General features: G+C 37.0%; 55 protein-coding genes (1 of these 55 running past the window's edge). 29 read left to right on the plus strand and 26 right to left on the minus strand.

Annotated features, from left to right (window positions below; genetic code table 11):
• Nucleotides 1-60: 60 nt before the first annotated feature.
• The 3 genes from recQ to ACWIW0_RS03010 form a co-directional block, all read right to left on the minus strand.
• The gene (gene recQ, locus ACWIW0_RS03000) at nucleotides 61-1,878 is read right to left on the minus strand and encodes an ATP-dependent DNA helicase RecQ (RefSeq protein WP_454452148.1); all 1,818 of its coding nucleotides are present in this window, start codon (nucleotides 1,876-1,878) and stop codon (nucleotides 61-63) included.
• Nucleotides 1,878-2,186, minus strand: a complete 309-nt coding sequence (gene cyaY, locus ACWIW0_RS03005) for an iron donor protein CyaY (RefSeq protein WP_157394167.1) — start codon at nucleotides 2,184-2,186, stop codon at nucleotides 1,878-1,880. Before cyaY ends, recQ begins: the two co-directional genes overlap by 1 nt.
• A 122-nt stretch (nucleotides 2,187-2,308) precedes the next feature.
• Nucleotides 2,309-2,740, minus strand: a complete 432-nt coding sequence (locus ACWIW0_RS03010; RefSeq protein WP_454443461.1) for a helix-turn-helix domain-containing protein — start codon at nucleotides 2,738-2,740, stop codon at nucleotides 2,309-2,311.
• Between the two features lie 128 nt (nucleotides 2,741-2,868).
• Between ACWIW0_RS03010 and ACWIW0_RS03015 the strand changes: the two genes are divergently transcribed.
• Nucleotides 2,869-3,630 carry a DUF3944 domain-containing protein gene (locus ACWIW0_RS03015; protein ID WP_454452149.1) on the plus strand — a complete coding sequence of 254 codons (762 nt, stop codon included), beginning with the start codon at nucleotides 2,869-2,871 and terminating at the stop codon, nucleotides 3,628-3,630.
• Between the two features lie 49 nt (nucleotides 3,631-3,679).
• On the opposite strand, the gene lexA is transcribed toward ACWIW0_RS03015, so the two are convergent.
• Nucleotides 3,680-4,315 carry a transcriptional repressor LexA gene (gene lexA / locus ACWIW0_RS03020; protein ID WP_157394168.1) on the minus strand — a complete coding sequence of 212 codons (636 nt, stop codon included), beginning with the start codon at nucleotides 4,313-4,315 and terminating at the stop codon, nucleotides 3,680-3,682.
• Nucleotides 4,316-4,457: 142 nt separating this feature from the next.
• Here lexA and plsB point away from each other — a divergent pair, with 142 nt between their 5' ends.
• The gene (gene plsB / locus ACWIW0_RS03025) at nucleotides 4,458-6,920 is read left to right on the plus strand and encodes a glycerol-3-phosphate 1-O-acyltransferase PlsB (protein ID WP_454452150.1); all 2,463 of its coding nucleotides are present in this window, start codon (nucleotides 4,458-4,460) and stop codon (nucleotides 6,918-6,920) included.
• 103 nt (nucleotides 6,921-7,023) lie between these two features.
• Here the strand turns inward: plsB and ubiH are convergent, their stop codons facing one another.
• Both ubiH and selD read right to left on the minus strand, forming a co-directional pair.
• Nucleotides 7,024-8,244 (minus strand): 2-octaprenyl-6-methoxyphenyl hydroxylase, encoded by a 1,221-nt coding sequence (gene ubiH / locus ACWIW0_RS03030; RefSeq protein ID WP_454452151.1) that lies wholly within the window; start codon nucleotides 8,242-8,244, stop codon nucleotides 7,024-7,026.
• Nucleotides 8,244-9,287 carry a selenide, water dikinase SelD gene (gene selD, locus ACWIW0_RS03035; RefSeq protein ID WP_454445779.1) on the minus strand — a complete coding sequence of 348 codons (1,044 nt, stop codon included), beginning with the start codon at nucleotides 9,285-9,287 and terminating at the stop codon, nucleotides 8,244-8,246. The genes ubiH and selD overlap by 1 nt, the downstream gene beginning before the upstream one ends.
• A gap of 137 nt (nucleotides 9,288-9,424) precedes the next feature.
• Here selD and ACWIW0_RS03040 point away from each other — a divergent pair, with 137 nt between their 5' ends.
• The gene (locus ACWIW0_RS03040; protein WP_157394604.1) at nucleotides 9,425-9,859 is read left to right on the plus strand and encodes a type II toxin-antitoxin system RatA family toxin; all 435 of its coding nucleotides are present in this window, start codon (nucleotides 9,425-9,427) and stop codon (nucleotides 9,857-9,859) included.
• A complete protein-coding gene (locus ACWIW0_RS03045; RefSeq protein ID WP_454452152.1) occupies nucleotides 9,819-10,154 on the plus strand; it encodes an RnfH family protein in 336 nt (111 codons plus the stop codon). Before ACWIW0_RS03040 ends, ACWIW0_RS03045 begins: the two co-directional genes overlap by 41 nt.
• Nucleotides 10,155-10,157: 3 nt before the next feature.
• Here ACWIW0_RS03045 and htpG read toward each other — a convergent pair whose 3' ends face one another.
• Complete coding sequence (gene htpG, locus ACWIW0_RS03050) at nucleotides 10,158-12,041, minus strand: molecular chaperone HtpG (protein ID WP_454452153.1); 1,884 nt, start codon at nucleotides 12,039-12,041, stop codon at nucleotides 10,158-10,160.
• A gap of 218 nt (nucleotides 12,042-12,259) precedes the next feature.
• Between htpG and ACWIW0_RS03055 the strand changes: the two genes are divergently transcribed.
• On the plus strand, nucleotides 12,260-12,682 hold the full coding sequence (locus ACWIW0_RS03055; protein WP_157394607.1) for an OmpA family protein: 423 nt from the start codon (nucleotides 12,260-12,262) through the stop codon (nucleotides 12,680-12,682).
• 108 nt (nucleotides 12,683-12,790) lie between these two features.
• Here the strand turns inward: ACWIW0_RS03055 and adk are convergent, their stop codons facing one another.
• The 6 genes from adk to ACWIW0_RS03085 all read right to left on the minus strand — a co-directional run bounded on the left by adk (nucleotide 12,791) and on the right by ACWIW0_RS03085 (nucleotide 19,109).
• Nucleotides 12,791-13,435 (minus strand): adenylate kinase, encoded by a 645-nt coding sequence (adk, locus tag ACWIW0_RS03060; RefSeq protein ID WP_157395469.1) that lies wholly within the window; start codon nucleotides 13,433-13,435, stop codon nucleotides 12,791-12,793.
• 249 nt (nucleotides 13,436-13,684) lie between these two features.
• A complete protein-coding gene (locus tag ACWIW0_RS03065; RefSeq protein WP_454452154.1) occupies nucleotides 13,685-14,965 on the minus strand; it encodes an AmpG family muropeptide MFS transporter in 1,281 nt (426 codons plus the stop codon).
• The gene (galE, locus tag ACWIW0_RS03070) at nucleotides 14,966-15,985 is read right to left on the minus strand and encodes a UDP-glucose 4-epimerase GalE (protein WP_454452155.1); all 1,020 of its coding nucleotides are present in this window, start codon (nucleotides 15,983-15,985) and stop codon (nucleotides 14,966-14,968) included.
• 94 nt (nucleotides 15,986-16,079) lie between these two features.
• Complete coding sequence (locus ACWIW0_RS03075; RefSeq protein WP_454452156.1) at nucleotides 16,080-16,757, minus strand: pseudouridine synthase; 678 nt, start codon at nucleotides 16,755-16,757, stop codon at nucleotides 16,080-16,082.
• A gap of 364 nt (nucleotides 16,758-17,121) precedes the next feature.
• Nucleotides 17,122-18,279, minus strand: a complete 1,158-nt coding sequence (pheA, locus tag ACWIW0_RS03080) for a prephenate dehydratase (RefSeq protein ID WP_454452157.1) — start codon at nucleotides 18,277-18,279, stop codon at nucleotides 17,122-17,124.
• Between the two features lie 77 nt (nucleotides 18,280-18,356).
• Nucleotides 18,357-19,109 (minus strand): SIMPL domain-containing protein, encoded by a 753-nt coding sequence (locus tag ACWIW0_RS03085; protein WP_454452158.1) that lies wholly within the window; start codon nucleotides 19,107-19,109, stop codon nucleotides 18,357-18,359.
• A 153-nt stretch (nucleotides 19,110-19,262) separates the two neighbouring features.
• On the opposite strand from ACWIW0_RS03085, the gene ACWIW0_RS03090 reads away from it, so the two are divergent.
• From ACWIW0_RS03090 to ACWIW0_RS03135, 10 genes are all read left to right on the plus strand, one after another.
• A complete protein-coding gene (locus tag ACWIW0_RS03090) occupies nucleotides 19,263-20,099 on the plus strand; it encodes a heme/hemin ABC transporter substrate-binding protein (RefSeq protein ID WP_454452159.1) in 837 nt (278 codons plus the stop codon).
• Nucleotides 20,099-21,088, plus strand: a complete 990-nt coding sequence (locus tag ACWIW0_RS03095) for a FecCD family ABC transporter permease (protein WP_454452160.1) — start codon at nucleotides 20,099-20,101, stop codon at nucleotides 21,086-21,088. Before ACWIW0_RS03090 ends, ACWIW0_RS03095 begins: the two co-directional genes overlap by 1 nt.
• Nucleotides 21,085-21,888, plus strand: coding sequence for a heme ABC transporter ATP-binding protein (locus ACWIW0_RS03100; RefSeq protein WP_454452161.1), 804 nt, complete (start codon nucleotides 21,085-21,087; stop codon nucleotides 21,886-21,888). Before ACWIW0_RS03095 ends, ACWIW0_RS03100 begins: the two co-directional genes overlap by 4 nt.
• Before the next feature lie 96 nt (nucleotides 21,889-21,984).
• Nucleotides 21,985-22,815 carry a ChaN family lipoprotein gene (locus ACWIW0_RS03105; protein WP_454452162.1) on the plus strand — a complete coding sequence of 277 codons (831 nt, stop codon included), beginning with the start codon at nucleotides 21,985-21,987 and terminating at the stop codon, nucleotides 22,813-22,815.
• A gap of 10 nt (nucleotides 22,816-22,825) precedes the next feature.
• Complete coding sequence (gene exbB, locus ACWIW0_RS03110; protein WP_454452163.1) at nucleotides 22,826-23,575, plus strand: tonB-system energizer ExbB; 750 nt, start codon at nucleotides 22,826-22,828, stop codon at nucleotides 23,573-23,575.
• A gap of 1 nt (nucleotide 23,576) precedes the next feature.
• On the plus strand, nucleotides 23,577-23,993 hold the full coding sequence (locus ACWIW0_RS03115; RefSeq protein WP_157395479.1) for a biopolymer transporter ExbD: 417 nt from the start codon (nucleotides 23,577-23,579) through the stop codon (nucleotides 23,991-23,993).
• A 13-nt stretch (nucleotides 23,994-24,006) separates the two neighbouring features.
• Complete coding sequence (locus ACWIW0_RS03120; protein ID WP_454452164.1) at nucleotides 24,007-24,879, plus strand: cell envelope integrity protein TolA; 873 nt, start codon at nucleotides 24,007-24,009, stop codon at nucleotides 24,877-24,879.
• Nucleotides 24,880-24,896: 17 nt separating this feature from the next.
• On the plus strand, nucleotides 24,897-26,033 hold the full coding sequence (locus ACWIW0_RS03125; RefSeq protein WP_454452165.1) for a hypothetical protein: 1,137 nt from the start codon (nucleotides 24,897-24,899) through the stop codon (nucleotides 26,031-26,033).
• On the plus strand, nucleotides 26,033-28,288 hold the full coding sequence (locus tag ACWIW0_RS03130) for a TonB-dependent receptor domain-containing protein (protein WP_454452166.1): 2,256 nt from the start codon (nucleotides 26,033-26,035) through the stop codon (nucleotides 28,286-28,288). Before ACWIW0_RS03125 ends, ACWIW0_RS03130 begins: the two co-directional genes overlap by 1 nt.
• Nucleotides 28,289-28,340: 52 nt before the next feature.
• A complete protein-coding gene (locus tag ACWIW0_RS03135) occupies nucleotides 28,341-29,756 on the plus strand; it encodes a surface lipoprotein assembly modifier (RefSeq protein ID WP_454452167.1) in 1,416 nt (471 codons plus the stop codon).
• Nucleotides 29,757-29,826: 70 nt separating this feature from the next.
• Here the strand turns inward: ACWIW0_RS03135 and ACWIW0_RS03140 are convergent, their stop codons facing one another.
• From ACWIW0_RS03140 to ACWIW0_RS03180, 9 genes are all read right to left on the minus strand, one after another.
• Nucleotides 29,827-30,453: a LysE family transporter gene (locus tag ACWIW0_RS03140; RefSeq protein ID WP_454452168.1), complete on the minus strand. Its 627-nt coding sequence runs from the start codon at nucleotides 30,451-30,453 to the stop codon at nucleotides 29,827-29,829.
• A gap of 1 nt (nucleotide 30,454) precedes the next feature.
• Entirely contained in the window at nucleotides 30,455-30,928 is a 474-nt protein-coding gene (locus tag ACWIW0_RS03145) for a phosphatidylglycerophosphatase A family protein (RefSeq protein WP_454452205.1), read from the minus strand.
• Nucleotides 30,928-31,902 carry a thiamine-phosphate kinase gene (gene thiL, locus ACWIW0_RS03150; protein ID WP_454452169.1) on the minus strand — a complete coding sequence of 325 codons (975 nt, stop codon included), beginning with the start codon at nucleotides 31,900-31,902 and terminating at the stop codon, nucleotides 30,928-30,930. Before thiL ends, ACWIW0_RS03145 begins: the two co-directional genes overlap by 1 nt.
• 9 nt (nucleotides 31,903-31,911) lie before the next feature.
• A complete protein-coding gene (gene nusB / locus ACWIW0_RS03155; protein ID WP_157395486.1) occupies nucleotides 31,912-32,325 on the minus strand; it encodes a transcription antitermination factor NusB in 414 nt (137 codons plus the stop codon).
• Nucleotides 32,326-32,438: 113 nt separating this feature from the next.
• The gene (pilQ, locus tag ACWIW0_RS03160) at nucleotides 32,439-33,731 is read right to left on the minus strand and encodes a type IV pilus secretin PilQ (RefSeq protein WP_454452170.1); all 1,293 of its coding nucleotides are present in this window, start codon (nucleotides 33,729-33,731) and stop codon (nucleotides 32,439-32,441) included.
• Between the two features lie 8 nt (nucleotides 33,732-33,739).
• Entirely contained in the window at nucleotides 33,740-34,156 is a 417-nt protein-coding gene (locus ACWIW0_RS03165) for a hypothetical protein (RefSeq protein ID WP_454452171.1), read from the minus strand.
• A gap of 12 nt (nucleotides 34,157-34,168) precedes the next feature.
• Entirely contained in the window at nucleotides 34,169-34,681 is a 513-nt protein-coding gene (locus ACWIW0_RS03170) for a hypothetical protein (protein ID WP_454452172.1), read from the minus strand.
• Between the two features lie 4 nt (nucleotides 34,682-34,685).
• Complete coding sequence (locus tag ACWIW0_RS03175) at nucleotides 34,686-35,198, minus strand: hypothetical protein (RefSeq protein ID WP_454452173.1); 513 nt, start codon at nucleotides 35,196-35,198, stop codon at nucleotides 34,686-34,688.
• A complete protein-coding gene (locus ACWIW0_RS03180; protein ID WP_454452174.1) occupies nucleotides 35,174-35,671 on the minus strand; it encodes a hypothetical protein in 498 nt (165 codons plus the stop codon). Before ACWIW0_RS03180 ends, ACWIW0_RS03175 begins: the two co-directional genes overlap by 25 nt.
• Before the next feature lie 289 nt (nucleotides 35,672-35,960).
• Between ACWIW0_RS03180 and ACWIW0_RS03185 the strand changes: the two genes are divergently transcribed.
• The 13 genes from ACWIW0_RS03185 to ACWIW0_RS03245 all read left to right on the plus strand — a co-directional run bounded on the left by ACWIW0_RS03185 (nucleotide 35,961) and on the right by ACWIW0_RS03245 (nucleotide 51,581).
• The gene (locus ACWIW0_RS03185) at nucleotides 35,961-38,549 is read left to right on the plus strand and encodes a penicillin-binding protein 1A (RefSeq protein WP_454452175.1); all 2,589 of its coding nucleotides are present in this window, start codon (nucleotides 35,961-35,963) and stop codon (nucleotides 38,547-38,549) included.
• Between the two features lie 237 nt (nucleotides 38,550-38,786).
• Entirely contained in the window at nucleotides 38,787-39,308 is a 522-nt protein-coding gene (gene aroK / locus ACWIW0_RS03190) for a shikimate kinase AroK (protein ID WP_454445644.1), read from the plus strand.
• Nucleotides 39,309-39,323: 15 nt separating this feature from the next.
• A complete protein-coding gene (gene aroB, locus ACWIW0_RS03195; protein WP_454452176.1) occupies nucleotides 39,324-40,412 on the plus strand; it encodes a 3-dehydroquinate synthase in 1,089 nt (362 codons plus the stop codon).
• Between the two features lies 1 nt (nucleotide 40,413).
• Nucleotides 40,414-41,238: a Dam family site-specific DNA-(adenine-N6)-methyltransferase gene (locus ACWIW0_RS03200; protein ID WP_454452177.1), complete on the plus strand. Its 825-nt coding sequence runs from the start codon at nucleotides 40,414-40,416 to the stop codon at nucleotides 41,236-41,238.
• A gap of 28 nt (nucleotides 41,239-41,266) precedes the next feature.
• Nucleotides 41,267-42,625: a sodium-dependent transporter gene (locus ACWIW0_RS03205; RefSeq protein WP_454452178.1), complete on the plus strand. Its 1,359-nt coding sequence runs from the start codon at nucleotides 41,267-41,269 to the stop codon at nucleotides 42,623-42,625.
• Between the two features lie 426 nt (nucleotides 42,626-43,051).
• A complete protein-coding gene (locus ACWIW0_RS03210; RefSeq protein WP_454445948.1) occupies nucleotides 43,052-44,368 on the plus strand; it encodes a PTS sugar transporter subunit IIC in 1,317 nt (438 codons plus the stop codon).
• 6 nt (nucleotides 44,369-44,374) lie between these two features.
• Entirely contained in the window at nucleotides 44,375-45,274 is a 900-nt protein-coding gene (locus ACWIW0_RS03215) for a DUF7916 family protein (protein ID WP_454452179.1), read from the plus strand.
• Nucleotides 45,275-45,284: 10 nt separating this feature from the next.
• Entirely contained in the window at nucleotides 45,285-45,596 is a 312-nt protein-coding gene (locus ACWIW0_RS03220) for a PTS sugar transporter subunit IIB (RefSeq protein ID WP_157395519.1), read from the plus strand.
• Between the two features lie 18 nt (nucleotides 45,597-45,614).
• Nucleotides 45,615-45,926 (plus strand): PTS lactose/cellobiose transporter subunit IIA, encoded by a 312-nt coding sequence (locus tag ACWIW0_RS03225; RefSeq protein ID WP_454445950.1) that lies wholly within the window; start codon nucleotides 45,615-45,617, stop codon nucleotides 45,924-45,926.
• Nucleotides 45,927-46,037: 111 nt separating this feature from the next.
• Entirely contained in the window at nucleotides 46,038-47,225 is a 1,188-nt protein-coding gene (locus ACWIW0_RS03230) for an ROK family protein (RefSeq protein ID WP_454445951.1), read from the plus strand.
• 168 nt (nucleotides 47,226-47,393) lie between these two features.
• Nucleotides 47,394-48,920, plus strand: a complete 1,527-nt coding sequence (gene fruB, locus ACWIW0_RS03235) for a fused PTS fructose transporter subunit IIA/HPr protein (protein WP_454452180.1) — start codon at nucleotides 47,394-47,396, stop codon at nucleotides 48,918-48,920.
• 9 nt (nucleotides 48,921-48,929) lie between these two features.
• The gene (fruK, locus tag ACWIW0_RS03240; RefSeq protein WP_454445953.1) at nucleotides 48,930-49,877 is read left to right on the plus strand and encodes a 1-phosphofructokinase; all 948 of its coding nucleotides are present in this window, start codon (nucleotides 48,930-48,932) and stop codon (nucleotides 49,875-49,877) included.
• A gap of 45 nt (nucleotides 49,878-49,922) precedes the next feature.
• Nucleotides 49,923-51,581, plus strand: coding sequence for a fructose-specific PTS transporter subunit EIIC (locus ACWIW0_RS03245; RefSeq protein ID WP_454452181.1), 1,659 nt, complete (start codon nucleotides 49,923-49,925; stop codon nucleotides 51,579-51,581).
• Between the two features lie 175 nt (nucleotides 51,582-51,756).
• Here ACWIW0_RS03245 and fecE read toward each other — a convergent pair whose 3' ends face one another.
• From fecE to ACWIW0_RS03265, 4 genes are read right to left on the minus strand one after another with little or no spacing between them, the layout of a single operon-like run.
• Nucleotides 51,757-52,524: a Fe(3+) dicitrate ABC transporter ATP-binding protein FecE gene (fecE, locus tag ACWIW0_RS03250; protein ID WP_454452182.1), complete on the minus strand. Its 768-nt coding sequence runs from the start codon at nucleotides 52,522-52,524 to the stop codon at nucleotides 51,757-51,759.
• The gene (gene fecD, locus ACWIW0_RS03255; RefSeq protein WP_454452183.1) at nucleotides 52,524-53,522 is read right to left on the minus strand and encodes a Fe(3+) dicitrate ABC transporter permease subunit FecD; all 999 of its coding nucleotides are present in this window, start codon (nucleotides 53,520-53,522) and stop codon (nucleotides 52,524-52,526) included. Before fecD ends, fecE begins: the two co-directional genes overlap by 1 nt.
• Nucleotides 53,522-54,505: an iron-dicitrate ABC transporter permease FecC gene (gene fecC, locus ACWIW0_RS03260; RefSeq protein WP_454452184.1), complete on the minus strand. Its 984-nt coding sequence runs from the start codon at nucleotides 54,503-54,505 to the stop codon at nucleotides 53,522-53,524. Before fecC ends, fecD begins: the two co-directional genes overlap by 1 nt.
• Nucleotides 54,505-55,401: a Fe(3+) dicitrate ABC transporter substrate-binding protein gene (locus ACWIW0_RS03265; RefSeq protein ID WP_454452185.1), complete on the minus strand. Its 897-nt coding sequence runs from the start codon at nucleotides 55,399-55,401 to the stop codon at nucleotides 54,505-54,507. Before ACWIW0_RS03265 ends, fecC begins: the two co-directional genes overlap by 1 nt.
• A 192-nt stretch (nucleotides 55,402-55,593) precedes the next feature.
• On the opposite strand from ACWIW0_RS03265, the gene rlmKL reads away from it, so the two are divergent.
• Nucleotides 55,594-57,671 carry the 5' portion of a bifunctional 23S rRNA (guanine(2069)-N(7))-methyltransferase RlmK/23S rRNA (guanine(2445)-N(2))-methyltransferase RlmL gene (gene rlmKL, locus ACWIW0_RS03270; RefSeq protein WP_454452186.1) on the plus strand. Its footprint extends 82 nt past the window's final position, so only the first 2,078 of its 2,160 coding nucleotides appear in the window; its start codon is at nucleotides 55,594-55,596; its stop codon lies off the right edge, out of view.

Consider the following 57,671-nt stretch of genomic DNA (forward strand, 5'->3'; position numbering starts at 1 on the left):
TGGAAAAGCCTAGTAAATTATTTTCCTTAAATGGCAATTAGTATTGGTAATATCAATTTTTTATAGCTTTCTATAATCCAAATGCTCATTGATTAAATTCAAAAATAATTCACCGAAACGCTCTAGTTTTCTTTCACCAACACCATTGATTTCTAGCATCTCATCTTCGGTTCTCGGTAGATATTCTGCCATTTCTTGTAATGTCGCATCATTAAAAACGACATAAGGTGGAATATTTTCTTTATCGGCAATTTGCTTGCGTAGGAAGCGTAAACGAGCAAACAAATCTTTATCATAACGGTGATTAACTTGCTGTTTTTGTACATAAGCCGTTGCAGAAAAGTTCAGTCGTGGCATTGCAAGTGATAAACTTGTTTCTGCTCGCAGAATTGGTCGGGCAGATTCGGTCAATTGTAATGCTGAATGGTTTACAATATTTTGGCGGATAAGCCCTAAATGGATAAGCTGACGAGCTACACTTATCCAGTATTCTTGTGATTTATCTTTACCGATACCATAGACTGAAAGAGTATCTTGTTGTAATTCTCGAATTTTTTGGTTGTTCAATCCGCGTAATACCGCAATAACGTGATGTAGCCCGAAACGCTGCCCTGTTCGATAAATAACGGACATCACTTTTTGAGCATCAACTAAGGCATCGTATTGTTTAGGTGGATCTAAACAAATATCGCAGTTTTTACAAGGCTGTTGCTGAGATTCACCGAAATAGTTGAGTAATACTAAACGGCGACAGGTTTGAGATTCAGCAAATGCCCCTATCGCTTGTAATTTATGTTGCTCAATTTGGCGTTGATCCGTTTCGGGCTTTTCTAATAAGACTTTATTTAACCAACCGTAATCAGAAGGATCGTAAAAAAGCACCGCTTCTGCGGGAAGATCATCTCGCCCTGCCCGTCCTGTTTCTTGATAGTAGGATTCAATACTGCGGGGTAAATCAAAATGCACAACAAAGCGGACATTCGATTTATTGATCCCCATTCCAAATGCCACTGTTGCCACTACCACTTGAATGTTATCTCGCTGAAAAGCATTTTGTACCGTTTCACGCTCTTGCATTGTCATTCCTGCGTGATAGCCCATTACACTTACTCGTTTAGCTGCTAATTTTTCGGTAATTTCTTCTACTTTTTTGCGACTATTACAATAAACAATGCCACTTTTACCTTGCTGGCTTAAAATAAATTTAATTAACTGCTCTGTTGGTTTGAATTTTTCTTGTACGGTATAACGAATGTTTGGACGGTCAAAACTACCTAGATAGGTATGCGGATCTTGTAATTTTAGGTGCTGTAAAATATCCACTCGAGTGGTAGGATCGGCTGTTGCAGTGAGTGCGACAAGCGGTATGTTTGGGAAAGTTTTTCGCAATCCACCGAGTAAAGTATATTCAGGGCGGAAATCGTGTCCCCACTGTGAAACACAGTGAGCTTCATCAACAGCAATTAGGCTTATTTTGCAATGTGAAATAAAGTGAAAAAAGCCTGATGTCATTACTTTTTCTGGTGAAAGATAAAGTAATTTAAGTTGTCCTGATAGGGCTTTTTGCTCAACTTTCTGTTGCTCTTCTAAGGTTTGAGTTGAATTGAGATAGGCTGCTTCCACACCGTTTGTCAATAATTGATCTACTTGATCTTTCATTAACGAAATGAGAGGGGAAATCACTAATGTAATGCCGTCTAAACATAACGCAGGCACTTGGTAGCATAACGATTTACCGCCACCAGTAGTCATAATGACAAGGCAATCTTTACCTGTAAGAATAGCGTCAATTACTTCAGATTGACCTTGTCGGAATGATTGATAGCCAAAGACGTTATGTAAAACTTCTTTGGCTTTTGCAAGATTTGAGATGGGCATTAGCTAAAAGAGAGAGTTTCTCCGTGGCGAGCAACGGCTTCTTCTAAATGAACCCAAAAAGAACGCCCTTCGGCACTTACCCAATCGCCATCACGATAGGCAAAATGGAAACCTCCTAATTTGCTTGCTAACCAAAGTTCTAACATTGCTTCTTGTTTATTGATCACAATTTGAGAGTCATCATCAAAAGTAATGGTAAATACCGCACCTTGTGTTTCGCAATCTACATCACAGCCTTGTTCTTCTAGCTGTTCTTCGATCTGTTCCCATACTTTTTCTATTTCTTGATGAAATTCTGCTACATTCATAATCACTCACTTAAATGGTAAATTTTTAGAAAAATCAAACCGCTATTTTGAATTTTTCTCTCACTATTTGCAATCTCAAATTTGTGAAAAATGTTGTGTAACTGACCGCTTATAGCAACTTTTTAGTTACCTTCTAAACGTTCAATGACTTTATTTAAAGCGGTAATCTGAGCTTTAAGCGATTGAATTTCACGTTCTCGAGCGTCAAGTAGCTCATTTTTAGCATCAATAATATAGCGTAAATGAGCGATTTCGCCTTCCAAAGCTGGATTTCCTAAAGCAACACTAAAGTTGCTTGAATTACTAAAATTATCATTGGAATTATTGAATACTAAAACACCTTCGTTATCACCTGCCATTAGATCTTCTACACTGACTTCAAAGATTTGAGCGATTTGATGTAATCGTTCTACTCGAACTTGACTTTCGCCCCGTTCTAACTTGGCATAGCCTGTTACTGACATTCCTAATTTTTCCGCCATATCCGCTTGGGTTAAATTTTTATCTTCCCTGATATCACGGATATTTTGCCTTAACTGGTCACGAATATTCATAAAAAACTCTTTTTCGGTAGGTTATAGAATAACTTGGGTAGCCAAGTATAACTGTTGGTTGATTGTAGCAGTATTGCTTAAAAAATAGAATAAATTCGTTTTCTAATCCATAATTTTAAGGAGCTTATATGGCATATCGCTACGATCCTGATCTTGAATTTTTAGGCACTTGTTCATCAGAAGAACTAAATGATTTGGTTTACTTATTGACGCATGATCCTAAAGATGGAGAAAGTCGCTGGACGGAATTTTTGACAAAAAATACGAAATATAAACGCTACTATCCTGATCACCAAAAATACTGGGAAGAAATTGCAGAAGAAATTCAGCTATTTGGTGGAAATTCTATTGTTAATTTCTTCAGAAAGAGAGGTGTTCCATATAAAGAGGTTCTATGCGATGTTTGCGATAAAATGAAAGTGAACTACAACAAAAATTCTTCAACAAAACAGATTGAACAGAATCTCTTGATGAAGATTTTAGAAAAAGCATTGGATGAAATGAAACCCGAGGAATTAGAACAGCTTTCCAAAGAATTAGGGCTTGATAATCAAAATAAGCCAACTCCACAAATAATGATGGGTATGTTTATTACTATTTTTAAAATGGGTGGATTTAAGTCTTATCAACTAACGTTAGTGATTGCAAATGCCGTATTAAAAGCTTTGGTTGGACGAGGTTTAGCGTTGGCGGGTAATGCAGCTTTAGCAAGAGGAGCAGCACTTTTAGTTGGTCCTATTGGTTGGGCAATTACTGCTTTATTTACTGCTATTGATGTTGCAGGTCCAGCTTATCGAGTGACTATTCCTGCAGTAATCCAAGTAGTTTATTTGAGAACACTGGTTGAAAACCGCCAAAATATTGAGATGGCAAAACAGGTTCAATTATAAAGGAAAACAAGCGGTCAAATTCGACCGCTTATTTGCATTTTACTTAATTCTACATCCACGCATTACTACGAATTACACCTACTGCAATGCCTTCAATTTCAATAAAAGATGTTCTTGGATCAACAACAATCGCTTGTAGTTCATCATTTTCAGGGTGTAGGTAAATAAGTTCGCCTTTCTTTTCTAGACGTTTAACCGTTACTTCATCATCTACACGAGCTACAACCACTTGTCCATTACGGACCGATTGGGTACGGTGAACAGCCAGTAGATCGCCATCTAAAATACCTATTTTTTCCATTGAGTTGCCACTGACTTTAAGTAAATAATCCGCTTGTGGCGAAAACATTGCCCCATTGACAGGATAGCGGTTTTCAATATGTTCTACCGCAAGGATTGGTGTGCCTGCGGCAACTTTGCCAATCAGCGGTAAACCTTCTTCATCATTTGCTGCACTATTTTCATCTTCAACAAGAATACGGATACCACGAGATGTGCCAGATAACATTTCAATATACCCTTTACGAGCTAAGGCTTTCAGATGCTCTTCTGCTGCATTGGGTGATTTAAAACCAATTTCACGAGCAATTTCTACACGCGTTGGTGGCATACCTGTGCTTTCGATATGCTGTTTTACAAAATCAAAAATTTCTTGTTGGCGAGCGGTTAAATGTTGGCGTTTCATAAATCCTCACTGTCTTTATATACAGAATATAGTGTCATTATATACAGTAAATGTGGATTTGTAACTAACAAATACCATTTTCTATAAGAATTTATGCTAAAATTCGCTTAATCCGACCATAATTATTCAAAAGGATACAAAAATGTCAGCATTACTTAATATTTATCGTAAGTTTTTAAATATACCGCTCTCTTTATTAGTGAAATCTCGTTCTATTCCTACTCACCCGATTGAAGAGCTAGGGCTGAATCCTAAACAGCCGTTTATCTATGTATTACCTTATACTTCACAAACCGACCTTTTAATTTTACAGAAAGATTGTTTAGCCTTGAATTTGCCTGATCCATTACAGCCGAATGAGATTGAAGGACAAGTCTTACCACGCTATGTTTTTTTAGATGAAGGTAGACGCTTTTTTAAGTCTAAAGGGGCAAAAAGTGAAACAGAAACGGTATTTTATCGCTATTTAGATCTTCATCGGACGAATACGGAGTTAGATGTACAGCTTATTCCTGTTTCTGTGCTATGGGGGAGAGCTCCGGGGAAAGAAAAAGGCTTACCTGTTTTACGTTTACTAGGGCCATTACAACGCTTAATGACAATGATTTGGTTTGGACGTGATAATTTTATTCGTTTTTCTCAAGCCGTTTCATTACGTTATATGGTAGAAGCTCACGGGGCAGATCAAGGTATCGCTCAAAAATTAGCTCGTGTTGCCAAAATGCACTTTGCTAAACAGCGTTATTCTGCAACAGGCCCACGCTTACCTGATCGTGAAGCAATGTTTAATAAATTATTGCAATCTCCTGCTATTTTAGCTGCCATTGAAGATGAAGCTCAAAAACCAAAAAGTTCGCCTGAAAAAGCACGCAAAGAAGCTGAAAAAATTCTTGATGAAATTGCCGCAAATGTTCGCCACGAAAGTTTAAGAACTGCAGATCGAGTATTAAGTTGGCTTTGGAACAAACTTTATCAGGGCATCAATGTGCAATACGCAGAGCGTGTGCGTAAATTAGCATTGGAAGGGCACGAATTAGTTTATGTGCCTTGCCACCGTAGCCATATGGACTATTTACTGCTCTCGTATATCCTTTACCATCAAGGCTTAGTTCCGCCACATATTGCAGCAGGTATCAACCTAAACTTTTGGCCAGCAGGCCCGATTTTCCGTAGCTGGGGAGCGTTCTTTATCCGTAGGACTTTTAAAGGTAATCGCCTTTATTCCACGATTTTCCGTGAGTATTTAGCTGAATTATTCTATCGTGGGTATTCAGTAGAATACTTTATCGAAGGTGGACGTTCTCGTACTGGGCGTTTACTTGAGCCGAAAACAGGAATGATGTCAATGACCTTACAAGCCTTACAGCGTGGACTTTCTCGCCCAATTAGTATTGTGCCTGTTTATATCGGCTATGAACACGTTTTAGAAGTAGATACCTATGCAAAAGAGCTACGAGGTGCAGAAAAAGAGAAAGAAAATGCAGGTCTAGTGCTCCGAGTTATCAAAAAATTGCGTAACCTTGGACAAGGTTTTGTGAACTTTGGTGAGCCTATCCAGTTAAATAACTACTTAAATTCGCATTTTCCTGAGTGGAAAGCACCGCTTGAAGAAGGTTCTCGTCCAAAATGGCTGAATAATGCTGTCGAGTCAGTATCAAAACAAGTGATGGTGAATATCAATAATGCAGCCGCTGTCAATGCAAAAAACTTAATTGGGTCTGTTTTACTGGGATCACGCCAACGTTCTCTTACGAAAGAACAGCTCATTGAGCAGATTGAAAGCTATGTGCAATTATTTAAAAATGTACCGTATAGTAAGGACATTACCGTTCCAACGGAAACAGCGAGTGAAATGCTAGAACACGTCGTAACACTACCACGTTCGGGAGTAATTGTAGAGAAAGATAACTTTGGTGAAATTATCCGTTTAGATCGCCAATCGGCAGTTCTAATGACTTATTACCGTAATAATATTCAACATCTATTTGTTCTGCCTTCTTTGGTTGCAAGCATTGTGTTGCATCACGAGGCAGTATCCAAAGATCTGATTATGCAAAGCGTTCAGCGTATTTATCCATTCTTACAAGCCGAACTCTTTTTACATTTTGCGGAAGACCAAGTTCGTACACATATTGAAGATATCTTAGCGGAATTTAGTCGCCAAAATATTATTAAAAATGAAAGCGAAATGTTTATGATCAATCGCCAACGTATTCGAACTTTACAACTTCACGCAGCCGCAATTCGTGAGTTATTACAACGCTATTACATCAGCTTGAGTATTTTAATTGAACAACCTGATATTAGCCGTAATGAATTAGAAAAAGAGAGCCGTTCGATTGCCCAACGTTTATCAGTATTACACGGCATCAATGCTCCTGAATTTTTCGATAAATCACTGTTCTCAACCTTTAGCGGAACACTGAAAGAACAAGGATATTTTGATGACGAAGGAAATACTGCGGTGAATAAAGTGAAAGATATTGAAACGTTATTGCGTGGTTTAATTTCCCTAGAAATTCAGCAAACTATTCAGGGGGCAATGGTAAAACTGGAAGAAATTCATTCCATTGATGAAAGTAAGGCTGAAGAAATAGTGCAATGATATTGATAAAGCCCCTGAAGCGATATTAAAAATACCTATTTTAATGTATTTAATATTAGGGGCTTTAAGTACTTTTTATCGACTATTTTGTCCATTACATCTCTCACCACCCTAACGCTTGGTGGGCGACAAAGTTGCGTAATGGTTTTGAGTGGTTTAAGGTAATTAAGCCTAGATTACGGGCAATTTGAACAGGCAGAAAATCGCAAGAAAATAGCGAGATCAAACCGCTTGTGGTTTGCATAATACTCTGTTGATCGGCTAAACGCTGTTGTTCATATTCGTTCAATAATGCAGAGCCACCAATATCTTCTTTTTTCATAAAAGCCTGCCCAACAAGATTTGCTAAAGCAAAGAGATCTCGCATTCCTAAGTTAAACCCTTGCCCTGCAACAGGGTGTAGTAGCTGTGAAGCATTACCTACAATTGCTAATCTATGGTGGATATGTGAGCTTGCCTTTTGAGATGAGAGAGGATAGACAAAACGCTTGCTAACTTGAGTAAATTTCCCTAATTTCCAGCCAAATTGTTGTTGAATAGCCTGTAAAAAGTCTGTGTCAGACATTGTCATCGCTTGAGTAGGATCTTGCAAGCACCAAACGAGCGACATTGTATTGTCAGCCAAAGGAAGTAGGGCGAATGGGCCTTGTTTGGTAAAACGCTCAAAGGCTTGGTTATAATGTGGAGCGGTTGTTTTTACATTAGCAATGATTGCTGACTGCTGATAATCTCGAATAAAGTCAGTGCTTATGCCACATTGTTGAGCAATTTGAGATTGAATGCCATCTGCGGCAACGAGTAGAGATGTTGTAATCTGTTTATTGCTTTGTAAGGTAATCTGGCAAGCGGTAAGATCACGCTCAATTTTTGCAACGGTATCAGGGCAGAATAGTTGAATGTTCGGTTGCTGAGCAATCAGTTGGTTAAGCTGTTCACCTAGCGTTGCCAGCTCAACCACCACGCCTAGTTGCGGTAAAGCTAATTCATCAGCTTTTAAAGTGGTTTTGCCAAAATGATTTTGGTCAGAAACGTGAATTTGTTGAATTGATGTAGCGATTTTTCGGATACGTTCAGAGAGATTGCCGCCAACAAGCGGTTCAATTTTCGCTAATTTTTGCAAGCTACCATAAGCTAGAGCAATGGAACGAGCATCAAATCCCCCTTGTTCCGCATAATTTGGCGAGCTTTTTTCGATAATCGCGATATTAAGCTGATGAGTAGTGGCGGAACTCAATGCAAGTGCAAGGATAGAACCTGTAATAGCACCGCCGACAATCACCACATCAACATTTAACTTTTCTTGTGTTTCTGACCCTTCAGCCATTATTTTACCTCAATCAATGCTTTGCTGTTGTCTGCATCAAACAGTCTTCCAACAGGATAAAGTGGAACTTGAGCTGCTTTTGCAATTTGTTGAACGAAACTGACTGCTTCAGGTTTAACCGCAATCAGTAAACCTCCTGATGTTTGTGGATCACATAAAATGGCTTTTTGTTCATCGGTTAATGGCGAAATCCATTGCCCATAGCTATCAAAATTACGTTGTGTTCCACCAGGTACTGCACCTTGAGCGATATATTCTTTTACGCCATCAAGGGTATGGATTTGTTCACTATATACTTCAGCTCTTAATTGAGAGCCTTGGCAAATTTCGGTTAGATGCCCTAATAGACCAAAGCCTGTTACATCGGTCATTGCGGTAATTTCAGGGATTTTTGCAAATTCAGCCCCGATTAAATTCATCTGGCACATCACATCACGAGCAAGGTTTTTATGTTCAGTTTTGAGTTTTCCTTGCTTTTCGGCGGTAGTCAGTACACCGATGCCTAATGGCTTGGTTAAGAATAATTCACAGCCAGCTTGAGCAGACGCATTCTTCTTCACTTGCTCCGTTGAGATAATACCTGTTACGGCTAAACCAAAGATAGGTTCTGGCGAGTCAATAGAATGACCGCCAGCGAGAGCGATACCAGCTTGCTGACAAGCAAAACGTCCACCCTCTACAATTTTTTGTGCGACTTCGGCAGGTAATTTATTGATTGGAAAACCCAAAATAGCGATTGCCATAATAGGTTTGCCCCCCATCGCAAAAATATCACTAATCGCATTCGTGGCAGCAATTCGCCCAAAATCAAAAGGATCATCAACAATTGGCATAAAGAAATCGGTTGTACTAACGATACCGACACCATTACCAATATCATAGACGGCCGCATCATCTTTTGTTTCATTGCCGACTAATAAATTCGGATCGATAAATTTTGCTTGTTCCGTATGCAAAATTTGTTCTAAAACTTTAGGGGAAATCTTACAGCCACAGCCAGCACCGTGGCTATATTGGGTTAAGCGAATCGGTTCGTTTTGCATAATGTACCTCTGTTCTTATTTAGCCTAAATAAAGATGGTTAGCTCAATTCTACTCCGATTTGCAAAAAATTGACAGTAACCGACCGCTTGTAACTATGCTAAACTAGCAATATCGATCAATTTTACACTCAATCACTATGCCAATTATTAACCAATCTGCCCTTGTTGCTTATAGTGCGGAGCAGATGTATCAACTTGTAAACGACTATGAAAAATACCCACAATTTTTATCTGGCTGTGTGGGAGCAAGTACGCTAAGTTTAGGTGAAAATGAGCTGAATGCAGAGCTTGTTATTCAGAAACTGGGAATTAGTCAGCGTTTTAGTACGCACAATACGATGATCCCGAATCAGAAAATCACAATGGAGCTATTAAACGGGCCTTTTCGTTATTTGAAAGGCTACTGGACGTTTCAGCCCTTTGACGAGCAGAGTTGTAAAATTACCTTACAGCTTGAGTTTGAATTTTCAAATACCTTAATTGCAATGGCATTTGGCAAGATTTTTAATGAACTTACTTTAAAAATGGTCAATGCGTTTAAACAACGAGCTAAGGAGATCTACGGTGTCTGATGCTGAGAAAAAAGAAAAAATTGTGGTAGAAGTGGTTTATGCTTATCCCGAAAAGTATTTTTTGAAAAAGATCGAATTAGAGAATCCGATCTCAATTCAGAATGTGATTTTACAATCGGGCGTATTGCAAAAATATACGGAAATAGATTTAAGAGAAAATAAGATCGGCATTTTTAGCCGCCCTGCGAAACTCATCGATCTAGTTGAAAATGGCGATAGGATCGAAATCTACCGCCCACTCGTTGCTGATCCGAAAGAGATTCGTCGTAAACGAGCAGAGCAGCAGAAGAAGTAAAAATTATCCCAACAGCTTATTCATTCTCTTAATAAACGCAGTTGGGTTTTCTAATGTGCCACGTTCAGCAAGAAGTGCTTGTTCAAAGAGTAACTCAATCCATTCATTAAATTGATCTTCATCGGCAATATCTGCCACACGTTTTACCATTGCGTGATCTGGGTTTAGCTCAAAGGTATATTTAACTTCAGGTGCTTGTTGCCCCATTGCGGCAAAGAGTTTTGCCATTTGTGTCCCCATTTCGTCACTGTCCGTAGAAACAACCGCAGGCGTATCAGTTAAGCGGTGAGTTAATACTACTTTTTTGACACGTTCACCAAAGTAATTTTTAGCACGATCTAAGAATGAGGAAAATTCTGCCTCTTGAGCTTTTTGGCTCTCTTCTTCCTGCTTATCAGCAAGATCGCCTAAATCTAAATCTGATTTGGTAATGCTTTGTAATGGTTTACCGTCAAATTCGGTTAAATAGCTTAACATCCATTCATCAATACGGTCTGAAAGCAGTAAAACTTCAATGCCTTTTTTGTTAAACAGTTCTAAATGCGGGCTATTTTTAGCAACTTGGTAGCTGTCTGCAGTTAGGAAGTAGATCGCTTTCTGACCTTCTTTCATTCTTGCAATATAATCCGCTAAACTCACCGCTTGTTCGCTACTATCACTATGGGTTGAGGCAAAACGTAATAGTCCTGCAACTTGTTCTTTGTTAGCAAAATCTTCACCCACACCTTCTTTTAGTACCAAGCCGAACTCTTTCCAGAATTGTTGATATTCTTCAGGATTATCTTTCGCCAGTTTTTCAAGCATCTGTAAGGTGCGTTTTGTTAAAGCTGAACGAAGTGCCGCAGTGGTTTTGTTATCTTGTAAAATTTCACGAGAAACATTGAGAGGCAAGTCGTTGGAGTCTAACAAACCACGCATAAAGCGTAAGTAATTAGGCATAAAGACTTCGGCATCGTCCATAATAAACACACGTTGCACATAGAGTTTTAAGCCGTGTTTTTGATCACGATTGAAGAGATCCCAAGGTGCTTTGCTTGGTACATAAAGTAAGCTGGTATATTCTTGTTTGCCTTCCACTTTGTTATGTGACCAAAGGAGCGGATCGGCAAAATCGTGGCTAATATGTTTATAAAACTCTTTGTATTCATCGTCCGAAATATCCGATTTTGAACGAGTCCAAAGAGCTTGGGCTTTATTGATTTTTTCCCATTTAGTGCCAATTTCTTTGCCTTCGTCATCAAATTCTTTGGTTTGAATTTCAACAGGTAAGCCGATATGGTCGGAATATTTGCTGATAATATCACGCAAACGCCATTCGCTTAAAAACTCTTTTTCATCTTCACGCAAGTAGAGAATAACATCAGTGCCACGATCGGCTTTTTCAATATCAGCAACGGTATAATCACCTTCGCCTTTTGATTCCCATAGAACACCTTGAGAAGCTGCTAAACCTGCCGCACGAGTACGTACAACTACTTTTTCCGCTACGATAAATGCTGAATAGAAGCCCACACCGAATTGACCGATTAACTGGCTATCTTTGGCTTGGTCGCTACCTAAGGCATTTAAAAATTCTTTTGTGCCAGATTTGGCGATAGTGCCAAGATGATCGATAACTTGCTCTCGGCTCATACCAATGCCGTTATCGCTAATTGTAATAGTACCAAGTGTTTCATCAACACTAATACGCACACGCAATTCACCATTGCCTTCATATAAATCTGGGTTAGAGAGTGCTTTAAAACGGAGTTTGTCTGCTGCGTCCGATGCGTTGGAAATGAGCTCTCGTAAGAAAATTTCTTTATTTGAATAGAGTGAGTGAATCATCAATTGAAGCAGTTGTTTGACTTCAGATTGAAAACCACGCGTTTCTTGATTTGTACTCATATTGTCCTCTTAGATCATTTGAATTATTTATATAAAAGTGGGAGGTAAATGGGGTAAAAAAATGAAGTTTCAAGGGTAAGAGATTAATAAAAAGAGTTATCAGTTTGTATTGATAACAGTGAAGCAAGTATTTTAATAAAATAGACTTTACAAATTTTACTTTTAAAAATACAATTGTCTAAAGGATATACAAACAATGTTTCTTTGAGGAAATCAAAATGAGAAAACTACTTTTAAGTGCCAGTGTCATTACAATGCTAACAGGTTGTGTGGCGGGAACGACTATTTCATTACCTTCAGATACTTATTTTGCAACTGATAGTGCAACAATTAAGCCTTCTGCTCAAGATAGTATCAGAGAAGCTGCAGGACGTATTCACCGTAATATCCTGACTATCAACCATATTATTGTAGAAGGAAATACAGATAATGTTGGTAATGCTTCTTATAATGTTCAGTTATCTAAACGTAGAGCACAGGCTGTTGCAAATGAATTATTAGGGTATGGTGTTCCTGGTAGAATGATTAGCGTTCGAGGTAATGGCGAAGCTAAGCCTATCGCAAGTAATAGTACTCAGTTAGGTAGAGCTCAAAATAGACGAGTAGATATTATTGTTCAAGGTAGTATGTTACTTCCATAAGTTGTTGTAAGCTATAAGCAAATTTTTATCAAATTGTTATAAGCTGAGAATGCAAAAATCCTTGTTAGTTAAGCTAACAAGGATTTTTTCGTTGAGTTAATTTATTTATTAACCTAATAGTTTATTTAATTCCGCACTCACTGCTTCAACAGGTTGTGTGCCATCTAAACGGTGGTATTGTGTATTTCCTGCTTCCGCTTCTGCTGTGTAATAAGCGATAAGCGGTTTGGTTTGCTTGTGGTAGATAGCTAAACGATCTAATACAGTTTCAGGTTTGTCATCTTGACGAATAATTAAATCTTCACCTGTTACATCATCTTTGCCTTCCACTTTTGGTGGGTTGTAAACAATATGATACGTACGACCAGATGGTTGGTGTACTCGGCGACCACTCATACGCTCAACAATGACTTCATCAGCAACATCAAATTCTAAGACGAAGTCAATTTTTACACCAGCTTCTTTTAACGCATCAGCTTGTGGAATAGTGCGAGGGAAACCATCTAATAAGAAACCATTTGCACAGTCTGGTTGAGCAATACGATCTTTTACTAATGCAACAGTTAATTCATCAGGCACTAATTTTCCTTCGTCCATTAACGCTTTAGCTTGTTTACCTAATTCTGTGCCTTCTTTAATTGCTGCACGGAACATATCCCCCGTTGAAATTTGTGGAATGCCAAATTTATTCATCATAAATTGTGCTTGTGTTCCTTTACCTGCACCTGGTGCACCCAATAAAATAATTTTCATAAGAACCTCAAATTAACATTAAACATAAAACAAAATAAATTTTGCCAGACTGATGACAAACCCCAATTTGTAGTATCCAATTAACGGACGCCAGCGTGGCGTCCCTACATAACAAAATAAAATCTGTTATTTTTCAATTGGTTATAACTTTCCTTGTAGGGACGCCACGCTGGCGTCCGAATGAAAAAGACTTTGTCAATAATCTGACAAAATAAATTTTGCAAAACTTTTCTAAAATCTAACCGCTTGTTATGCCGACTTTTCTTTTGCATTCCAAGGTGCAACCCAGAATAAACAGAGCATTCCTGGAATTGCCATAAAGAAGCAGATCCAATAGAACTGGTAAAACCCAACACTTTCAGCTAATGCCCCTGATGTTGCTCCAATCAATTTGCTCGGAATTGCGGTTAAACTTGTGAAAATAGCAAATTGCGTTGCGGTATAAAGTGGATTTGTTTCGCGTGAAATATATGCTACAAAGCACGCTGTGCCTAATCCGATACCAATATATTCACCGATAATTACCGCAGAAAGTGCAAAACGCTCATAAGCTCCAATCGTTTCAAATTTACCGTGACTTGCTAACCAAGCAAAGCCAAGCAACATTAACATTTGGAACACACCAAAGATCCAAAGGGAGCGGTTTACTCCAATACGCAACATCATTACTCCGCCGATCATACCAGCCACAATAGATGCCCATAAGCCATTGATTTTCACCGCTGTACCTAAATCTGTACGGCTAAATCCCATATCTAAAATAAAAGCACTTTGTAAAGTAGCAGCAAAAGAATCACCAAGATTATATAGTAGCATAAAGGTCAGAGTACCAATCGCAGCCCAAATGCCTTTACGTTGAAAAAATTCTTTAAATGGGATAATAAAGGCTTCGTGGAAGGGTAAATGGCGATTATCTTGTAAAATCTTAGGCTCTTTACTTAAAAATAAGCTCAATATCATTCCTGGTATCATAAATAGAGCAGTAAACATAAACACCGTTTCCCACGCATAATGATCAGAAATAATCAATGCCAAGCCACCAGGAATTAACCCTGCAATACGATAGCCATTGATATGAATGGAGTTACCTAAGCCTAGTTCTTCATCACTCAGAATTTCTCGGCGATAAGCATCAACCACAATATCTTGAACAGCCGAAGTTGCGGCAACTGCAACAGATAGTACCATTACCGCTTTAATATCTTGAGTTGGATTAAACAAACCAAAACAAGCAATTAAGCCAAATAAGATAACTTGGGTAAAGAGCATCCAGCTACGGCGGCGACCTAAAAAGTTCGGGTAGTATCGGTCAAATAACGGGGCAACTAAAAACTTCCAAGTATATGGCAAACCGACAAGGGCAAAAAAACCAATAGTTTTTAAATCAACTTGTTCTGAACGTAGCCACGCAGGAATCAGTTGATATAAAAAATAGAGTGGTAGCCCTGATGTAAACCCTGTAAACACACAGAGTAGCATTTTATAACTAAAAATTTGCCGCCAAATTGACGGTTTTACCATATCGGACATTTATGCCCCCTTATACCCATTCGGGTTATTTTTTTGCCAATTCCAAGTATCTTTCATCATCTGGGTTAGATCATATTGCGTTTTCCAGCCTAGCTCTTTTAACGCTTTTTCTGGATTGGAATAACATACAGCAATATCTCCAGGACGACGATCAACAAGTTTATAAGGCACATTGATATTATTCGCCTGTTCAAACGCCTTAACCATATCTAATACCGAATAGCCTGTCCCTGTGCCTAAATTATAGACGTGGAAACCTGCATCATTGTGGTGTTTTTCAAGTGCTTTTAAATGCCCTACGGCTAAATCAACCACGTGGATATAATCACGCACACCTGTGCCATCGTGAGTTTCATAATCGCTACCAAATACCGAAAGTTGTGGCAATTTACCAACTGCAACTTGACTAATATAAGGTAATAAATTGTTTGGGATACCATTTGGATCTTCGCCAATTAAACCGCTTGAATGTGCCCCCACAGGATTAAAATAGCGTAGTACAACTGCACTTAATTGTGGGTAGGCTTTTACTGTATCTTCCAAAATACGCTCAACCATATATTTCGATGTACCATAAGGGTTTGTTGTGCCACCTACCGCACAAGATTCAGTAATAGGAATAATTTCAGGATCGCCATATACCGTTGCTGATGAGCTAAATACAATGGTATTCACATTTGCTTTCAACATTTCTTCGACTAATACAATCGAACCTGTAACGTTATTTTGATAATAATGCAATGGTTTCTGTACACTTTCACCCACTGCTTTTAAGCCTGCGAAATGGATCACAGAATCGATCTGATGCTCCGCAAAAATTTTACGTAGAATTTCACGATCTAAAACATCACCTTGATAGAATGATACCGATTTCCCCGTAATCTGCTTTACACGTTCTAAAGAAATTGGAGAAGAATTCGATAGATTATCTAAAACAACAATCTCTTTTCCTTGATTTAATAATTCTACAACGGTATGCGAGCCAATATAACCTGCCCCACCTGTTACTAAAATTGCCATAGACATATCCTCATTACTAAAAATTGACATTAGTTTACTCTGTTTAAGTCAAAAATGCTTTGTTATTTGCAAATTTTTTGCCAAAAAAGCCCGCTTATTTAAGATTTAAACCCATCTGACGAATAAGTTTATTACGCTCATCTTCACTTAGCCTTCGCATCTCCCCAGCAGATAGCTCCCCAAGCTGTAGTTGCCCAATTGCTACTCGAATTAAGCGTAATGTTGGAAAACCAATATGTGCGGTCATACGGCGAACTTGGCGATTTCTTCCCTCACTAATGGTTAATTCCAACCAACTTGTAGGGAGCGTTTTACGCTCACGAATTTTAGGGGCTGTTACCCAATTTAGTTCGGGATCATTGATAATTTTAACTTTAGCAGGCTTAGTTTTACCATCTTTCAGCTCAATTCCTTGGCGTAATTTAAGCAGATCATTTTCTTGTGGAATACCTTCTACTTGTACCCAATAGGTTTTCTCTTTATCAAATTTAGGGTGGGCAAGACGATGCTGAATTTCGCCATTATTTGTCAGTAGCAATAACCCTTCACTATCTCTGTCTAATCGCCCAACAGGGTAAACATCTGGAATATGAATAAAATCTTTGAGGGTTTGACGTTGTTGTTCATCAGTAAATTGTGTAAGCACATCATAGGGTTTATTAAACAAAATCAACACCGTATCGACTAGCTTAGGCGTAGGACGGCGGCTATTTTTTGTCTTAAATGTAGGACGAGGACGACTGCGAGTACTGTGAGAATTGGGCTTAAACATAACGAAATAGAGATATATTGTAAGTTTTAGGGGCAAATGTGATTTGCTCCTACGGTTACTAGATATTGCGTTGTTACCAACAAAACCTATCTATATTCGTGAGTATTTACTCGTAGGGGCTAATTACATTAGCCCCTTCAGATCATTGACAAAGTCTTTGTTCATTCGGACGCACTCAGTGCGTCCCTACAAGAAAAATCATAACTGATTGAAAAATAACAAATTTTATTTTGTTGTGTAGGGGCACACTGCGTGTGTCCGTTTATTGAATACAACAAATTAGGGTTTGTCATCAGTCTGTAGGGGCTAATTACATTAGCCCCTTGTATCTTACTCAACGATAACGTGTTTACTATGTAATACCTTAGATTTTTACTGGCTCAATAATTTCACTTGGATAGCAACCTAATACTTTTAAATAACTGGTTACAGTTTCTAGCTCATTTAAAGCCTGCTGCGTTTGTGCAGAATGGATATTCGCTTCTAATTCTACATAGAACATCTCTTCCCAAGGTTTGCCATAAATTGGGCGAGACTCTAGTTTTGTCATTCGAATATCGTGTTTTTTGAAAACCGTTAAGGCATCAACTAATGCTCCAGCTTCTTGACCTGTCGTCATCAGTAATAGCGTTTTAGTTTGGACTTGTGGCGAAACCTTGACAGGCTCTTTAGCAACGACAATAAAACGAGTAATGTTATTCTTTTGGTTGGCAATATCAGTCTCAACTACATTTAAACCATATAATTTTCCACCATCTTCATTACCCAACGCCGCAATATTACGTTTATTTAAACGAGCGACTAACTGCATTGCGTGTGAGCTACTTTCACAATATTTGATATGTACTTTATCAAGTCCTTGTAAAAACTGGCTACATTGCTGAGCAGGTTGCGGATGTGTGTAGATCGTATCAATTTGAGCGAGATCGATATTGCCATTACCTAATACACAGTGTTTGATCGGATAGGCTAATTCTCCAACTAATGTCAGATCTGTATGCTGTAATAGATCATAAACCTCGTTAATCGATCCTGATGTGGTATTTTCTAATGGCAAAATACCGTAATCTGCCTCACCTTTTTCCACTTTTTGAAAGACTTGATTAAATGATTCACAACTTAATTCAATTAAAGATTCAGAAACCTGCTTTAAAAATTGACGAGAGGCTAAATGTGAATAAGAACCTCGCATTCCTAAAAATGCGACTGAAATACTACTCTCTTTGATTTCATTGAGTTTATTTTGCAAATAATTCTGCTGAGTTAATACAGAATCTTCGATAATTCGCTGGAAAATCTGAGTAACATATTGCGGATCTAGCTGATAATTTTCTGCTTGAGCAAAATTCACCAACTCTTGTAATAATTGTTTCTCACGCTCAACATCACGCAATGGTTTCTGCGTGATCTCTTTACTTCTTACCACATCAAAGGCAAGGCGATGACGCTCTGATAATAATTTGAGTAAATCACGATCAATTTGGGTAATTTGCTGACGAATTTCAGACAGATCTAACGACATTATATTTCCTTCTATGATTTCCATAACAAGCGGTGAGATTTACAAAATTTTTAGCAAAAACCACCGCTTCTAAAATGTTAATTGATAGCGTATTGAATCGTAACCACAAGGCGTACTTTTTTATCTATTGTACTTGTATCATAACCGCCACCGTAATCGCTTGTATCTTCACTCGTTGGTGAAGTTGATTGAATATCAAATGATCCTTGTGATGCTGATTTTAATAAACCGACTTTCACATTACTGGTTTTGGCAAATTCTTCTGCACGCACATAAGCATCTTGTGTTGCTTTGGCAATTAAATCACGCTTAATCGTTTCTAAATTTTCCAAATAATAGTTTGGGCTAGAAAAATCAATGTTCTGATTTTCAGCACGCAAATTCTGAATTTGTGCTAAAGCCTGTTGTAATTTTGACAATTCTTTAGTTGAAATAGTGATAGCTCGTGATGCCACAAATCCATTATGACGAGAGCGTTCTTTCCCAAATTCATCAGTATAGTATTCAGTATGGGCATTGACAGAAAGATCGGTAATGGCTCTATCTTGCTCAGTAAATCCTTGCTCTTTTAAAAATTTTACTGCGACATTTAAGTTTTGTTGGTTATTTTTCATCGCTTCGGCATAATCACGCCCCCAAGCTCTGATATTGATAGACCAAGTACCTACAGTGGCTTTATGTTCTGCTTCTGCTAATCCTTTTACAGTTATCACACCAGTTTGCTGAAAATTTTTAAATTGATGTCCTAAAATAAAGGCTGAAGCCATTAAGCCAACCGCTAAAATAGCACCCAGTATCGCTAAATAACGATATTTGTTTGATTTTGACATAGTCATTTCCTCATAAAAAACTGTGTGGAATTCTAACGATTTCCTACTCTCTCGACAATCCATTGCAGAAAATAATCTCATTATAATTTTATTGAGAATTGTTATCATATCTGTAAAATACGGGAATTATTTTACTTTGATTAGGAATTTTCAATGAAACTTGCAAAATTATTCGCTTATCTTACCGCTTCCATCACACTATTCAGTACAAACTTAATAGCTCAAGAACGTATTATCAGTATTGGTGGCGATGTTACTGAGATTATTTATGCGTTAAATGCAGAACAGCAACTTGTGGGACGTGATAGTACCAGTGTTATTCCTGAAAGAGCCAAAAGTCTACCCGATGTGGGTTATATGCGTCAGCTCAATACTGAAGGGATTTTAGCCCTAAAACCAAATAAAATTATTGCCACTCAAGTAGCACAACCTGCTGTTGTATTTGAACAGTTAAAAGCCGCTGGCGTAACTGTTGAGCAAGTTCCTTTTAAGTATTCTGTTGAAAGTGTAGTAGAAAAAATTACTCGTATTGGAGAACTACTCAATAAGCAACCAGAAGCGCTTACTCTAAGCGAAAAATTTACAAATGAGATGAAAGCAGTAGAGAATTCGCCTCGTAATGTTAAAGTTCTCTTTATTCTAACTCGTGCAGGACACAATCAAATGGTTGCAGGAGCTGATACCGTTGCCGATAGTGCGATTAAACTGGTTGGTGCAAAAAATGCAATGGGAAATGCGGCTCGTTTTGTACCGATTTCACAAGAAGGCGTTATTGCCGCCAATCCGGATTTAATCGTACTGACATCATTAGGTGTTGAGAGCCTTGGCTCAGTTGATAAACTTTGGGAATTACCAGGTATTGCACACACAACAGCAGGTAAGAAAAAACAAGTCGTTGTCGTTGATGATATTGCTTTTTTAGCATTTGGTTTAACAATTCCACAAGAATTACACAAAATGCGTCAAGCGGTTGAAAAGGCTAGCCCGTAATGAACAAATCCCGTTGGCTTATCGCATTAGCAATACTGCTATTGCTAACAATGTTAATTGCTTCAAATATCGGGGCATTATCGCTCACTTGGCACGATTTATGGCACGCTAATATTGACGACAGCCAGTGGCAAATTTGGCTAAACATTCGAGTGCCACGCATTCTGTTAGCCATTGTTGTGGGATTAGCACTTGCTGTTTCTGGAACGCTTTTTCAAGGTTTATTCCATAATCCGATGGCAGATCCTGCTTTAATCGGCGTAAATAGTGGTGCAGCGTTAGCGGTGGGCATTTCCATTATGTTACCGAATTTGCTGCCTAGCGATCTAGGGTTATATAGCACAATGATTGCGGCATTTATTGGTAGTGTTATTGTTTCAAGTTTAATTTACTTTCTTAGCTATCGCTCCCAAGCGTCAGTGAGTAAACTACTGCTTGCAGGGATTGCAGTAAATGCTCTTTGTTTCTCTATCGTTGGTATCCTAACCTATATTAGTAATGATCAACAATTACGCCAATTTAGTCTATGGACAATGGGTAGCCTTGGGCAAGCACAATGGGAGCCTGTTATTATTGCAAGTTGTGTTATTTTATTGACCGCTTGTTATGCTCTCACGCTCGCGAATAAACTAAACTTACTGCAACTTGGTGATGAAGAAGCTCATTATCTTGGGGTAAATGTAATTCGTCTGAAAAAACAACTGATTTTACTTGGTGCGTTATTAGTAGGATCAGCTGTTGCTGTTAGCGGTGCTATTGGCTTTATCGGCTTAGTCATTCCCCATTTAGTTCGTTTTAAATTTGGTGCGGATCACCGTTGGGTTTTACCAGCCTCTGCACTCTGTGGTGCTATTCTACTGCTTGTTGCTGATACCTTAGCAAGAACAATGGTTTCTCCTGCTGAATTACCTGTTGGAATGCTAACTAGCTTTATCGGTGCACCTTATTTTCTTTGGCTTGTTATCCGCTATCGTGAGGGAACAAAATGAGTTGCAAATTTTCCCCTAAATCTGACCGCTTGTTCTTTGCCGAAAATATAGGCTTTGAAATCCAAGGTAAAACCTTATTACAAAATATCAACCTAGAGCTTAAACAAGGCACAATCACTATGTTGATAGGCCCAAATGGTGCTGGGAAATCAACACTAATGCGTTTACTTTCAGGTTATCTCACAACAAACACTGGGCAGTGCATTTTCCAACAAAAAAATCTGAATGATTATGCCCCAATGGAATTAGCCCAACAACGTGCTGTAATGCGTCAGCACAGCCAGTTAAACTTTCCATTTTCTGTTGAAGAAGTGATTAGAATGGGAGGCTACCACCGCCGAGCAAAAGAGATTGAACAATATCTTCCCGAAGTTATCGCTAAAACAGATTGCCAAGTATTACTCAATAAATCTTATCGACAGCTTTCAGGTGGTGAACAACAACGTACACAACTTGCTCGAGCATTATTACAATTATGGCAAGAAGATATGTCGGGAAAACTACTCTTTTTAGATGAGCCTACGTCTGCTTTCGATTTACACCACCAACAGCAGTGTTTACGTTTAATGCGAGAACTTTGTGACCAGAAAGGGCTAACGGTTTGTTGCATTCTGCACGATCTCAATTTAGCTTCGTTATATGGCGATCACATCATATTACTTGCCGAACAAAAAATCCAAGCACAAGGTAGCCCAGAAGAAATTCTTACCGAAAACGCTATTCAACAATGGTACAAAGCCGATATTGCTATTCACCCTCACTATGCAACTAATAAGCCCCAAGTAGCGTTTAAGCGATAAAAATGCACAATTATTAGCATTAAAACTTATAAAAACTTGCATAAGCTCGCAAAAGAAATATAATTGATAATTATTATTATTTTTGTTTTATTGTATATGTGGGTAAAAAAATTCTTGTTATTAGTGAGTTGTAGCTTGTTTATTATAGGCTGCCAACAATCCGTAAAAGAAGTTAATGCTGACAAATTAGGTAAGATTATTGATTTAAGAACAGGGAAAACATTTACACCTGTTCAATGGCTAGAGAGTGTTGCTTCTCAGCAATATCTGCTCATCGGTGAAAAACACGATAATCTCTCTCATCATCAAGCACAATATTGGCTAATTGATCGACTTAACCAAAAACGTAAACAAGGAGCCTTGCTGTTAGAAATGCTAAGGGTAGATCAACAGCCTTTAGTCGATCGTATCGCAATGGATTTTGCAAAATATCGTTCAAATCTTACCGCTTCTTTGAACTGGCAAGCGAGTTGGCAATGGGATTTTTATCAGGATATTGTTCAGCACCCATTTGAACACCAGTACGCTTTAGTTGCAACAAACTTAACCAAAGATGAAGTTTCTCAATTATTGCGAGGAGCAGAGCCACTCAAAGGATATGTCTCTACGGATAAAAAAGTAAAGCAACAACTCGCTGAAATTATTATTCAAAGCCATCAATGCGAATGTGAGGCAAATGAGCCACATATTCAAAAAATGGTAGAAGTTCAGCAATTCAGAGATCGCCGAATGGCTGAAAAACTATTGAAAAGCCATACGCCAAATATATTGATTGCAGGCAATCATCATATTAATCGCCAATATGGTGTTCCAAAACATTTAGCTGATTTATCACCTAATCAAAAATTTACTACGATTTTATTATCAGATAAAAATCATACATATACCCAAGCAGATAGTGATTATGTTTGGATTCTTTCTGAATAAGGATAATTAAATGAATTTTAAATCATTATTTTTTATTTTAAGTTTATTGTTTAGTTTAAATAGTGTTGCTAATACTGTACCAACAGCAACATTACCATTAGATCTTTCTCCACAAACATTATATGAAAATGCACATATTGTAGTAAAAGCAGTTATTTGGATTTTAATTATCTGCTCCATTATTACTTGGACGATTTTTATATTTAAAACGGCTCAAGTTGTTTCTGCATTAGCAAAAATTAAAAAGTCAATCGCACTTATTAGTCCAAATCAGTCTTTTATTGAAATAAAGAAAAATCTAATAAACAAAAACAAATTAAATGAGCTGGTTAATGAAATTGAACAAGAAATTCGTTCGTCTGACAACTATTATGATCGTGATTTAATTGAGCGAATTGAATATCGCTTACTTCATCAAATAAAACAGATAAGCCAAAAAATGCGTTACGGTATTAGCCCACTTGCAACCATTGGATCTGTCGCTCCTTTCATTGGCTTATTTGGTACGGTATGGGGCATTATGAATAGCTTTATTGGTATTGCACAAACGCATACAACTGATCTCTATGCTGTCGCCCCTGGTATTGCAGAAGCCTTATTTGCAACAGCATTAGGTCTGGTAGCCGCTATTCCTGCGGTTATTATTTATAACCTATTTGTCCGATATATTCAGCATTATAGTGATCAACTTGCTTATTCAAGTGCTATTTTACAGCTCGTTATTCGCCGTGAAATTTCTCAATCTAAACAAGGAAAATAAAATGGCGATGAAATTAAATAATGATGATGAGCAACAAGAAATGAGTGAAATTAATGTTACCCCTTTTATTGATGTAATGTTGGTATTACTTATTATCTTTATGGCAACAATTCCTTTAGCAACAGTTAATATTCCTATTAATTTGCCAGCAAGCTCAGCTAATGAGCAGAAAAATGAAGGTACACCAATCATTTTAAGCTTAAATGCAGATAATCAGCTTTATTTATCGAATGAATTGATTAGTTTTGAAAATATCAATGAGAAATTAGAAATTGCAACTCAAGGTAATAAAGAAACAGTCATATTTTTCCGTATTGATAAAGAAGTTAAATATGATTTGGTAATGCAACTAATGAGCCAATTACGCCTATCAGGATATTTAAAAGTAGGTTTAATGGGAATAAACCAAACAAATTAAAAATAAGAGTTTTATGTTTTCATTTTATCAGAAACCCATTATTAAATGGTTCAGTGCTTTTATATTATCCATACTGTTTCATTTACTATTCGGTTACTACTATTTTTATAAAAAAGAAATCACGATAAATGAGCTTGTTGCTTCCGCTGTTATTGTTGATTTTTCAGATCCGCCACAATCTATTGTGATTAGTAGCGAGCTACCTGTTGGTCCACCACAACAAATTGCTACGGAAACCACAATAGAAGAGCCAGCAGAATCTAAAACAGAGCCTGAAATAGAAGAAGAGCTTGTTATTGAAGAACCGACTCCACCAGAAGTAGAGCCTGAAATTGTAGTAAAACAGCAAAAAGAAACAAAAACAGTAAAGCCAGAAAAAGATAAACCCAAAGCTATTGAGAAAGTAAAAAAAGAGCCTAAACCTAATAAACATAGAGAAGCTAAAAAACAACCTAAAGAGAAGAAAACCTTGCCTGTTGCAGATAAAGAATCACCCGCAGGGAGTAACATTGCAACCGCTCCCCCTTCGGGCAATAGCAATAAGATCGCTTCAAATTTTAATAGTAGTAGCCGAGGAACAAGTTTAGAAATTAATTGGAAAGCCTTAGTAAAAAGCCATTTAGAAAAACGTTTACGCTACCCTGAACAAGCACTACGCAAACGTTGGAAAGGAAAACCCGTCATTCAAATTATATTAGATAGTAAAGGAAATGTACTGAGTTCTACGGTAATTAGTAGCAGTGGTAAAGAAAGTTTTGATCGTGAAGCAATTGATAACGCTAAACGCTCTTCGCCTTTACCACAGCCACCTGCTGATTTACTTCAAAACAACAAAATATCAATCAATATTCCGATTAATTTTGATTACGATAATTATCGACAATAAAAGCTCTAGGAGGCTATATGAAACTTAAACTTACCCCAATTGCATTCATTATTCTTGCAACTTCATTAACAGCTTGCTCTGGTGGAAGTAATAAATCAACACCAGTGGCTGAAAGTCCGAAGATAGATATTGCTCCTGATAATCAGGATAAAGAGAAAAGCGAAAACGCTTCGCTCAATAATGCAAATAGAAACGATATTGAGTATGCTTTAGATAAAACTAAAACAGTAAAATGGCGTCAGCTTACTGCCTTTTTACCGTCATCTGAAACCAGTGCGGATAATCCATTAGGAACTAGTGGTAAAATGTCTCAGGAAGGTTCTGCTGCCTATATTGATGGTGATTTACGTTATTCCGATAATGGCGTAGCGAGGGACTTGCGTAAAAATCAAAACGAGACCGATTATGATCCTTCATTTTTAACCAAAGCCGAAATTAATCCACATAAGCTACAAAGTTTGGCTATCAAAAATGGGGCAGGTCAAACAGTAATGAGAACGCATTTTGTAAATCAAACGTACTCATCGTATCTTAGTTTCAAAGCAGAAGCTCCTTTTACCTCCTCAGATGAAGATGGTAAAGTAGTGAAAGCTCTTGATGCTCCTACGGCTTATATTGCCGTGCCAACAAAAGCGGACAAAGCGATTTTAGATCGAAAAGTAAAAGCAACTTATAAAGGCCACACTATCGGTAACCAAAAACGTGAAAATAATCACTTTACATTAGGGGACATTACACTTAATGCGGATTTTTCAACAATGAAAATCAGTGGTGAAATTACTAACCGTAATGACGAATTACTACGTGGTAGAGCTCAATATGAAGGTGCTGGCTGGAAAGGATTTACCACAGACTCTGAAGAGGTGGAGGAAGGCTATACCACTCTAATATCAGAGGCGGAAATGGCAAAACGTGAAGAACAACATAGGACTCTAGCTGTTAGATTACTTCCTGCTGATATTAAAATTGCTAATGGTGTTATTGGGTTTAAGAGTGAAGATAAAGGCCTAGAATTTACAGCTCTTAATGGTGAATCTGTTACAACAGGTGGATATTCTGGTGTTTTTGCTGGCCCTGAGGCACAAGAAGTCGTAGGGAAAATAGAAAGTGGTGAAAATTTCATTAGCTTTGGTGCAACAGAGGTACAGAAATAATGAAACTCAATAAACTTTCATTACTTGTTAGCTATGCATTGCTGGGGATTACCCCAGCAATAGCAGACACATCGCCAGTGTTAATTGATGAAATTAATGTATCGGGGCAAGTCGGTGATCAAAAAGCAGATAAAGCCTTTACTAAAGCAGGGGGAATTGCAATTCGAGGTGAAGAAAAGCAACTTCAATCTTTAGACAGTGTTGTACGTGCTTTACCTGGTACTTATACGAATATTGACCCTGTGCAAGGTACTGTTACTGTTAATATTCGTGGAATGGCTGGGCTTGGTAGAGTTAATACAGTAGTTGATGGTGTGCCACAAACCTTTTTTGGTACATCCGCTAATGGTGATCGCCGTTTCCACGATGAAGATGGTGGGCTACCACCAAGCAGCCAACACGGAACAATGATTGATCCAAATTTTTTAACCGAAGTGAGCATCAATAAAGGTTTTTCAACTGGCTCTCAAGGGGTAAATGCTCTAGCAGGAAGTGCCTCATTTAAAACGCTTGATGTCGATGATGTTATTTTCAAAGGAAATAAAATCGGTATTCGCTCTAAATTTAGTTATGGTACCAATGCTTTAGGCTATAACGGAATGTTAGCTCTTGCAGGTAAAACGAATGCATTTAGCTCCACAGGAAGTGTAGGCGGATTATTTGCTTATAGCCAACGCAAAATAGGTTCAAATTATAAACGTGGTGATGGTAAATATGCGAAAGAAAATGCTTACGCCAAAAGAATGGATCAACGCCCTGAATCTTGGTTAGCTAAAATTGAGCTATTACCTACTGATCAACACCGAATTTTACTTTCTGCAAGGGGTTACCACAGCAATATTGGTGGAAGGGATATTCAAAATAAAAATTACAGTCTAAATTACCACTACACACCAGATTCTGATTTAATCGATCTAGAGCTATTAGTTTCAAGCACCAAAAACAATCAAAAATATGATCAGGAATCTGCTTTATGGGAATTAACGGATGCCTCTACAATCAATAAATCTGACTATGTTGATTTAAAAAATACGAGCAGCTTTAATTTTTGGAACAGTGAATTGACAGCAACTTTAGGAACAAGTTACTTCAATAACAAATACACCCGAAAAGCAAAAGGCAAGAATCAAGATAATTTTGATTACACTCCTTTTGCCCCTACAGGAAAACAAGGAATTGCAAGCGTTTATCTTAATACTCAGTGGAAAAAATCTCTTTATACTTTAGATGGTGGATTAACTTACACTTACTCTAATTTTAAAGGTTTTAAACCTGCTTGTGGCACTGTTGGAGAATATACTATTCCGTGTTTCCCTCAAGGTGCTTATAACATCAATATGGTCAATTACTATGTTGATCCATCCTTGATGTTATCTGCTGATATTAGTGAATGGTTTAACCCATTTATCAGCTATAGCCGTAGCACCCGAATGCCAAATATCCAAGAGGTCTTTTTCAATAATGAGAGTGGTGGCTCAATGAACCCATTCTTACGCCCAGAAAAAGCACAAACCTATCAGATTGGTTTTAATACCTTCAAACATAATTGGCTTACAGATACAGATAAATTAGGTATAAAGCTACTTTACTATCGTAGTAAAATTAAAGACTTTATTACCTCTGAATCATTTTATATTTCCAATTCAGGGCAATTTACACAAGATATAAATGATGTTGGCAGTGGCAGTTTCCATTCTCAAGTATCTATTAATTCCCTTAAACCTGTTAAAACAAGCGGTGTGGAATTGGAATTAAATTACGATAGTGGAAAATACTTTGGACGATTATCTTATAGCTATGAAAAAACATCACAGCCAATCGGCGTACAAAGCTCTAATGATGGCTTTGGTTTTGGTGATATTTATGAATTACCAAAACACTATGCGACTTTAGACCTTGGCGCTAGACTATTAGATAAGAAATTAACACTGGGTAGTATTATTAAATACACTCAAAAAGTGAAAAGAATTAGTCCAAAAGGTATTAATGCAGGTACGAATGATAAAATAGAAACTCAAACGATACCGCAAAACCCAATGATTGTGGATATTTATGCTAACTATGAAATCAATAAAAATTTCAGCTTAAGAGCAAGTGTTCAAAATCTATTTAATTCACTTTATATTGACCCACTAAATAGTCAAAATGCAACACGCTCACAATTTGTAGGCGATGGTAGAGGCGGAGAAGCTTATACTTATACAAATTATGCTCGTGGCCGCACCTATATTATTGGTGGTGAAATTAGATTCTAAGCATATTCCCTTTATTCTGAATAAAGAATAAAGGGATATTTTATTACAAAAAATGAACATTAAATATTATTTACCTTTAATTTATTTATTACCAACCTCTATTTTAGCTCAGCACCCGAATACAGCTATTGATAGGGAATTAAAAGTGGCTATACCTAAACTCACAGAATTATCTGCAACTATTTCGGAGAATAAAGAAGATTATTCAACGGAAATCAATGATGAACAATTGGCAGATAATCCTAATTTAATTTCGCATTTTCTAAATTTAGCCATTGATCAAAAACAGGAAGTGCTAATTCCTAAACTTATAGAGATGTATAGAAAATATCCACAACGGGATCTTATTCTAGAGGATTATGCTCAGGGAGCTTATTTATACTCAATTCAAGACTATAATAAAGCAATAACATTATATGCTAATCTCTTAGAAAAATACCCTTATTTAGATAAAGTAAGGTTTAAACTTGCTCAATGGTTGTTTGAGGATAGCCAATTAAATAATGCAAGAGAACAACTTAATCAATTAAAAGATAAAGATTTACCATACTTTATAAATAATCAAATTTCTTTGTATCAAGAAGCTATTAAAGAAAAACAAGACATCAATTTCAATATCAAGTTTAGTTATATTAAAGATAACAACATCAATAATGCGTCATCAGAACCTTATATCTATATAGGAAAAACTAAATTTAAGAAAACAGAATCATCACTACCACAAAAAGCAGAAGGAATACAATATCAATTAAATATAAATAAACTTCATAACATAACCGATAACCATAATATATACTTTGAGAATGAATTAGAAGGAAAATATTATTGGAATAACAAAGAATATAATGATATAAACAACACGTTTTATTTGGGGTATCAATATCAAAATGCAAATAATAGATTTGCCTTTCTACCTTATTATGAAAAAAGATGGTATGCTCAAAAGCAATATAGTAATGAAAGTGGTATTCGTTTGGAATTTGATAGAAGATTATCTAATCAATGGCAATTTTCTACTAGCTCTGAATTTGCCCAGACAAGTTATAAAAATAGTAATCTAAAACGAAATAAACAGTTATATTCTGGAACACTCGTTCATCGACTTTCACCTAGAACAGTTATATATTTCGGTTCAGATATATTATTTGAAAATACACAACAAAAAAGAGATAGTTCAAATAGATATTCATTAAGATTTGGTGCATCATCTCAAATAAAAAATTTATTTTCTACTCAAATAACATTACAGGTGGCAAAACGCTACTTCAAAGGTAATGATCTTTTTGTTGCGAAAAAACGTAAAGATACTGAATGGAATTTATCAGCTACAATATGGAAAAAAGAATGGAATTTATGGGGTGTAACGCCCAAATTAAATTACCGCTATCAAAAAATCAATTCAAATATTCCTGAATTCTTCTCATTTGATAAACATCAATTAAATTTATTTTTTGAGAAAGAGTATTAGGGGATATTTAGTATAAGTGGTTAATTTTTGGGGAGTATAATTTTGTTTATTAATTTATTCTCCCTAACTTTTAAATCACAAACCAAGTACTAATACTTTCGTAAATCAAACGTATCCCGAACAGTATAAAAACTACCCCAGCGATATTGTCTAAATAATGGTTATATTTAGTATAGAATTGTCGGATTTTCTGATGTGAAAAAAGAATAGCGACAATACAAAAGTACACCAAAGCACTCCCGACTAAGATAAGCAAAACTAAAAGAATATCGCTGAGTTGAGCCAAATTTGATACATAACCTGCGAGTACGCTACTAAAAAAGACGACAATTTTGGGATTGGCGAGATTGATCATCAAACCACCCAGAATTTCTTTCCAAGCAGAACTCTTACTGTGGCTAGTTTTGTCATTGGCTAATTTAGCATTTTTAGTAATTTGTACCATTTTGATGCCGTTGTAAGCCAAATAGCTACCGCCCAATAGCATTAAAATATACTGAAATGAGGGTAAGATTTTATTCAAAAAGGCTAGCCCAAAAAGAACCAATAGCGACCAGAAAGCAACACCAATGCTGATTCCAATAGCAGCGAGCAGTGCATTTTTACGGGTATCACCCATTGCTTTTCGACTCACGTAGAAGAAATCAGGGCCAGGGCTGATTAAGCCAACTAACTGTACGATGAAAATTGTCCACATATTAGAAAATCCAATAAATGAGATAGAGTGAAATTAAGCTATAAATTGCTGCTAGAATGTCGTCAAACATAATACCTAGACCGCCTTTTAATTGTTGATCAAAATAGCGGATAGGGTAAGGTTTGATAATATCAAATAGACGAAAGAATAAAAACGTTAAAATATAGTAGATCCAATTATATTCGGGTAAACAGATAAATAAGCAGAAAATCGCAACAATCTCGTCCCACACAATACGCCCATCATCGTGCATTCCAAGATCTTGGCTTGTTTTTTCACAAATATAGCAACCTAAAATAAAAGATATGCTTGATAATACGATGAAAAATAAAGGGGAAGCGGTGAGATTCCATAAAAAAATTGCAAGTAGTAGTCCAACGAGCGAACCCCAAGTGCCTGGTGCAGGTTTAATTAGCCCAGAGCCAAAACCTACGGCGAGAAAGTGAATAGGATTTTTTAAGTTGATGTTCATAATTAACGAAAATGGTCAAAGCCTATCTGCTTAGGTAAAGGAATTGTTTTACCTTGATTGAGTAAACGAATGTTTTCTGCTGATTGTGGAGTTATTTTGCCAATACAGTAACAATTTAGCTGCTGTATTTTTAAGATATTCTCAAAATCAGCTTGCTTATTCTCAGGAATAGTAAAACAGAGTTCATAATCTTCACCACCTGTTAGTGCGAAGTCAATTGCTTGAGAGTGTGAATATTCTGTTTGTATTGCTTGTGATAGTGGCAGCTTCTCCACATCTATCTCTGCACTGCATTGGCTACGGCTTAAGATATGTGATAGATCTGCTAGCAAGCCATCAGAAATATCAATAGCACATTGGCTATAATCTAATAATAACTTACCCAATGCAATACGAGGTGTTGGTTTTAAGTGACGTTGGAGTAAATATTGTTGAGATGAATTGAGTTCAGATGATTTTGAATTTAACAACAAATCTAACCCAGCAGCACTATCACCTAAATAACCCGAAACATAGATTAAATCATTTACCTTGGCTTGATGACGAAATAAACCTTGTTGTTGGGGGATAAAACCTTGTGCGGTAATGGTTAATGATAGATGTCCTTTAGTAGTATCACCACCGATTAGTTCCACATCATATTCATCAAGAATTTGGAATAGCCCTTGGCTAAAAAGGGATAGCCAGTGGTGATCGCACTTAGGGAGTGTTAGGGCAAGAGAAACCCAACGTGGTGTTGCACCCATTGCGGCTAAGTCACTTAAATTAACTGCAATCGCTTTGTAAGCTAAATCAGCAGGGCAAATATCAGCCACAAAATGCGTGTCGCAGACGAGAGTATCTGTGGTTATTGCAAGACGATGATGAGCAGGAACTTGTGTTACTGCACAATCATCACCGATAGCAAGTAAAATATCCGCACGATCTAACCGCTTATTACGGGTAAAATATTGCTTAATCAGATCAAACTCGCCCATTTTATCACTCTATTTACGACCTAATGCGGGTGCTAATTTATCTAAAATACCATTTACATATTTATGGCTATCGTCAGAGCCGAATACCTTAGCAACTTCAATTCCTTCATTGATAACAACTTTGTAAGGTACATCTAATTCAAACTGCAATTCATAGCCTGATAAACGCAAGATAGTGCGTTCGATTGGATCCACTTCATTTTCTGCACGATCTAAATAAGGGCGGAGTGAGTGATCAATTGCATCAATATTTTCTACCGTTCCACGCAATAATTTACGGAAATATGGCATATCCACGCCATTCATATCTTGATCAGTAACAAAAGCTAATTCAACTTGTTCAATACTATTTTGTGAAATATACCAAGAGTAAAGGGCTTGTACAGCACATTCTCTTGCTCTACGGCGTGGGGAAACTTTCATAAAACCTCAGGAATATAATGTGTAAAATGGTTTGAATAACATACCGCTTGCTTAGGCTTTTTACCTTATTGGCTCGTTATTCAAAATAGCCGAGCATTCTAGCATATTCCCTATTATTTTTGTTTAGATTTCTTATTATCTAACTGAATTGGTGGTGATTTTATAATATGTGGCGTAACAAAAATAACCAATTCTCGTTTAGAAATCTTATCTCTACTTTGGCTAAAGAGATGTTTAAGCACAGGAATGCTCCCTAATACAGGCACTTTATCTTCGCCTTTAGTAATTAGATGTTGGAAAACACCACCAAGAACAATAGTTTCACCATCTTTAGCAAAGACTTGCGTTTTTAACTCTTGTTTATCTATTGTGGTTAAAGCACTGAAACCATTTTGAGTATTAGGTGCATTTTGGGTAACAACCATATCTAGCAATACGTGATTATGCTCAGAAAGATGGGGCGTTACTTCCAGCCCTAAGACAGCTTCCTTAAATTCAACATCGGTTGTTTCTGACTTCTTGTCATAAATTGCATAAGGAATTTCAGTACCTTGTTTAATGCTTGCTCCCTTCTTATTTGTTGTCAGTAAGCGTGGGCTTGCAATGATTTCAATACTATTTTCTCGCTCTAAAGCGGTTAATTCGAGATCTAACATTCGGCTATTGATCGTTGCAACTTGTAGTACGGCAGATGCTGCATTGCTAACAGGAAAATTCACATTTAAATTATTAGTGGTTAAATTATTCCCTTCTAATGAGCCTGCAAATTTGTGATGGTTGCCCGTTGGAGAAAACATTCCCCACCTAACGCCCAATTCTTTAAGGTTTTCACTACTGATGGTAACAATTCGGGCTTCAATTGCAATTTGTTCAGTCGGAGCATCAAGTTGTTTAATCAGTTGTGTGATATTTTTAATAGAAGAAGGTGTGTCTTTAATAATGATGCTGTTACTGCGATCATCAAAATGAAGATAACCATTCTCAGATAATAGATTTCCTGCACCTTTAGTAATAGAATCAATGACTTCAGATGCTTTAGCATAATAGAGTTTAATACTTTTAGTCGTTAGTTTAGGTAAGACTGGACGATTATTTTCGATATGATGATCCGTAATAGAAGATATAACTGAATTTTCATTTTTATGAGCAATAAAATAAATGTTATCTTCTTTTTTAATATGTAACTGGTTTATTTTACCTATACTGTTAAGGATTTTATCAAAATCACTATTTTCAATGCGTAGGGTAACATTATGGTTAATATCATTTTCGATAGCAATATTTTTATCTAATTCGTTTGCAATAAAGGTTAATGTTTCTTTAATAGGTGCATCTTTTAATCTAAGTGAGATATTTTCAGCATACACAGGTAAAGAGAATAATAATATTATCAAAAATAACTTCATAATTTCTCCTAAATACTTATAGTTATTTTATTCTGTTGAATGCAGTGATTGCTTTTTGTCCAATCAAGATAATCTATCTTTTGTAGATCTATCTTTTCTATTTGAATGGCATCATCAATAATTAATTGGTTTTCTTTTAAGCCAGTAATACGTTTTTCTTTATCTATAAATAAAGCGATGAATATATCTTGTTGTTTGAATACACCGACAAACTTTAGTTCATTAAACGGTATGGAAAGAGAAACAATCTCTGTATTTTTATTTTTTAAACAAGCGGGTATTTCCCAATGTTTTTTTACACCTTGATTTATTTCAGTATTGGCTATCTGCTCTTGATTATGCTCTTTTTCATTATCAGCATAAAAAGGATCGGCATAAGCCAATATAGGAATAATAGAGAATAAAAGAATAACTATTTTTTGCATAATAACTCCTAATTAGTCAGTAATTTTCATTACTGCATATAATTGAACTAAATTTTGATGATTAATCTTAGAGAAGCTAATTTCGGTATAAGCTAGATTAGGTATTTTTTGTAATTGTAGTAGAACTAATCCCAATGGTATTGCTTGGTGGTTTACAGTAATTATGATTTGCTTTTCATCAATATTCCATTGTAGTTGTTCTATTTTTATTTTATGGTCAGTAAAAACTTGTTCAATGGCTTTATTTATGAGTGAAATGCGATCTTTAAAATGAAGACTATTAGATTTTTGACTCAATGTGCTTAATAACTTCGTTTGTTGAGTAAGATCTTGTATTAAAGTAGATTTTTTATTCTCTCTTAAGCTATTCTCTGATTGTGCCAAGTAATAAAAAAGAGTTGGTGTTAGTATAAACAAAATAAAAATTATGATTAAACAATAAATCAATCTTGTTTGAATGAAATAAAAACAATTATGAAGATGTGTTTGTGGTTTTATATAAGTGTTTATTAGCAAATTATTCATTTTTTTATCCTTGTAAATCAATAATAATCTGAAATGAGAGTAAGCTATCTTCACTAGTATGTAATTGTGTAATGTAATAATTTATATTATCTTGTTTGAGTTGTTGTTCGATAGATGTAAATTGTTTCTGATTTTTTACTTTACCTATGATTTTTATTTTTGTATGGTTGTCTACATATATTTGTATAATTTCAAGTGTTCCTTTTTCTTTGAAGTTATTTAGGTATTGGTTTAAAAAATAAATATGCTCATTTTTAATAAATTGATTATTTGTAATTGTATTGTGTTTGAGTTTTTCTATGTTGTCTTTTGTTTGGGTGATTTTATGCTCTATTTCGGTAATTTCATTGTTAAGTTGTATATTTTTATGTTGTATATTTTGATGTTGGAAGATAATCAATACACCTATAATTGATGATGCAATAAATGTTGTAATGATAATAATAAGATTACGAATACTATGACTAACCCATTGATGTTGGTTATATCCATTTAGATTGATGCCTTGCCATTCCATAAACTTGCTCCCAATGCAATTAAGTAGAGTTTTTTATCTAGAGTATTTTCAGGAAAAGAGAGCTTATCAATATCTATATTGTGTATCTGATTTATACTTTCTGTTTGGAGTTCAGAATTATTTAAGAATAATACTCCCCTTAAATAGCAAAATAATTCATTATCCAAAATCATATTGGGTTTGGATAAAAATGGATCTGCATACGATTTTCGTAATGCGTAGATAGTGGTTTTTATACGATTGTGATTTTCTTCTTGGTGGGATTTCACATCAAAATAGATCTGAGAAACAGGTATTGGTAAAGCCTGCTTTAAAATTTGAATTACCTGTTTATATTGTTCTTGTGAATTAAAATGGGTTGGGAAGTAAACCGTTTTCTGCCAAATATAATGATTGGGAATAGGCACTACAATGGTAAATTTTGATGATAAATCTACCGCTTGTTTTATCACTTCATCAATTTGTTCTATCACTGAATATGATGTGCAGACATTTTTCCATATTGCTAGGCTATGTTTATTTTGATTTATGCAGCAACAGATAGAATGCTCATTGTAACTAATGCCAATTTTTTGATTATGGGTGGCGTTGTGAGATTTTATTTGTTTAAATTTATTGAATTTCATTTTGTTAGTTAAAGTAATTGTAGATTAAAACAGCTTTTTGTCGATTTTTGGCTTATAATTGCCAACTGTTTCGACGGGTTTGCATTATATTTACTGTAAATTCAGGTTTAGTCATTTAGGAAAAGAGAATTTTTCGATGAAGATCGCAAAAATCATATTTGGTACTTTACTAACACTTGCTATCTTAGGTTGTGTTGCGGTAGGGGTTATTTATTTTCATTTTAAGTTAGATTTACCGAATGTTAATTCACTAAAAAATGTGGAATTACAACAGCCTATGCAGATTTTTACTGCTGATGGTAAGTTGATCGGTGAGGTGGGAGAAGAACGGCGTATCCCTGTAAAGTTAGCTGATATTCCACAATCTTTAATTGATGCTGTTTTAGCAACGGAAGATAGCCGATTTTATGAACATAAAGGTATAGATCCTAAAGGCATTCTTCGTGCTGTTTGGCGTTCATCACAAGGGGATACACAAGGGGCAAGTACCATTACACAGCAATTAGCTCGTAATTTCTTTTTATCGCCAGAACGAAAAATTGAACGTAAGATTAAAGAAGCAATTTTGGCTTTAGAAATTGAGCAGAATTTAACGAAAGATGAGATTCTAGAGCTCTATTTGAATAAAATTTATTTAGGCTATCGCTCTTATGGAGTTGCGGCAGCCGCCAAAACCTATTTTGGTAAAAAGCTCAATGAATTAACACTATCAGAAGTTGCAATCATTGCAGGGTTACCAAAAGCTCCATCAACAATGAATCCTTTATATTCCATTGCTCGAGCAGAAAAACGTAGAAATGTGGTATTAGGGCGAATGTTAGAAGTTGGGAAAATCACACAACAGCAATATGAGCAAGCTAAATCTGAGCCAATCATTGCAAAATTTCACGGCTCTTCTTTGGAGTTTCGTGCGGATTATGTCACCGAAATGATCCGACAAGAGATGGTTAAGCGTTATGGTGAAGAAGTTGCTTATACTCGTGGTTTCCAAGTTTATGCTACGGTATTGTCAGATGATCAGCGAGAGGCTCAAAACTCATTACGCAATAATCTTATTGATTATGATCGTCGCCACGGTTGGCGAGGAGCTGAAAAATTATGGAAGGCAACAGATAGTGCTTGGGACGAAGAGAAAATCGTTGAACATCTAAGTAAACTACCACATTCAGAGCCTTTTATTGGAGCTGCGGTTCTAAAAGTCAATAAAGATAGTGCTGATATTATGTTGGCTAATGGAGATAAAGCAGTATTGAAATTTGCTGGAATGCGTTGGGCTAGAAAATTTATCAATGATTCAGCTCAAGGTAGACAGCCTAATAGCGTCAAAGAAGTTCTCAATGTAGGTGAGCAAATTTGGGTTCGTCAAGATAGTAAGGGAAATTGGGAATTAGGACAGATTCCCGATGTAAACTCAGCATTGGTTTCTTTAAATAGTGATAATGGGGCTATTGAAGCTGTTGTTGGTGGTTTTAGTTTTGAGCAAAGTCGCTTTAATCGTGCAACACAATCATTAGTTCAAGTAGGTTCATCAATCAAGCCATTTATTTATGCTGCAGCTTTAAATAAAGGATTGAGTTTAGCAACTATTTTAAGTGATGAGCCTATAACTATTACGAAACCAGGGCAAAAAGCTTGGAGTCCTAAAAATTCACCTAATATTTACGAAGGAGCATTACGTTTACGAGTGGGATTAGGGAAGTCCAAGAATGTGATGATGGTTAGAACAGTGCAAATGGCGGGTGTTGATTATGTAGCGGATTATCTACAACGTTTCGGCTTTGAACGTGATCAATATCAAGCGACAGAAGCACTTGCTCTTGGTGCTGCGTCATTTACCCCTTTAGAAATGGCTCGTGGCTATGCGGTGTTTGATAATGGTGGGTATCTAATTGAACCTTATATTATTAAGCGTATTCTAGATAGTAATGGGAATGAACTATTTAAAGCTAATCCTGCTATGGCTTGTTTAGAATGTAATGATATTCCTGTTATCTATCCAGAACCTGAGTACTTCAATTTTGTAAAAGTTACCCAAGAATCAGAAGCTCAGTTGGCTAAAAATAGTAATGTCATTGTGGCTGATGATATTCCAGATGTTATTCCCGAATTAGAGATCGAAGTAACTAAAAAAGAAGATGCTCCTAACTTAATGGCAGATGCTGAAGCTACAACTAAAGGAGTTCATTACGCTCCTAGGGTGATGAGTGGTGAAATTGCTTTTCTAATGAGAAGTGCGTTAAATACAGCTATTTTTGGAGAACCAAGTCAAGGTTGGAGAGGAACAAGCCATTCTATTGCAAATACAATAAAACGCAATGATATTGGTGGTAAGACAGGAACAACGAATAATGCAAAAGTTACTTGGTATGCAGGTTTTGGAGCCAATATCGTTACCACTGTTTATGTTGGCTTTGATGATAATAAACGAGATTTGGGGCGAGGAGAAGCTGGCGCTAAAACGGCTTTACCTGCTTGGATTAACTATATGAAAGTGGCTCTTAAAGATAAAACAGAGAGAAAAGAGCAGTTACCGCCAAATATTATTGAAGTTAAGATAGATGCAAAAAGTGGATTTTTAGGCAATAGCTTTAGTGAGTATTTTATTAAAGGTACTGAGCCAAAGAAAAAATATATTGTTGAAAAAGCTTATAGCGAGCCTTATTCAATAGGCAATGATCCAATGTTAAAACAAGCACCTAATAACTATAGTAAAGAATTATTCTAAATTACTGAATAATTAGTTTGTTTAGGTTGAAAAGAGAGGCGATTTATTGAGATAATAACAGTCAATCTTTATTTTTGGGCGATTTGTGGTTTAATTATTCTATAAGTGTGTTATTTATAATCACTTTCTTGTAAATTTTAACGTGCAACAGACCGCTTGTGTTTACAAGCGGTCTGTTTTTTCCCAATTTTTACCACAAATCAAATCGTTAAATTATTTTAAAATTAGAAAAGAGAAATGGCAGAAAAACGTAATATCTTTTTAATTGGACCAATGGGAGCAGGTAAAAGCACTATTGGACGTCAATTAGCACAAATGCTAAATATGGATTTTTTAGATTCTGATTCTGTAATTGAAGAACGTGCTGGAGCGGATATCGATTGGATTTTTGATATTGAAGGAGAAGCAGGATTTCGTAAGCGTGAAGAACGTATTATTAACGAATTAACGCAATCTCAAGGATTAGTACTCTCAACAGGGGGGGGATCAGTGTTATCAAAAGATAATCGCAATGCACTCTCTGCTCGTGGAATTGTTGTTTACCTTGAAACATCAATTGATAAGCAGTTTGAACGCACTCAGCGTGATAAAAAACGCCCATTGTTACAAACAGAAGATCCGTATCAAGTATTGCAAGAGTTAGCAAAAATCCGTAATCCATTGTACGAAGAGATTGCGGATATTACTTTACAAACCGATGAGCAAGCAGCCAAAGTTGTGGCTACCCAAATCATCGAAATGATGGATAATTTACAGTAAATCAAGGTAGAAAATATGTTGCAAGTCAATGTTGAGTTAAAAGAACGAGCGTATCCAATTTCTATTGGTACTGGGTTATTAACCGATCCAGCGAGTTATCACCCATTAAAGCAAGGTGATAAGGTAATGATCGTTTCTAACCCAACCGTTGCTGAACATTATCTTGCAACAGTAACGAACACATTAGAAACCTTAGGTTGTATTGTTGATTTTGTACTTATTCCTGATGGTGAAAAATATAAAACCCTATCATCACTAGATCTTATTTTTACTGCGTTACTGGAAAAAAATCATAATCGTGATAGTACATTAATTGCACTTGGTGGTGGTGTAATTGGCGATGTTGCAGGTTATGCTGCTGCTTCTTACCAACGTGGTATCCGTTTTATTCAGATTCCAACCACATTGTTAGCACAAGTCGATTCATCTGTTGGTGGAAAAACTGCGGTTAATCACCCATTGGGTAAAAATATGATTGGGGCTTTTTATCAACCGATTTCAGTAATTATTGATACAGAAACCTTAAAAACCTTACCTAAACGTGAAGTAAGTGCAGGTCTAGCTGAAGTCATCAAATATGGAGCAATTTTTGATTTAGCTTTTTTTGAGTGGCTAGAACAGCATATTGATGATTTAGTTCAGCTAGATCAGTCAGCTCTCGAATACTGTATTCAACGTTGTTGCCAGCTTAAAGCCGATGTTGTAGCTCGTGATGAAACTGAAAAAGGTGATAGAGCCTTACTCAATTTAGGGCATACATTCGGACACGCTATTGAAGCTCATTTAGGTTATGGAAATTGGTTGCACGGAGAGGCGGTGGCGGTAGGAATGCTAGAGGCAGCTGCTTTATCTCATATACTAGGCGATCTTTCAGAACAAGATATTTTCCGTTTAGAAAAACTGATTGCTCAAGCGACATTACCGACAATTTCGCCTGATGGAATGCAACCTGAAGAATATTTACCTTATATGTGGCGTGATAAAAAAGTATTAAGCGGTCAGCTACGCTTAATTTTATTAAAATCACTAGGTTCTGCTTACGTTACAGCTCAAGCAACGGAACAGCAAGTGATTGACGCTATTCGCCGTTTCACTCAACAATAAAATGAATACTAAACAACGTGCCTTTTTAAAATGGGCTGGCGGTAAATATCGCCTAATTGATGACATTTCTCGCCATTTTCCTAAAAAGGCTTGTTTAGTTGAGCCATTTGTTGGTGCAGGTTCTGTATTCTTAAACACAAATTTTGAACGCTACCTATTAGCTGATATTAACCCTGATCTTATCAATCTCTTTAATGTCGTTAAGCAAGATGTAGAAACTTATATCTACGCAACAAAACAACTGTTTTCTCATCATCAGGCAAATACGGCAGCATTTTATTATGAACGCCGACAAGAATTCAATTGCCTACAAGATCCTTTTCAACGTTCTATTTTATTTCTCTATCTAAATCGTTTTGGGTTTAATGGACTGTGCCGTTACAACCAAAAACAGCAGTATAATGTTCCTTTTGGTGCTTACCAAAAACATTATTTTCCCGAAAAAGAATTACGTTTTTTTGCGGAGAAAGCAAAAAGAGCCACTTTTATTTGTGCGGATTTTCATCAGTTATTTCATTATTTATGGGAAAATCCTGACGATTACCTTGTTTATTGTGACCCCCCTTATGCACCTTTGGCTCAAGAAAGTAATTTCACACAGTATGCTGGTGGGGGGTTTAGTCTTGAACAACAACAGACGCTTGCAGAGTATGCTTTACAATCACAAGCGGTTGGTATTCCTGTATTGATTTCAAATCACGATACTCATTTTACTCGTGATATTTATCGTAATGCACAAATCACAATGCTAAAAGTTCAGCGGAATATTGGTCAAACCCCAAGTTCTCGTACTAAAGTGAATGAACTATTAGCTATTTTCAACTAATTTTTTATTTTGGTTATTTGGAGTGAAAATGACAACTCAAACTGTTGAACGCCAGTCGTGGTCAAATCGATTGGCATATATTTTAACTGTTGCTGGTGCTACAGTTGGTTTTGGGGCAACTTGGCGTTTCCCTTATTTAGTTGGAGAAAATGGTGGCGGTGCTTATGTGTTCTTATTCTGTATTGCAATGATTGTGATCGGTATTCCAATGATTTTAGTTGAGAATGTCATTGGACGTAGAATGAGAGTAAATGCCATTGATGCTTTTAGCGGTACGGCAAATGGTAAAAAGATACATTCAGGTTGGAAAATTTTAGGCTATATGGGATTGCTCGGCTCTTTTGGTATCCTTGCTTACTATATGGTATTAGGTGGCTGGGTATTAAATTATATTGGCAGTTTTATTTCAGGTGGCTTAGATATTAGCTCTCCAGTGACGGTAGAAACAACATCAGCTTATTTCCAGCAAAGCATTTTCAATAGCCCAGTTAATATTATTATTTATACAGGGATATTTGTTGCCGTAAACTATTTTATTTTAGCCAAAGGGATTGTTGATGGTATTGAACGATCCGTTAAGTACTTAATGCCACTCTTATTTATCTTCCTAATTATTATGGTAGTAAGAAATATTACTTTACCAGGTGCAATGGAAGGAATTAAGTTCTATTTAATGCCCGATTTTTCTAAAATCACGCCAAAACTTTTCGTATTCGTGCTAGGGCAGGTATTCTTTGCTTTAAGTTTAGGGTTTGGTGTATTGATCACATTATCTAGTTACCTAGATAAAAAAGAAAACTTGGTTAAAACGGCAACGATTACAGGGATATTGAATACAGTGATTGCCCTACTTGCTGGTTTTATGATTTTCCCATCACTCTTTAGTTTTGGTATTGCTCCAAATTCAGGTCCAACGCTGGTTTTCCAAAGTTTACCGATCGTATTTTCAAATATGTGGGGCGGGACGGCTTTTGCCATTATTTTCTTTAGTTTATTGATTGTTGCTGCATTAACAACTTCATTGACTATCTGTGAAGTGATCATTACCGCATTACAAGAAAAAACTAAAATGGGTAGAAAAACGGCTATTTTAGTGACTTTAGTTGCCATCTTTTTACTCGGTAATATTCCGTCTATTCTTGGAGATAGTGAATGGAAAGATATTCGTATTATGGGAAGAAGTATTTTTGATGCCTTTGACTACATTAGTGGCAATATTCTGTTTATTTTAACCGCATTGGGTAGTGCTATCTTTGTTGGTTTTGTTTTAAAAGATGAAGCAAAAGAAGAATTAAATACTCATAAAGGATTAACTGCGATTTGGTTTAATTACGTTAAATATGTAATTCCTGTCATTATTTTGGTGATTTTTTATAGTTCTTTATAATACACTAAACAGGCATTCTAATATGCTCTTATAATCCTTAGCTCTATACCGTACACTAGCTTGTTGTATATTTTCTTAGCAACATAGGTGATATACAGATTTAATTAGCAATGTGATGTTTAGCTTTTAGCTGCTAAATTGACTACAATACTCTATCAATAATCTGATTTTACACATCTCTAACCTAGAAAATCCCCTTTGCTGTTTAGTATAGATAGCAGGGGATTTTTTTCTATAACAATACCCATACATTACACAAATAATTTATTATAAAAAATAATTAAATTTACTTGATAAAGCATTTTTTGTTTATATAATGGCAAAAAACAAGTGGTTTAATAATAAAAAATAATTAAATTACTAATTTAAAATGAAATATCTTTGTTTATCTAACCAATTATAAGTAACCTGAAAGGAGGTTGTTTTATGAATGCGTTCATTGAGAAAAAATTAATGCCCATAGCGGCAAAAATGAGTGCAAATAAGAGCTTAGTAGCAATTCGTGATGGGATCACCCTATCAATGCCACTATTGATTATTGGTTCACTCTTTATGATTATTGCCTCATTCCCAATTCCGGGGTGGGAAGAGTGGCTAGGTAAAATCGGTGTTGCTGGCTACTTATGGAAAGGTGTTGATGGTAGCTTTAGTTTACTTGGTCTTGTTTCTGTATTTGGGATTGCTTATAGCTATTCTCGTCAAGAAAAAGTAGATGGCGTGGCATCAGGTTTAATCGCTCTCTCATCTTTTATCACCGTAACACCTTATGTGAATCGTGCTGTTGTTGCTTTAGCTAACCCGAATGTTGCATTACCTGATGGTTTTGCTGTACCTGCTGGAGTGAATGCGTCTTATCTATCAGCGAAAGGGGTATTCGTTGCGATTGTAATTGGTTTAATTTCTGCCGCAATGTATAACTGGTTTATCAAACGTAATATTCAGATTAAATTACCTGACGCAGTACCACCAGCGGTATCTCGTAGCTTCTCGGCTATTATACCAGGTGCGGTGATCATTACTATGTGGTTAATTGTATATGGTATCCTTGATGCCAATAACTTGCCAAACTTACACGAACTTGCTCAAACTGTATTAGGTGGGCCTCTAGGGTTAATTGGTAGTAGCGTGATTGGAGTAATGTTAATTGCTGGTTTAAATTCAATTTTCTGGTTTGTAGGTATTCACGGTGGAAATACAGTAAATGCAATTATGAAACCAACTTGGATTGATAATCTTGCATCAAATGTTGCTGCTTACAAAGCGGGTGAGCCGTTACAAGAAATCTTTACTACACCATTTATGGATAACTTCGTCTATATCGGTGGTGGCGGTGCGACAATCGGTTTAGTATTAGCGATTGCTTGGTATGCCCGTAAGAAAAATGGTAGTAAACAAACGAAAGCTATTGCACCTTTAACGGTTGTTCCGGGTTTATTCAACATTAATGAGCCTGCAATGTTTGGTTTACCTGTGGTAATGAATGTTACTTTGTTTGTTCCATTCATCTTAGCTCCAATGGTAAATGTGTTAGTAGCTTGGGCAGCAATGTCATCGGGTTTAGTTCCACTTACTCGTGCAGAAGCATCTTGGACAATGCCACCAATTCTATCTGGTTTCTTAACCACAGGTAGTGTAATGGGAGCCGTATTACAAATTGTACTCATCATTATTGATATTGCTCTTTACTTACCGTTCTTCATTGCAGTTGAGAAACATTTCAAAAAACAAGAAGCAGGGGAGTAAATTAAGATGGTTAAGCGTTTTTTAAGTGCGGAAGCCTCTGAAATTCTCGCAATGTCCGCACAAGAATTAAAGCAAAGTATTAAAGCATCGGAAGGTCGCATCATTTTGTCTGAAAATGTTGCACCGCGTGAACCTTATATTGCGGAATGTACTAATTCTGAAATGGCGAGAGCCTTTGGGGCAGATTTAATTTTATTAAATGGTTTAGATGTTTTTGAACCTGTGATTGCAGGTATTGATAAAGTTGAAACCAATATTATTGATCGTTTACATCAGCTGGTCGGTCGTCCAATAGGGGTTAATTTAGAGCCTGTCGATCAACGTGCTGCAATGATGGACGAGAAACTTGAGATTTCATCAGGGCGTCAAGCTCGTGTTGAAACCATTCAAGAAATAGAGCGTTTAGGCTTTGATTTTGTCTGCTTTACAGGCAATCCTGGGACTGGTGTAACAAATAACGCTATTATCGAAACAGTCAAAACAGCTAAACGTTATTTCTCAGGCTTAATTTTCGCAGGTAAAATGCACGCAGCAGGTGTTGATGAGCCAGTCGCTGATTTAGAAGTCGTTAAGGCACTAATTGAAGCTGGAGCAGATGTTATTCTTGCACCATCAATCGGAAGTGTACCAGGCTTCCAAGCTGCTGAACTAACTGAAATGGTGAAAGTGGCTCATCGCCACGGTGCATTGGTGATGACAGCTATTGGTACAAGCCAAGAAAGTGCAGAGCCTGAAACTATTCGTTATATGGCTATCCAAAATAAAATGTGTGGTGTTGATATTCAACATATTGGTGATGCAGGTTATGGCGGTTTAGCTCCTGTTGAAAATATTTTTACAATGAGTAAAGCCATTCGTGGTCAGCGTCATACATTGGCTATGATTGGTCGTTCAATCAATCGTTAAGGAGAACATTATGAAAACTATTCTACTTGCTTGTGCTGCGGGTATGTCCACAAGTTTGCTTGTTACAAAAATGAAAGAAGCTGCAGAAAAACAAGGGCTTGAAGCCAAAATCTATGCCGTTTCTGTTTCTGAAGTGGATAAAGAGCTGGAAGAAAACCGCATTGATGTAGTGTTACTTGGACCACAAGTTCGCTATGAAGAAGCTGCAATGCGTGAAAAACTGGCTCCACATTCTATTCCTGTTGCGGTAATCAATATGCAAGATTATGGAATGATGAACGGAGCGAAAGTTTTAGAATCAGCTCTAAGTTTACTCAACTAAATCAATTAGGAGAAAACAATGGAAGAAGAAAATCTTGAATCCACGATTATGGGCTTAATTTTAAGTAGCGGTGAAGCAAAGTCTTTAGCTGTTGAAGCTATTCGTGCAGCAAAAAGCGGTCAGTTTGACGAAGCAGAAAGCAAATTAAAACTTGCTCAGGAGTCATTGCTTACTGCTCATAAATCTCAAACTGCATTATTGAGACAAGAAGCTCAGGGTGAAGGTTTTGCGGTTTCTTTATTGATTGTTCATAGTCAAGATCATTTAATGACATCGATCACATTTGTTGATTTAGCGAAAGAAATCGTAGAGCTACATCGTAAATTTTAAACTATAATAAAACCTTGCGAGCTTTCGCTAGGTACATCAGAAATATGGGATCTGGCAAAAGCCAGATCCTTTTTCATTTACTATTTTTAGTAAATATGCAGGTGAATAAATATGACGAGTTTATCTAAAAAGCAACACGAACAACGCAATGAAATTGTTGAACAACTTTATTTAAAAGGGCCACTTTCTCGGGCAGACTTAGCCAAAATTTTACAAATAACACCTGCAACAATGACCGAATTAACAGGCTATTTAATTAAAGATGGGATATTGCTTGAAATTGGGGAAGAGTTGGATTCTCAGAAAGCAGGTCGCCGTAAGATTTTATTAGATGTTGTCGCTAATTATTGTCATTATATCGGTGTTGAGCTGACGGAAGACCGCCTAATACTATGTTTAACAGATAATCGTGGAAACTGTTTAGAAACTCAAAAAATAGGGGCCGATAAACCTTTAAACGAACAACAATTAGTAGCCTTTATTCAGCAATTTATCCAACAATGTTCCATTTATCGTATTGAAGCAATTGGTATTGCCGTTCCAGGACATTACTCTAAGGATAGTAATACTATTCTAACCAATAATATTCTATGGTCCAATTTTGATCTTACCAAAGTAATTTCCGCCTTTAACATTCCTGTTTATGTAAAAAATAATGTGAAATGTATGGCTCTAAGGGAATTATATAGCCGAGAGAGTGATAAACTCGAAAATTTTCTATTTCTAAATTTAAGAAGGGGAATTTTCGGTGCTTATGTTTATCACTCGAAAATTTATGGTGATACTAATTTATTTGTTGGTGAAATTGGGCACGTTGTTGTCAATCATAGTGGCTCAACTTGTGAATGCGGTAAAGATGGCTGTCTGCAAACTTACGCAGGGGCTGAATGGTTACTTAGAAAGGCTCGTTATGCTTACACTTACAGTAAAGACACTCGTTTAAAAGATTTGGTTAATAATGCCGAAGAAATTGAAATCTCGCATTTAATTACTGCTTATCATATGGGCGATGATTTTGTTCGCCATCTACTCGATCAAGCCATTGAATATTTAGCATTACAACTTAACAACTGCTTAATGTTATTAGATGTTGATGCAATTTACTTACACGGGAAATTATTTGCAGATAGTAGTTTGGCAGAAAAATTAACTGCTAAAATCGATCAATATCCATCATTGCTAAAATTAAAACGTAATATAAAAATGACAGTAAAAGCTTATAAATCGGAGCGAGGAGCATTAGGTGGAGCGATGTTAGCGGTTTATAAGCACTTTATTCATCAGAAAATTGAAGACTAATTTCATAGAAATAGCAAATAAACTCCAAATGAAATCCCATTTTGTGATAAAGATCACAAAATGGGATTTTTTATTTGATTTTTATTTTTGGCTAGATCGATTTAGCAAAAAATAGGTTACAATCAGAGCAATTATTTTATTATCTAAATTAAATCTTAAGGAGTTTAAATGCTAAATTTGTCAGCACAAAATATCCGTTTAAATAATGCAGTGAGCAATAAAGAAGAAGCTATTCGGCTGGTTGCTCAAGGCTTAGTGAATAATGGTAATGTCGCCGAAGGCTATGAAACGGGAATGTTAGCGAGAGAAACGCAAACCTCAACGTTCTTAGGCAATGGTATTGCTATTCCACACGGTACACTTGATACTCGCCATCTGGTACAACAAACTGGTGTACAAGTATTACAATTCCCAAATGGTGTAGAATGGGGTGAAGGTAATACTGCTTATGTTGTCATTGGTATTGCTGCTAAATCAGACGAGCATTTATCTCTTTTACGCCAACTTACAACAGTACTAGGTGATGAAGAAACGGCTGAAAAACTGGCAAAAACAGAAGATTTAGCTGAGTTTATTGCCTTATTAAGTGGTAAACGTAATGAGCCAATCCTTTCTACTGAACTTATCTCATTAAATATTGACACTCACAGCCTTATTACTTTATCCGCTATCAATGCCGCCAAACTTCAAGAAAAAGGTTATGTTAATCAATCTTTTATTAGCGATGTGTTGGCTACAACACCACTTAATTTAGGTAATAACGTTTTCTTGGCAGATAGTGCAAAAGGAAATCAACTCAATGGGATTGCAGTAGCTCGCAATCAAGCGGGTAAAACTTTAATTACTGTTTCCGCTATTGATGAAAGTCTAAATCCGCAACTTGCTAAATTGACGCAAATTGCTGTTCGTCAAAAATTAACCATTGCACCCGTTGAACAAATTCTCAATCTATTCGGCATTGAAAGCCAAGCTAACTCAGCTAATGAATATGCGACTGCTGCAAATTCCAGCCAAGATCAAACCGCTTGTGCAGGGCAAGTTGTAGCAACGTTTACCGTACGCAATGAACACGGCTTACACGCTCGTCCTTGTGCTGTGTTAGTCCAAACATTAAAGCCATTTGAAGCAAAAGTAACGGTTGAAAACCTTGACCGTCCAGCAACCCCAGTGAATGCAAAAAGTACAATGCGTGTTGTTGCATTAGGTGCAACCAAAACCCATCGCTTACGCTTTGTCGCAGAAGGTGTCGATGCTCAACAAGCATTAGAAGCCTTAGGTAAAGCATTTGCAGAAGGGTTAGGCGAAAATGTGAGTTTTGAACCAGCTATTGCGGATGTGATTGAAAGTGGTAATGCACAAGCGGTAAGTTTAGTAAAAAATTCTGCAAATCCTACTGTTGAAAGCACACCAGTAAATACAGGTGAATTAGAAGCGACCTTTACGATTAAAAATGAACACGGTTTACACGCTCGCCCAAGTGCAACATTAGTGAATGAAGTGAAAAAATATAATGCGACCATTCAAGTACAAAACCTAGATCGTGATACTCAACTGGTTAGTGCGAAAAGTTTAATGAAGATCGTGGCATTAGGTGTGCAAAAAGGACATCGCTTACGTTTTGTCGCAACAGGTGAAGAAGCACAAAAAGCCTTAGATGGTATTGGTGCAGCTATCGAAGCTGGCTTAGGCGAATAGGAGCAAATAATGAGCCAACAATTACGCATTGCTACTGTTACGCTTAATCCTGCTTTTGACCTTGTTGGTCGCCTTGCTCGTATTGAGATTGGTGAAGTGAATACGGTTGAAACACTAGGGCTATACCCAGCAGGTAAAGGGATCAATGTTGCGAAAGTATTAGCCGATTTAGGCACAGCTTTAACCGTAACGGGCTTTCTTGGCGAAGAAAATCAAGGGGATTTTGTTCACGCATTTCAGCAAAATGGAATGAATGATGAGTTCTACCGTATTCAAGGTAAAACCCGTATCAATGTCAAAATCACCGAAACGGAAGCGGACGTTACCGATTTAAACTTTCTCGGTTTTGAGATTTGTACAAATGATTGGCGTAAATTCACCGCTTTATCACAACGTTGGAATGAACAATTTGATTTAGTGGCGGTATGTGGATCTCTACCTCGTGGCGTTAGCCCTGAACAATTTGCCGAGTGGTTACAATCACTACACGATCAAGGTTTAAAAGTGGTGCTAGACAGCAGTAATGCTGCCCTGACTTATGGTTTAAAAGCACAGCCTTGGTTAGTTAAACCTAACCGTAGAGAGCTTGAAGTGTGGGCTGGTCGTCCATTGAATAACTTAGATGAGATTATTACCGCTGCCCAACAACTTCGTGGCGAAGGCATTGAAAATGTAATCATCTCAATGGGGGAAAAAGGCTCAATTTGGATCAACCAAGAAGGTGTACTACAAGCTCAGCCACCACGTTGTGAAAATGTTGTGAGTACCGTTGGTGCTGGCGACTCAATGGTGGCAGGCTTAATTTACGGCTTCGCACAAGGTTGGGACAAAGCTCAGACCTTACGCTTTGCTAGTGCAACTTCTGCCCTTGCCGTTTCACAAAGCAATGTTGGCATTAGTGATAAAACCGCATTAGAACAGATTTTGAATAATGTGGTATTAACCGAATTATCCTAAATCACTTATTTAACTATCTTAAGATTAACTATAAGGAACTAAATAATGAATATTTCATTTGTATTCCCGACACAACTAGGGAAGGCTCGTACATTCCTTGTGAATGAAGTGCTAACTGTTGCAGCGAAACAGCAAGGACATAATGTTGTTACAGTAGATCAAGCTGAATTTGTGGTGTTATTTGATGAACGAATTCCTGCTAATGTTGTAGGTAAACAAGGCGCTATCGTCAGCTTAGAACAAGCCTTTACCCAACCTGAAAATGTGCTAACACAAGCGGTAAGTTCTGCTCAAACTTTTGCAAATGCAACTCAAGCAGTCGTTTCAACATCAGCGGTCAAAAATATTGTGGCAGTTACCGCTTGCCCAACAGGTGTTGCTCACACCTTTATGTCAGCTGAAGCGGTTGAAAATTATGCAAAAGCTCAAGGTTGGAATGTAAAAGTTGAAACGCGTGGACAAGTTGGTGCAGGTAACCCTATTTCAGCGGAAGAAGTGGCTGCGGCTGATTTAGTCTTCGTTGCTGCGGATATTGATGTTGATCTCAGCAAATTTGAAGGGAAACCGATGTATCGTACATCAACAGGTCTAGCCTTAAAGAAAACCGCTCAAGAGTTTGATAAAGCCTTTAAAGAAGCGAAAGTTTATACAGGTGGCAATAGCTCAACCCAAGCAAGTAATGAAAGTGCAAGTAACGAGAAAAAAGGCGTATATAAACATCTAATGACAGGTGTATCGCATATGTTACCGCTTGTGGTTGCTGGTGGTTTATTGATTGCAATCTCATTTATGTTCGGGATTGAAGCTTTCAAAGATGGCAATATCGCAGGTGGCTTACCAAAAGCCTTAATGGATATTGGTGGCGGTGCAGCATTCCACTTGATGATTGCAGTATTTGCAGGTTATGTTGCCTACTCCATTGCAGACCGCCCGGGCTTAGCCGCTGGTTTAATTGGTGGTATGTTGGCGACTAACGCAGGAGCAGGAATTTTGGGCGGTATTATCGCAGGTTTCCTAGCAGGTTATGTAGTGAAATTCTTAAACGATAATATCAAATTACCTGCAAGCCTTGCCTCGCTAAAACCTATCCTAATCCTACCGCTATTAGGTTCTGCAATTGTTGGTTTAGCAATGGTGTATGTTATCAACCCACCTGTTGCAAGTATTATGGAAGCACTTTCTAACTGGTTAAATTCAATCGGTCAGACTAATGCGATCATCTTAGGGGCAATTTTAGGGGCAATGATGTGTGTGGATATGGGCGGCCCAGTAAATAAAGCGGCTTATACCTTTGGCGTTGGTTTAATTGCTTCTCAACAATATACACCAATGGCAGCAGTAATGGCGGCAGGTATGGTACCACCAATTGGAATGGCTATTGCAACGTGGATTGCTCGCAATAAATTTACCACCAATCAGCGTGATGCTGGTAAGGCCTCATTCGTATTAGGTTTATGTTTCATCTCGGAAGGTGCGTTACCATTCGTAGCGGCTGATCCAATGCGTGTTATTGCAACCTCTATTCTAGGTGGTGCAACCGCGGGTGCAATTTCATTAGGTTTAGGCATTACCTTACAAGCTCCACACGGAGGCTTATTTGTCATCCCATTTGTATCTCAACCACTAATGTATTTAGCGGCTATTGCAATCGGTTCAGTAGTAACAGGTGTAACTTACGCCATTATTAAACCGAAAGCGGAATAATCATTCTAAATAACAAAGTAAAAAATACTGGTGTAATGGACAAAATACCATATAGAATAAAATGGTTGATCTTTTACCACTTTATACATCTATAGGACTAAACAGTTGGTAATGAATATTTTTAATTATTCTTACCAACTTTTTTATCGTATAAACAATATGTTATGCTTTACTATTATTTCAAAATAAACATCGGAGTTTTACTGACAGGATCAGGGTGGATTTCTACATCAAGATCAAAAACTTGTTTCAGTAGTTCAGCATTCATTATTTCATCAGGAGAGCCCTGTGCAATCAATTTTCCCTGTTTTAAAACAATTAAATGATCGCAATAACGGCACGCCTGATTCAGATCGTGTAATACCGTAATTACCGTTTTTCCTTGTTGTTGTAAATGACGCATCATCGCCATTAGCTCAGCTTGGTGATTAAGATCTAAATAAGTTGTCGGCTCGTCTAATAAAATAATATCGGCATTTTGAGCTAATGTCATTGCTAGAAAGGCTCTCTGTTGCTGCCCTCCAGATAAGTCGCTTACTAACTTATCTGCTAACTCAACCACTTGAGTTTGTTGTATTGCTTGTTCTACTAATTGCTCATCTTTTTCACTTAATTTCCCCCATAAATTTAAGTAAGGAGATCGTCCATAAGCAACCAATTCTCTTACACTAATACCTTCGGGAACAAGGTGCTGTTGTGGCAAAAATGCTAGAACTTTGGCATATTCTTTGGCAGATATTTGCCAAATATCTTTAGCTTGATAACTTACATTACCAACTTTAGGTTTTAGTAAACGTGCCAATGATTTTAGTACCGTTGATTTACCGCAGCCATTTGGACCGATAAGACCGATGATCTTTTGGTTGGGTAGGGTTAAATTGAGATCTTGCACAATTACTTTATCGTGGTAGGCAAGCTGAAGATGTTCTACAACTAAACTCATTATTTGGTTCTCATCAATAAATAGAAGAAATAAGGTGCACCAAGAATAGCGGTGAGAATCCCTGCTGGGATTTCAACAGGTGGAGCAATGATACGGGCTAGAATATCGGACAACAGTAGTAAGATAGCACCAAGTAATAAGGCTGCGGGTAATAATCGTCGATGACGACCACCAACCAAGTGTCTTGCTAAGTGTGGTGCAACTAATCCTAGAAAAGCAATTGGTCCGCAAATAGCAACGGCTGTTGTGGCAAGAGCAACGGCTAACAGTAAAATTAAAATTTGAGTTTTACTGATATGCACACCTAATGTCGCTGCTTTTTGTTCTCCGAGAGCTAAAGTATCTAAATCTCGACAAAAGATAAAAGGTAATGGTAGCAAAATAAGTATCCAAGGTAATACAACAGTAAGATAAGACCAACTTCTTCCCCATAAACTTCCTGTAAGCCAAAGCATTGCTGAATTGATGTCAAGCGGATTAGATAACATCAAATAATGGCTGATTGCTGCCCATAATGCAGACAGTGCCACACCAATAATAGCCATTTTGATCGGGCGGAAATGAAAACCACAAATAATCCATAAAATCACAAAAGAGAGAATACCGCCAATAAAAGCAAAAATAGGTAGCCAGTAGAATGCAATTCCAGGAAAGAAAACTAAACAGAGAACTGCAATAAGTCCTGCTGCATTATTGATACCTAAAATATCAGGTGATGCAAGGGGATTTCTGACAACACTTTGAATAAGTACCCCAGAAACTGCTAATGCTCCGCCTAGTAATATCGCAAGGATAGCCCTAGGTAAACGATATTCGAAGAGTGTGAAATAATGTGGATTATTCGGATCTTGTAAAATTTGCCATATTTCCTGTAACGATAGGCTATATGTGCCAAGTTGCAAGCTCAATATAAAAAGTACGAGCGTGATAAGGAGCGTTATAGGATAAAATCCAATTTGCAAAAAATAGTGTAAAACAGACCGCTTAAAGATATTCATTAACGCTTTCCTCTCGCAAAGAGTACAAAAATAGGTGCTCCAATGAGTGCAAGAATTGCTCCTGCAGGGATTTCACTAGGGAAAGCGACAGCACGAGCAGTAATATCTGCTAATAGCATTAAACAGCCCCCAAAAATCATCGATATCGGTAAGGTTTTACGCAAATCATAACCGATATAGTAGCGAGCAAGATGTGGGATAAGTAACCCAATAAATGCCACAGGACCAGCAATACTCACGCTTGAGCCAATGATTAGCAGTGCTACAATGTTAGCTAGCCAACGTAAACGAAATAAATCGACACCTAAAGATTGAGCGGATTCATCACTTAAATTCAATAGATTAAGTTGGCGAGCAAAAAAGGTACAAAATATAATGCTAAGCAAGAAAAAGGGAAGAATAATCCACCATTCTACCCAACGAGTATGAGCAATTCCACCAGCTAACCAGTTTATAATGTTAGCTGCGTGATCTTCTGCAATAATAATGACTAATTTGGTCAATGCCGCACAAAATAGTGAAACAGCAATCCCAGCTAAAATAACACGATGGCGATCGGAGTTTGAACGCCAACCTCCACTAATTAGCATTACTAATAACCAGCTTAAGCCACCACCAACACTGGCGATAAACGCAATACTATATCCTGAAAAGAAAGCTGGCATTACGGCAGTTGCCGTAACCATTGCTAAACTTGCACCCGCATTGACACTTAATAAAGAAGGTGAAGCTAAAGGATTACGTGTGATAGTTTGAAGTAACGCACCAGCAACTGCAAGATTTGCCCCCATTACTATCGCAACTAAAGAACGTGGTAAACGCAGATCCAAAATCGTAATTTGGATCAGCTCATCATCACTGCCATAAAAGGCTTGAAGAGTTTCAAACCCTGATATGGCGGTTGGGTAGTACAAAAAAAGGCTTCCCCATAAAAGCATAATTAATACAAAAATGGGGAAGCTCCAACAAGCAAATCTTCTCATTATTTCGCAGATTTATTTACGAAATCTTGTACTTCTTTAGCAATAATTTCAGCAGCATCAATACCACGAGCTCGAGACCAAAGATTGCCATCTACCGTCATAATTTGGTTATTTTTTACCGCAGGGATAACTTTCCATAACGCTTCGTTTTCCCATTTTTTAGCAATACTTTCATCACGATAGTGAGTTAAAATCATTAATTCTGGCTTCTCTGCAACGACTTGCTCCAAGCCAACAGCACTATTTGGTTTATTGTCAGAAGCTGCTTTTGGCATTTCAAAGCCCAGTTTTTCAACTAAGCCACCAGCGTAAGATTCATTATTGAATAAATGGAATTGAGTTTCACGAGAAACACCAATGATCGCTTTTTTTCCTTTCGGTAAACTTTTAGCAATATCGTTAATATATTGTTCGTGTTTAGCGATACGTTCTTTCATTTCATTTGATTTACCTAATAAATCACCGATTTTCTGTGCAGTTTCCAAATTTTCCGTATAGTTCTCGTTACGAGAGTTAAATACAACCGTTGGAGCGATTTTCTTTAATTCTTCATATACGGCAGAATGGCGATTATCATCAGCAATGATTAAATCAGGTTTTAATGCAGCAATGGCTTCTAAACTTGGTTGGGAACGAGTACCAACAGATTCCCAAGTCTGAACTTTATCACGTACTTGCTGAAGAATACGAGTTTTATCATTATCATCAGCGACACCAACAGGGCTTACGCCAATTTGTGCCAATGCATCGACATAAGAGTATTCCAATGCAACTACACGTTGTGGCACAGTATCTAACGTAAAGTCACCTTTACGATCTTTAACTGTAACTGCATTCGCTAGCTGCGTTGTCGCAAAAAGAGAAAACACGAGAGCTGTGTTCAATAATTTTTTCATAATTTACTTTCCTGTGATGTTGTGAATAAAACTTTTTGTGTTAATTATATATTAAAATGCAAATAAGAATAATTCTTTTTGTTGGTTTTGTCATTTTAATGATTAGGTACTTACAAATTTTTTACCAAATCTCACCGCTTATCACGCTATTCCGCTATAATTAGCTCAATTTTATTGATAGAAAAACTCACAATGACAACAAAAAACACTTATTTTGCCACTACTGCTCGTGGTTTTGAAGAAATGCTAAAAAGCGAATTAGAGCAAATTACTGACGCACAATGTAAAATTGCTCAAGGTGGAGTACATTTCACCACAGATCAAACTGGGGTATATAAAGCTCTATTACATAGCCGTTTGGCATCTCGTATTTTGTTACCCTTACTTCAAACCAAAATTTTTAGCGATAGCGATTTATATGCCTCTATCGTTAGTTACCAATGGGCTGAATTGTTTGACCCACGAGATACTTTTTTTGTTGATTTTAATGGCACTAACCAAGAAATCCGCCATACTCAATTTGGGGCAATGCGAGTAAAAGACGGGATCGTTGATTATTTTGAACGTAAAGGTTTTGCTCGCCCAACAGTAGATAAAATTAACCCTGATGTGCGTATTCACATTTATCTAGATCGTGAAAACCTTGTGGTATCTTTAGATTTAAGCGGTGATGCGTTACATATGCGTGGCTATCGTGAAGATACAGGGAAAGCTCCGCTACGAGAAACGCTTGCGGCTGCAATTATTCTCCGTTCAGGTTGGAAAAGAGGAACGCCATTAGTTGATCCAATGTGTGGTTCTGGAACGTTGTTAATTGAAGCTGCTCAAATGCAAGCAAATATTGCCCCACAAATCAACCGTCAAAAATGGGGATTTTATGCTTGGAAAGGGCATAGCCAAGCCTTGTGGAAACAAGTATTCGATCAGGCTGTGGAATTACAAAAAAATAGTGAAATCTCTCCGCTTGCAAACTTTTATGGTTTCGATCTTGATCACCGCGTATTAGCCAAAGCCAAGCAAAATGCCGAAAATGCGGGGGTCGCTCATTTAATTCAGTGGCAACAAGGTGATGTTGCAGCACTTAAAAATCCATTCCCAGAGCAAATAGGTACAGTCGTTTGTAACCCGCCTTATGGTGAGCGTTTAGGAACAACACCTGCACTGATTGCTCTCTATTCAGTATTTGGACAACGTCTTAAACAACAATTTGCAGGCTGGAATGCATCTATTTTTAGTGGTGAGCCTGAATTATTAAATTGCTTACGTTTACGTTCTTCTCGCCAATTTAAAGCCAAAAATGGACCATTAGATTGTGTGCAAAAAAATTATCTCATTAGTGAGCGAGTGGTTGAACAAACCCCCGATCTTGTTTTTGAACAAACGGCTCACGCAGGGAAAGAGGTTGCACAGGATTTTGCTAACCGCTTAGCCAAAAATATTAAAAAAATAGAGAAATGGGCAAAACAGCAAGGTATTGATGCCTATCGCCTGTATGATGCGGATTTACCCGAGTATAATTTAGCTGTCGATCGCTATGCGGATCATATCGTGGTGCAAGAATATGCCGCTCCAAAAAATATTGATGAAAATAAAGCTCGTCAAAGACTATTAGATGCAGTATCTGCTACGCTTTATGTTACTGGCGTAGAAACAAATAAATTGGTGCTTAAAGTACGTCAGAAGCAAAAAGGTACTAATCAGTATGAAAAACTAGCAAATAAAGGCGACTACTTCTATGTCAATGAATATGGGGCAAAATTGTGGGTTAATCTTACCGATTACCTTGATACTGGCTTATTCCTTGACCATCGTTTAACTCGCAAAATGGTGGGGGCAATGGCAAAAGGTAAAACCTTTTTAAATTTATTTGCTTACACAGGGTCTGCAACTATTCACGCTGCCTTAAATGGAGCAAAATCTACCACTACCGTAGATATGTCAAATACTTATCTTAACTGGGCTGAGCAAAACTTAGAGTTAAATAATTTATCACTTCGCCATAACCGCCTATTCCAAGCAGACTGTTTACAATGGCTGGCAGAATGTCGAGAACGTTTTGAGTTAATTTTTGTTGATCCGCCTACGTTCTCAAATTCCAAGCGAATGGAAAATAGCTGGGACGTACAACGGGATCATATTGATCTACTCAAACAGCTCAAACGTATTTTAACCAATGATGGCACTATCGTGTTTTCAAATAATAAACGTGGATTTAAAATGGATTTTGAAGGGTTAGCACAACTAGGGTTAAATGCAGAAAATATTTCGCA

The sequence above is a fragment of the Ursidibacter sp. B-7004-1 genome (assembly GCF_053654055.1).

What these genes read in the sequence shown, in the direction of transcription:
- ACWIW0_RS03185 (WP_454452175.1), top strand. Translation starts at nt 35,961, where the DNA reads ATGAAGATCGCAAAAATCATATTTGGTACTTTACTAACACTTGCTATC.
- ACWIW0_RS03175 (WP_454452173.1), bottom strand. Translation starts at nt 35,198, where the DNA reads ATGGAATGGCAAGGCATCAATCTAAATGGATATAACCAACATCAATGG.
- aroB (WP_454452176.1), top strand. Translation starts at nt 39,324, where the DNA reads ATGTTGCAAGTCAATGTTGAGTTAAAAGAACGAGCGTATCCAATTTCT.
- adk (WP_157395469.1), bottom strand. Translation starts at nt 13,435, where the DNA reads ATGAAAATTATTTTATTGGGTGCACCAGGTGCAGGTAAAGGAACACAA.
- ACWIW0_RS03140 (WP_454452168.1), bottom strand. Translation starts at nt 30,453, where the DNA reads ATGTGGACAATTTTCATCGTACAGTTAGTTGGCTTAATCAGCCCTGGC.
- ACWIW0_RS03120 (WP_454452164.1), top strand. Translation starts at nt 24,007, where the DNA reads ATGTTTTCATTTTATCAGAAACCCATTATTAAATGGTTCAGTGCTTTT.
- ACWIW0_RS03100 (WP_454452161.1), top strand. Translation starts at nt 21,085, where the DNA reads ATGAGTTGCAAATTTTCCCCTAAATCTGACCGCTTGTTCTTTGCCGAA.
- ACWIW0_RS03130 (WP_454452166.1), top strand. Translation starts at nt 26,033, where the DNA reads ATGAAACTCAATAAACTTTCATTACTTGTTAGCTATGCATTGCTGGGG.
- ACWIW0_RS03210 (WP_454445948.1), top strand. Translation starts at nt 43,052, where the DNA reads ATGAATGCGTTCATTGAGAAAAAATTAATGCCCATAGCGGCAAAAATG.
- htpG (WP_454452153.1), bottom strand. Translation starts at nt 12,041, where the DNA reads ATGAGTACAAATCAAGAAACGCGTGGTTTTCAATCTGAAGTCAAACAA.
- fecC (WP_454452184.1), bottom strand. Translation starts at nt 54,505, where the DNA reads ATGAGAAGATTTGCTTGTTGGAGCTTCCCCATTTTTGTATTAATTATG.
- ACWIW0_RS03040 (WP_157394604.1), top strand. Translation starts at nt 9,425, where the DNA reads ATGCCAATTATTAACCAATCTGCCCTTGTTGCTTATAGTGCGGAGCAG.
- fruK (WP_454445953.1), top strand. Translation starts at nt 48,930, where the DNA reads ATGAGCCAACAATTACGCATTGCTACTGTTACGCTTAATCCTGCTTTT.
- ACWIW0_RS03115 (WP_157395479.1), top strand. Translation starts at nt 23,577, where the DNA reads ATGGCGATGAAATTAAATAATGATGATGAGCAACAAGAAATGAGTGAA.
- ACWIW0_RS03265 (WP_454452185.1), bottom strand. Translation starts at nt 55,401, where the DNA reads ATGAAAAAATTATTGAACACAGCTCTCGTGTTTTCTCTTTTTGCGACA.
- lexA (WP_157394168.1), bottom strand. Translation starts at nt 4,315, where the DNA reads ATGAAACGCCAACATTTAACCGCTCGCCAACAAGAAATTTTTGATTTT.
- ACWIW0_RS03055 (WP_157394607.1), top strand. Translation starts at nt 12,260, where the DNA reads ATGAGAAAACTACTTTTAAGTGCCAGTGTCATTACAATGCTAACAGGT.
- fecE (WP_454452182.1), bottom strand. Translation starts at nt 52,524, where the DNA reads ATGAGTTTAGTTGTAGAACATCTTCAGCTTGCCTACCACGATAAAGTA.
- ACWIW0_RS03230 (WP_454445951.1), top strand. Translation starts at nt 46,038, where the DNA reads ATGACGAGTTTATCTAAAAAGCAACACGAACAACGCAATGAAATTGTT.
- fruB (WP_454452180.1), top strand. Translation starts at nt 47,394, where the DNA reads ATGCTAAATTTGTCAGCACAAAATATCCGTTTAAATAATGCAGTGAGC.
- ACWIW0_RS03200 (WP_454452177.1), top strand. Translation starts at nt 40,414, where the DNA reads ATGAATACTAAACAACGTGCCTTTTTAAAATGGGCTGGCGGTAAATAT.
- recQ (WP_454452148.1), bottom strand. Translation starts at nt 1,878, where the DNA reads ATGCCCATCTCAAATCTTGCAAAAGCCAAAGAAGTTTTACATAACGTC.
- ACWIW0_RS03095 (WP_454452160.1), top strand. Translation starts at nt 20,099, where the DNA reads ATGAACAAATCCCGTTGGCTTATCGCATTAGCAATACTGCTATTGCTA.
- exbB (WP_454452163.1), top strand. Translation starts at nt 22,826, where the DNA reads ATGAATTTTAAATCATTATTTTTTATTTTAAGTTTATTGTTTAGTTTA.
- nusB (WP_157395486.1), bottom strand. Translation starts at nt 32,325, where the DNA reads ATGAAAGTTTCCCCACGCCGTAGAGCAAGAGAATGTGCTGTACAAGCC.
- aroK (WP_454445644.1), top strand. Translation starts at nt 38,787, where the DNA reads ATGGCAGAAAAACGTAATATCTTTTTAATTGGACCAATGGGAGCAGGT.
- plsB (WP_454452150.1), top strand. Translation starts at nt 4,458, where the DNA reads ATGTCAGCATTACTTAATATTTATCGTAAGTTTTTAAATATACCGCTC.
- ACWIW0_RS03205 (WP_454452178.1), top strand. Translation starts at nt 41,267, where the DNA reads ATGACAACTCAAACTGTTGAACGCCAGTCGTGGTCAAATCGATTGGCA.
- ACWIW0_RS03010 (WP_454443461.1), bottom strand. Translation starts at nt 2,740, where the DNA reads ATGAATATTCGTGACCAGTTAAGGCAAAATATCCGTGATATCAGGGAA.
- ACWIW0_RS03170 (WP_454452172.1), bottom strand. Translation starts at nt 34,681, where the DNA reads ATGAATAATTTGCTAATAAACACTTATATAAAACCACAAACACATCTT.
- ACWIW0_RS03075 (WP_454452156.1), bottom strand. Translation starts at nt 16,757, where the DNA reads ATGTTTAAGCCCAATTCTCACAGTACTCGCAGTCGTCCTCGTCCTACA.
- ACWIW0_RS03225 (WP_454445950.1), top strand. Translation starts at nt 45,615, where the DNA reads ATGGAAGAAGAAAATCTTGAATCCACGATTATGGGCTTAATTTTAAGT.
- ACWIW0_RS03105 (WP_454452162.1), top strand. Translation starts at nt 21,985, where the DNA reads ATGTGGGTAAAAAAATTCTTGTTATTAGTGAGTTGTAGCTTGTTTATT.
- ACWIW0_RS03215 (WP_454452179.1), top strand. Translation starts at nt 44,375, where the DNA reads ATGGTTAAGCGTTTTTTAAGTGCGGAAGCCTCTGAAATTCTCGCAATG.
- fecD (WP_454452183.1), bottom strand. Translation starts at nt 53,522, where the DNA reads ATGAATATCTTTAAGCGGTCTGTTTTACACTATTTTTTGCAAATTGGA.
- ACWIW0_RS03245 (WP_454452181.1), top strand. Translation starts at nt 49,923, where the DNA reads ATGAATATTTCATTTGTATTCCCGACACAACTAGGGAAGGCTCGTACA.
- ACWIW0_RS03045 (WP_454452152.1), top strand. Translation starts at nt 9,819, where the DNA reads ATGCGTTTAAACAACGAGCTAAGGAGATCTACGGTGTCTGATGCTGAG.
- ACWIW0_RS03015 (WP_454452149.1), top strand. Translation starts at nt 2,869, where the DNA reads ATGGCATATCGCTACGATCCTGATCTTGAATTTTTAGGCACTTGTTCA.
- ACWIW0_RS03065 (WP_454452154.1), bottom strand. Translation starts at nt 14,965, where the DNA reads ATGTCCGATATGGTAAAACCGTCAATTTGGCGGCAAATTTTTAGTTAT.
- ACWIW0_RS03220 (WP_157395519.1), top strand. Translation starts at nt 45,285, where the DNA reads ATGAAAACTATTCTACTTGCTTGTGCTGCGGGTATGTCCACAAGTTTG.
- cyaY (WP_157394167.1), bottom strand. Translation starts at nt 2,186, where the DNA reads ATGAATGTAGCAGAATTTCATCAAGAAATAGAAAAAGTATGGGAACAG.
- selD (WP_454445779.1), bottom strand. Translation starts at nt 9,287, where the DNA reads ATGCAAAACGAACCGATTCGCTTAACCCAATATAGCCACGGTGCTGGC.
- ACWIW0_RS03125 (WP_454452165.1), top strand. Translation starts at nt 24,897, where the DNA reads ATGAAACTTAAACTTACCCCAATTGCATTCATTATTCTTGCAACTTCA.
- ACWIW0_RS03090 (WP_454452159.1), top strand. Translation starts at nt 19,263, where the DNA reads ATGAAACTTGCAAAATTATTCGCTTATCTTACCGCTTCCATCACACTA.
- ubiH (WP_454452151.1), bottom strand. Translation starts at nt 8,244, where the DNA reads ATGGCTGAAGGGTCAGAAACACAAGAAAAGTTAAATGTTGATGTGGTG.
- ACWIW0_RS03085 (WP_454452158.1), bottom strand. Translation starts at nt 19,109, where the DNA reads ATGTCAAAATCAAACAAATATCGTTATTTAGCGATACTGGGTGCTATT.
- galE (WP_454452155.1), bottom strand. Translation starts at nt 15,985, where the DNA reads ATGGCAATTTTAGTAACAGGTGGGGCAGGTTATATTGGCTCGCATACC.
- thiL (WP_454452169.1), bottom strand. Translation starts at nt 31,902, where the DNA reads ATGGGCGAGTTTGATCTGATTAAGCAATATTTTACCCGTAATAAGCGG.
- pilQ (WP_454452170.1), bottom strand. Translation starts at nt 33,731, where the DNA reads ATGAAGTTATTTTTGATAATATTATTATTCTCTTTACCTGTGTATGCT.
- ACWIW0_RS03135 (WP_454452167.1), top strand. Translation starts at nt 28,341, where the DNA reads ATGAACATTAAATATTATTTACCTTTAATTTATTTATTACCAACCTCT.
- ACWIW0_RS03165 (WP_454452171.1), bottom strand. Translation starts at nt 34,156, where the DNA reads ATGCAAAAAATAGTTATTCTTTTATTCTCTATTATTCCTATATTGGCT.
- pheA (WP_454452157.1), bottom strand. Translation starts at nt 18,279, where the DNA reads ATGTCGTTAGATCTGTCTGAAATTCGTCAGCAAATTACCCAAATTGAT.